Source organism: Pseudoalteromonas galatheae (assembly GCF_005886105.2).
Lineage (GTDB): Bacteria > Pseudomonadota > Gammaproteobacteria > Enterobacterales > Alteromonadaceae > Pseudoalteromonas > Pseudoalteromonas galatheae.
Window position 1 is genome coordinate 2998843 of record NZ_PNCO02000001.1, and the last position, 48658, is coordinate 3047500.

Below are 48658 nucleotides of genomic sequence, written 5' to 3' on the forward strand. Positions count from 1 at the left end.
AGATAGCGGCTTTTAATTAAATATAAAAGTACCCAACTCACCAACACAATTTGTACGGCAATATAAGGAGAAAAACTATAATGGGTTTTCCCAGCTTGCAGGATCAACCACGCTAAATCGAGTACCGCTGTTAATATAAGTGGCAAACGCATATAACGCCAGACGGCAGCGAGCTTTGGAGAGCTTGTTGGCCGCCTAAGAGAAAACACAACGGTTGGTATGAGCGCGATACAAGCGATCCCTGTCGCGACAAAAAAGTGAAACTTAGACTCAAAGAATAGTGACATCAAATCCAAGTCTGGGCGTCTTGCAAGCGCAGAAAACACCCAAATAAGTAGCGGGCGGAGCAACACGACCAGCGCTAAATTAAAAGCGATTGGCGTACGATAAACGCCATATTTATCCCAGTATTCAGGGCCGTATCGTGTTACTGATTTCATTTTACTACTCGTATTTGTTTAACAGTGCGATCAGCGCCTCTTCATCAAACACCTCAACACCTAACTCCTGTGCCTTAGTGAGCTTAGAGCCTGCTTTTTCGCCGGCATAAACCGCATCTGTATTTTTCGACACGCTACCTGCGACCTTAGCGCCAAGTGCTTGCAACCTCGCTTTAGCATCGTTGCGGTTCAGTTGGCTCAAGGTTCCAGTCAACACATAAGTTAGCCCAGCTAAAGGTTGTGCATCCTCTGACGGTGCAGCCACATCTTGCCAAGTTACACCCACTTCAATCAATGCAGTTACCACTTCTTGATTGTGCTGCTCGGCAAAAAAGCTATGAATATGCTGCGCAACAACAACACCAACATCACTTACTTGCTGTAGAGTATCAATGGAGGCGGCCATCACTTTTTCAAGCGTCAGGAAGTGATTTGCCAAGTTTTGTGCTGTCGCTTCCCCAACTTCTCTTATTCCAAGCGAATACAAAAATTTAGCTAACGTTGTTTGCTTTGCTTCTTCAAGCGCCGCAACCAAGTTTTTAGCAGACTTAGGCCCCATACGTTCAAGAGACTCAAAATGACCCTGCTTTAGAATAAACAGATCGGCAGGGGTTTTGATAAGCCCTCGCTCAACTAACTGCTCAACTATTTTGTCGCCAAGACCATCTATGTCGAGGGCCTTTCTCGATGCAAAGTGCTTAATTGCTTCTTTACGTTGTGCACGGCACACTAAACCGCCAGTACAACGCGCAACCGCTTCTCCTTCAACGCGTTCAACATGAGAATCACACACCGGGCAGGTATCTGGAAACTCAATCTCTTTGGCTTCATCTGGGCGCCTATCTAACACGACCTGAGTTACCTGAGGGATCACATCCCCAGCTCGGCGTACAATAACGGTATCACCAATCTTTACACCTAAACGCGCAATTTCATCACCATTATGAAGCGTGGCATTCGATACCGTAACACCACCAACAAAAACAGGCTCTAAACGTGCAACGGGCGTGATAGCCCCAGTACGGCCGACCTGAAACTCAACATCAAGCAGCTGAGTGATCTCTTCTTGTGCAGGGAACTTAAATGCAATCGCCCAGCGCGGCGCGCGAGCAACAAAACCAAGCTGCTCTTGCTGCGCTTTATCATTCACTTTGATCACAACGCCGTCAATTTCATAGGGAAGCTCAGCACGGCGCGTCATGATATCTTGATAATAAGCCAAAGCTTGCTGCGCATTATCGACAAGCTTTGTCTCAGGGCTCATTGGCAAGCCCCAACCTTGTAATTGCTGTAGCTGCGCATAATGTTCGTTGGCCAGCTCACCGCCTTCAACCAAGCCCATAGAATAAGCATAAAACATCAACGGACGCTTAGCGGTAATTTTCGAGTCTAATTGGCGCAGACTTCCCGCTGCCGCATTTCTTGGGTTTGCAAAGGTCTTATCACCTTTCGCTTGTGCCGTTTCATTTAGCTTAATGAAACCCGCAGTATCCATAAAGACTTCACCACGCACTTCTACTTCATGCGGAATATGTTCTCCACGTAGTTTCAGCGGAATATTGCGAATGGTTTTGACATTCTCAGTGATGTTTTCCCCAACTTGACCGTCTCCCCTTGTCGCCGCTTGAACCAGTACACCATCGCGATACAAAATAGATACGGCCAAGCCATCTAACTTTGGTTCACAGCAAAAAGTAACATCTTTACTTGTCAGTAGGCGCTCTTTTAAACGGCGATTAAATGCCGTAAATTCACTCTCGTCGAAGGCATTATCAAGCGACAACATAGGTACTCTGTGTGTTACTTGCTCAAACTTGCTAAGCGCTTCACCACCCACTTTCTGCGATGGGGAATCAGGACTTTGTAACTCAGGATGCTGCTGCTCAAGCGTCATCAACTGGCGCATCACACGATCATATTCCGCATCAGGCACACTTGGGTTATCTAAAACATAATATTGGTAATTGTAATCTTCGAGTTGCTGCCTAAGGGCTGCAACTTGGCTTTCAATGTTGTCTGACATTTAAACCTCTAAACGTAAAAAGCCACCAGCAAATGCCAGTGGCTTAAAAATGACTCTAAGTAGCGATTAAGCGGCGAATTCACGCACTTTTTCAACATAACCACGCACGGCTTCAACCGTTAACGGTTCGCGGTCTTTATCAAGTACAGTTGCGCCAAACTCTTCAGCTAGTTTTTTCGATGCACTGTGAAGCATATTAAATGCAGCCAAGTTATCGCCTTCACAAGGTAAGGTCATAAATAGGCTAATGCCAGCGGTGCTAAATTGCTCCATGTTATCGATATCAAACGTACCTGGGTTGTACATGTTTACCAATCTAAATAACACTGGACCGTTTCCAGACGGCTCTAAATGGCGATTAAAGAAGCCCTCATCAGAATATTTAAATCCAAGGCTTAACACGGCAGGCAATAGCCTTGAACCAGCCATTTTCAGGCCTTCAGGCATGTCAACATGAAGAATAATAAAGTCTTGTGGCTCTATTGCTTTCTTTTCAGGCTCAGCCTCTTCAGATCCACTGCTCTCGGTTTGCACCTCAGTTTCAGGCTCTTCCGTCGCTATAATGCCCTCAGTCGCAGGCTCATCATCCACCGCACTAAAGGTCATCTCTCCAATTTCAGGTTCGTCAGGCTCTTTATCGTGATTCGGCGTTTGCTCTTTGAGTTCATTGGGCTCCTTTTTTGAAGCTTTATCGCTGTTCTTCTTACGAACAGACCAAAGTCCATGTATGAGTAACCCGCCTATGACCAACGCACTGATCACGATTAATGCCCATCTTAACTCTGTGGCCATTGCTCACCTTTTTTGTTGTTATGCCTGTGCCATTTGCACCGCTTGTTCTATATCTACGGCAACCATGCGCGATACCCCGGGTTCTGCCATGGTTACCCCCGTCAGTCTACCCGCCATTTCCATAGCGACCTTATTATGACTGATATAAATAAATTGCACTGTTTGCGACATTTCTTCAACCAAACGACAAAATCGTCCTACGTTTGCGTCATCAAGCGGTGCATCTACTTCATCCAGCATACAGAATGGGGCTGGATTAAGCCTGAATATTGAGAACACCAATGATAATGCGGTCAGCGCTTTTTCTCCACCACTTAACAGATGAATTGTCGAGTTTTTCTTACCAGGCGGCCTTGCCATGATAGAAACACCACTTTCAAGCAGGTCATCGCTAGTCAATTCCAGGTACGCATTTCCCCCGCCAAACACTTTAGGAAATAACTCGGCTAAATCTTCATTCACTTGATTAAAGGTGGCACTGAAGCGGGTTTTGGTCTCTTTATCAATTTTTCTGATCACCGCTTCTAACGTTTCTAACGCATTAGTGAGATCGTCCAGCTGTGTATCTAAATAGGTTTTGCGCGCCTTCGCTTCTTCAAACTCTTCAATTGCGGCTAAGTTCACAGCCCCTAACTTACCAAGATCATTACTCACTCGACTCAAATTAGCTTGATACTGACCCAAGTTTGCATCCTCAGGTAATTGTGCCAGCTCCGCTTTTAGTGTCCGACCAAGCTCCTGTAAGGGTTCAAGTGCCGCTTGTGCTTTAATCATCAAGCTTTGCTCTTCAAGTTTCACTTGTTGCAAAGACTCATTGAGTTTACTCACTTCGCCTTGTGCATCTTTTAATGCCGCTTGTTTTTGGGAGAGGTTTTCCTTAGCTTGGTTGAGCGTATCCAACATCGTTTGCTTTTGCGCTTTGGCTTCTAGATGTTGGACGAGCAATAATTCTATGTCTTTATGCGCCTCCGCGAGCGGCTCTTCACAAAGCAAAATATCTGCTTGCGTTTGCTCGATGCGCTGGTTTATTTCATCGCGACGATGTTGCAAGTGTTCCAACTTAGAATTGCTGAGCTGTAGTTCACTTTCTGCCTGCTGCGATGCAAGTTTTGTAGTATGAACTAATTGCTGCGCGTCTTGTAATGCGGCGCGCCGAGATTGACTATGTTGTTTAAACTCGGCCAACTTAGCCTCGGCCAGTTGTTGTTTTTGTTGTACTTTCGCTAGCAACTCATCACGTTGTAATTGCTGTTCAGTATCAAGTTCAAGTTGTTCAATGACCTCGCTTCGTTCTTGAGCAATGGCATCAAGCTGTTCTTGAATTTTTTGTCCTTGCTCACGCCAAGCGCTCAGATTCTCATCCAGCATTTCAATTTTGGTTTTATGGCTGGCGATTGCTTGTGCTTTTTCGTGAACGCATTGCTGTGTTTCTAATAAGTCAGCTTGTGTGTCTTCAAGGGCAATACGCTTTTGTGCTACAACCTGCTCAGCCTCTTCGGCGAGTTGTTGCAAATGAGGAAGCTGAGTATGGCATGACTGCAATTGGGCATAGCGTTTTAATGCGCCACTCTCTTCATTGCTTTTCGCCTTGGCCTTAAAGTTATCCCCCACAATAATGCCACTGACCGTCACGCCGAGAAGGAATTGTTCACACGATTGAAAGTCTGTAGATTCAGCACATAATTTTATTTTAGTTAAAAAGCTGGGGAACAGTCCTGAGCTTATTTTTGTCGCGACGGAATCAACGGGAACTTCGAGTTCAATGGGCCATAGCGTATTCATTTCGCTTTGCTCAACGACTAAATGCGTCAACCCAAGCAGTGCCGCTTCCACGCATTCTTCATACCCTGACTCAACAACAAGTTGCGATAACATAGTCGCAGCAGAAGCCTCCGACGCTTCATCTGCCCAGCGTGATAACGCTTTTATTTCAGATTGCACTTCTTGTAGCGCCTGAAGCGCTTTTTGAGCATGAGTCTGCGCCTGTAAGATTTCTTCTTTATTGGTTTGCTCTTGGCCTTGCAACTTACCAGCTTGGCTTTGTAATTTGGCCATCGCTTGAACTAGCTGATGATGTGCATCCTGAGCTTCAATCAAGTCACTTTCCAACATAGATGCGTGATGCGTATCAGCCTGTTCCAGCAGCTCAGCCTGACGCTTATCTACGTGCAGTTTAGCTTGCTGTTGTTGCGCTAATTGGCTTGCCCCTTGCTGTACCTGAGCATGTATTTGTTGGTACTGCTTCTGTGCGCCACTATACTGCGCTTCTAACTGAGCCAGCTCTGTGTCACTTTGCTCATTTGTGAGTTGAATTTCTTCCAGTTGCAATAGCGCAATTTCAAGTCGTTCAGAAACTTCAGCGACTTTTTCTGCGCTGCTCGCCACATACTCGGCTTGCTCGTCTTGCGCCTCAATTACTTCTTGCTGTTGTGATTTCAGTATTTGAGACTGCTCAATTAGCAGACGCTTTTTATCTGTTAGATTGACTTTCTGTTGCTCAAGCGTTGCCAACTGGGTTTCAATTCGGTGCACGCTATGTTGTGCTTGCTCATAGCCATCATTGAAATGCTTAATTTCATGTTCTAGCGTTGCCAAAATGCTGTCATGGCCACTGTGAGCTTCATTAAAAAATGCTAATTTCTCATTGAGTTTGGCAATTTCTTTGGCTTTGATTGCCTGCTTTTGCTCAAGGCTTTGCCATTTTAAAATTGCTATCCACGACTTTAGGTCTCGCTCTTGCGACTTTAAAGACTTATATTCGCTCGCCTGTTGTGCTTGAAGTGCCAGTTTATCTAGCTGACTCTGTAGCTCTTGCCTAACATCGAGCAAACGCTCCATGTTTTCGCGGGTACTCTTGATGCGAGTTTGGGTTTCTCGTCGACGCTCTTTATATTTTGAAATTCCGGCGGCTTCTTCTAAAAAAACTCTTAACTCTTGCGGCTTACTTTCAATCAAGCGCGAGATCATTCCTTGCTCAATGATTGCGTAACTGCGAGGACCTAGGCCAGTACCTAAAAAGATATCTGTGATATCGCGCTTACGGCACTTACTACCATTTAAAAAATAAAGAGATTGGCCATCGCGCGTTACTAAGCGCTTAATGGCAATTTGATTACGATCTGCAAACGTGCCGGGCAACCGGCCTTGAGTATTATCAAAAATCAGTTCTACAGAAGCTTGCGAGATAGGTTTACGTTTGGTTGAACCATTAAAAATAACGTCTGTCATGGCATCGCCACGGAGGTTTTTCGCAGAGCTTTCTCCCAGCACCCAGCGAACCGCATCAATAACATTAGACTTACCACAGCCGTTTGGCCCAACCACACATGTCATCTGGTCAGGAAACGGGATCTTGGTTGGCTCTACGAAAGATTTAAAGCCGGCCAGTTTGATGCTACTCAGTCGCATAGCTTATTATTGTTGTTCGCGGTTACTTTTGAGAATAAGACAATTCATTAGTAAGATCTATGCGTTAGCAATGACAGCGTTTAATATTATCCAGAATGATCCCAGTAGCCATCGCCACATTTAATGACTCAGCACCACCAAACGCAGGAATAGTCACCTTTTTATTGATGTGAGCCGCTATGGTATCGCTAATACCATGAGACTCGCTGCCCATTACCAACACGGCATTACGACTAAATTGACACTGATGCACACTTTCACCACCAAGGAATGCACCATAGCACTCGCCTTGATATTGCTTTAAAAAGGCCTCAAGATCGGTTCTCACCACATTAACACGCACAAATGAGCCCATGGTGGCACTGATCACTTTAGGGTTAAATTGATCGGCGCAGTTTTCGCTCACCACAAGCTGCGTCAATCCATACCAATCAGCAAGACGAATAATGGTACCGAGATTACCTGGGTCTGAGACTCCATCTAATGCTAACACTAACCCAGCAGTATTAATTTCTTCTGCCGGCGGCATTGCAACGACCGCTATCGCTGCATTATTTGACACTAAAGTGCTCACCTTACTCAGCACTTCCTCTTCTGCTTCGACACAGGCAATATTAACGAGTTTGGATTTATACTTTGTCATGAACTCATTGGTCGCGAACAGCTGTTCAACGGCCAACCCAGCATCAACTAACTCAATCACATTCTTCTCGCCTTGTACCAAATACAGGCCATGTTGTTTGCGATATTTTTTTTGCCCTAAAGCACGAAGTAGTTTTTGTTGATTCTTGGAGATCATGTGCACCTCAAAAGTTGGATTTATCATTATACCTGTTCAGTATCAGATAAAAAGCGTTTCCACGAGGCATTAAGCTAAGAAATTATGTTATCTTGTGCCGAATGACACACAAGGCATAGAGGTAATCATGTCACCTGAGCTAACGCTTATTTTACTCAATTTTATTCTCCTTTTTGTGGCCTACGTATTCGTTTACCCAAAGTTAAAAGAGAAAAGCCTCGCCAGTATCAGCAAACAAGATTTATTGGTTACTGCGGTTTCTTTAGTCGTGTCTGGAAGTTTGTACTATGGCAAGGGTATCGAATTTTCGTTAGTGTTTTTTGAGAGTAACTGGGTGGTGTTTACGATTGTCGCATTTAGCGTGATTGAAATCCCATTTCTACTGTGGTTTAAGCGTCGCTATAACATGAAGTTTGGAGAGTAATAGAGAGGTAACTACGCCTCTCTATTCGCTTATCACTCAGCTCGCTTTTCGCGACCGAGTAACGCCATTGCGGCTTCTTTCACATCTTTTTGCTCATAAAGCACTTGATAGATCTGCTCAGTGATAGGCATTTCAATACCAGTGCGTTTGGCAAGTAGATAAACTTCTTTGGTATTACGATAGCCTTCAACCACTTGACCAATACTCGACATCGCCTCATCGACCGACTTTCCCGAGCCAAGCGCAAGACCAAAGCGGCGATTACGCGACTGGTTATCCGTACAAGTGAGAATCAGATCACCAAGCCCTGCCATACCCATAAAGGTTTCAGAGCGCGCGCCTAACGCACACCCTAAACGACAAAGTTCAGCGAGTCCTCGGGTGATAAGCGCCGTTCTGGCATTCGCACCAAAACCAAAGCCGTCAGACATGCCCGCGCCAATTGCGATAACGTTTTTAACTGCGCCACCGAGCTGAATACCAATAAAGTCTTCGTTGCTATAGACCCGAAACGAGCGGCCGCAATGTAACAGCTCTGCGAGCTCTTCACGAAATTTTGCACAAACCGAAGACACAGAAATAGCAGTGGGTAATCCCGCGGCCATTTCTTTTGCAAAAGTAGGTCCACTTAGCACCGCCAGCGGCACATCGTCACCTAACACATCCAGTGCAACTTCTTGCAATAGTCGCCCAGTATTTGGTTCAAGCCCCTTGGTTGCCCAAGCTACTTTTGCATTCTCAAGTAGCATAGGTTTAATCTTCTTCAAGGTGTCTGCAAACGCGTGACTTGGCACAACCACCAAAATACGCTCGCTAGACTTAACAGCCGTTTCTAAATCGGCCTCAAGTTCAAGCGTGTTTGGAAACTGGATGTCAGGAAGATAACGTTGGTTTTTGCGCTCAGCTGCTAGCGCCTCAACGTGTTCGCTATTGCGTCCCCACAGTGTCACTTGATGACCATTTCGGGCGAAACAAATAGCAAGGGCGGTGCCATAAGACCCCGCCCCTAATACAGTTACAGCTGATTTTGCTGTACTCATCAATTATGCGTCAGCAGTTTGCTCAGGCTGTGCTTGAGCCGCACGTTGCTGCATATACTGAGCGAATAATGCGTCAAAGTTAACTGGCGCAAGGTTTAACTGCGGGAAAGTACCACGGTTAACTAGACTAGCTACCGCTTCACGCGCATAAGGGAATAGGATGTTAGGGCAGAATGCGCCTAGCATGTGTGCCATTTGCATTTCTTCAAGATCTGCAATGGCAAAGATACCAGCTTGTTGGATTTCACATAGGAATGCAGTTTCTTCACCAATCGTTGCCGTTACTGTTAGTGCTAGAACAACTTCAAATACGTTTTCATCAAGCTTTGCTGAACGCGTGTCCATGTCTAGCTTAACTTCTGGTGTCCACTCTTTCTGGAAGATACCTGGTGAGTTTGGCGTTTCAAACGATACATCTTTAGTGTAGATACGTTGAATGTTGAACTGAGCGCCTTCTTGTTGTTGTTCTGCTGCTTGGTTTTGTTCTGCCATGATAATTTCCTAAATTCTGTTGTGATCCTGCTAAATTCTTAGCAGTCATTATAAAAAGTAAGCTGAGCTAAAGCTCAATCAATCTTATGCTTGTAATAGCTTATCGAGTTCGCCTTGCGCTTCAAGCGCCATCATATCGTCGCAACCACCAATATGGCGCTCAGCGATAAAGATTTGTGGAACGGTATAGCTACCGTTGGCTTTTTCGATCATCTCGTCACGAAGCTCAGGCTGTGCGCCAATATCATACTCTGTGTATGTGACACCTTTTGCATCTAATAATGCTTTTGCGCGATGACAAAATGGACAATAGTCTTTGGTATAAATTACGACTTGGCTCATCATAGACCTCAGTTATTTTCCGTTAGAGATTGGTAAACCCGCACTTTGCCATGCGCCAATACCACCTGATAATACGAACACTTGCCCGAATCCAGCTTTGTGCATGTTATCAGCAACAGCAGATGCCGTCATACCTGTGTTACAGACCAATATAATGGGCTTAGATTTATGTTTTTCAAGACCAGCAAAATCTTTTTGCTTGAGTTTTTCCGCACTCACCTGCTCAGAACCTGCAATGTGACCTTGGTTAAACTCTTTTGCTGCACGCATATCGAGTACCTGACCATCTTGGCGGTTAACTAGCATGGTTAGCTGCTGAGGATTAATTTGTCTAATTTTCGAAAACTTACTCTTAAACCAACTACTCACTAACATCGCGGCTAACACAACCCAAATGATGCTAAGTACCGGATGGTTACCTAAAAACGCAACGTATTGTTCCATTAATTTATCAACCAAAAATTATTAAACGATAAAGTGGCAGCAAGTATACCTGCTTTATTCTCGACAAAACAGACTTGTTCAACATGAGCAAATATCAATCTCAAAGTTGATAATTCATCACTGTGGGGCTGAATATTCATACAAAAAAAGGTATTCTACTTGTCAGCAACCAGAGCAAACTTATAGTGACGCTGCAAAGCTCGGCATTGTAGCGCTTGTTATAAGATTTCAACATCGTGCCTAATTCAGGATTTCAGGAGCGCAAATGACAGCTAAGAAAAAGCCATTGGTATTAATGATTTTAGACGGTTGGGGCTATCGCGAAGAAAGCGAGAGCAATGCTATTTTAGCAGCCAATACCCCAGTATTAGATGAACTATGGCGCTCTGCTCCGCACACCTTGATTTCAGGTTCAGGTCTTGATGTTGGTCTGCCTGATGGGCAAATGGGGAATTCCGAAGTTGGCCACGTTAACCTCGGCGCGGGGCGTGTGGTTTATCAAGACTTCACGCGGATCACTAAAGCGATTGATGATGGTGAGTTTGAGCACAACCCAGCTCTGGTTGAGAACATAGACAAAGCAGTAGCAAAAGGTAAAGCCGTTCACCTGATGGGATTATTGAGCCCAGGTGGCGTTCACAGTCATGAAGACCACATAGTTGCGGCAATTAAATTAGCAGCTGAGCGCGGTGCAACCGTTTATTTGCACGCATTTTTGGATGGCCGCGATACACCACCTCGCAGCGCACAGGCGTCAATTGAAAAAATGGAAGCTTTGATGCAGTCACTCAATTGTGGCCGACTAGCGTCTATTATTGGTCGCTACTATGCTATGGACCGTGACAATCGTTGGGACCGCGTCGAGTCTGCATACAACCTGATGGTAAGTGGCGACGCTGATTTTACTTATAGTAATGGCGTTGAAGCGCTACAAGCAGCTTACGCGCGTGATGAAAACGATGAGTTTGTTAAAGCATCGGTGATCACCGAAGAAGGGCAACCAGCCGCTACTATCAATGATGGCGATACGGTTATCTTTATGAACTTCCGTGCAGACCGAGCGCGCCAAATGACCCGTGCTTTTGTTGATGCTGACTTTAACGGCTTCGAAAAACGTAAAGCACCGGACCTAAGTGCGTTTGTTATGATGACTGAGTACGCTGCCGACATCAAAGCCCCTATCGCTTTTGCGCCTGAAGCATTGGTTAACGTGCTAGGTGAATGGCTAGCTAAGCACAACAAAACTCAGCTGCGTATTTCAGAAACGGAAAAATATGCTCATGTCACTTTCTTCTTTAGCGGCGGTCGCGAAGATCTCTTTGAAGGTGAAAAACGTGAACTCATTCCTTCTCCACAGGTTGCCACTTACGACTTACAGCCAGAGATGAACTCAGAAATGCTAACTGATAAGTTAGTTGAAGCAATTCATAGCGGTGAATTTGACGTGATTATCTGTAACTACCCAAATGGTGACATGGTTGGGCACTCTGGTGTATTCGAAGCTGCTGTAAAAGCATGTGAAGCCGTTGATAAGTGTATCGGTCGTGTTGTTGCTGCGCTAAAAGAAAGCGGTGGCGAAGCTCTTATTACCGCTGATCACGGCAATGCAGAGCAAATGCTTAACCCTAAAACAGGTCAAGCTCATACCGCTCACACCAGCGAGCCTGTACCATTTATTTATGTAGGTCGTGATGCAGAGCCACAAGCAGGAAAAGCACTAAGCGATGTTGCACCAACAATGCTGCATTTACTCGGTATGGAGCAGCCTAGCGAGATGACTGGCACTCCAATTATGCGTTTAAAATAACGGCCTGCCTGTATGCCGTTAAAAACGACATTTCACTATGCTGCACTTTTCGGTGCAGCGTTACTCATGGCAACAGCGCCCGCTGTTGCCAACGAATCTAGAACCAAACAAGACTTAAACGAAGTCCAGCAACAGCTTAAAGCTAGCCAACAAGCATTAGAAAAGCAGCGCGGTGAAATTAATCGTCACGAAGCGAAGCTCAAAGCCTTTGAACTTGATATTGCCAAAAGTGCCAAAGCAATCTCACTCACAGAAGTAGGGATCAAAGAAAACCAAACTGAGCAGGCTGAACTTAAAAAGCAAGAAAGCACGCTGCTAAACGACAAGAAAAAATTTGAAAAGATCCTCGCGGCTCAGCTAAAAAGTGCCTACATGACAGGCTCTCATGATTATTCCAGAATGTTACTTAATCAAGAGCATGCCACAAAGCTAGAGCGCACCATTGCCTATTATGATTACCTAAATAAAGCACGGATTAAACAGCTCGAACAACTGAAATCTATCGGCAAAGAATTGGCACAGACTCAAGCAGAGTTAGCACGAACACAAGCACGCTTAGAAGCGCTACAAAACCATCAGAACGAACGCTTGGAAGCGCTCAAAAAGGCGCAGCAAGAACGTCAAAACCAGCTTGCAAACCTAAATAACAAACTCAGTGAAACACGCTCTGCTATCGCATATTTAAAAGAAAATGAGCAAACCTTAATCCAAACCTTAGAAGAGCTTGCCAAGGCCCAGAGAGAAGCCGAAGTACGCTTAGATGGGTTAGCCAAACTCAAAGGCAAAATGAGTTTACCGACCAGAGGCCGAATTAAGCATAAATTCGGCCAAAGCAAGCATGCTGGAATGAATTGGAAGGGTGTTCTCATTGGTGCAAAAGAAGGTGCTGAAATTGCGAGTGTCGCTCCCGGTCAAGTCGTATATGCAGATTGGTTAAACGGCTTTGGCTGGGTTATTGTGCTCGACCATGGTCATGGTTTTATGAGCCTATATGGCCACGCACAAACGCTGCTTCGCGATGTTGGCGATCAAGTTCGCAGTGGTGAAGTGATCGCTTTGGTAGGACAAAGCGGCGGACAAAGAGATTCTGGTCTATACTTTGAGATACGGCATAAGGGAAGCGCTGTAGATCCGATAAAATGGTGCAGATCCAGTTAACTGAATAACCCGTGCTGCGCCTTGATGAGGAGCAGCACATGAATAGACAAACCCGGTTTTACGCGCTTGCAGCGCGCTATGTTGCATTATTAAGCTTCCTGCTTTTGTTAAGTTTTAGCGCTTTTAGTCACGCGTCGACACAAAAGTTTTCGGCTCAAGAAATCGATGAAATCCTGTATCATATTCACACCTATTACGTTGAAGACTTGCCTCTGAGCCGTTATAACGCAGGCAACCTGTCGAGCCTTTTTGATAATTTAGATCCCTACTCTAAATACCTCAACGAGGAAGACTTGGAATCCATCTTCAGTGCAGCAAATGGACGCTACACGGGGCTTGGTATCGAAGTCGAGGAACAAGATAATTACGTGATTATTTTAGATACTCTGCCCAATTCACCTGCGGATCAAGCCGGAATAGAGAGCGGTGATAAACTCCATGCAATCAATGGGGCTAATGTCGTGGGTAAATCGATAGAAGAAGTGTCTGCCCTACTCAAAGCTGCAAATAAAAATCTCATCAATTTAGTGGTATTAAGACAAGACGAGCTGGTTGCACTTGAGCTTAAACGTCAAGAGATAGTCATCGAAAGTGTCGCTAGTAAACTCTTAAATGACGGTACCGGTTTTTTAAGCGTCAACAGCTTTAATCACCACACCTATCATGATGTAGCAAGACAAATAAACCGACTACAAGTACAGTTAGGCAGTCCATTAAAAAAGCTGGTTATTGATTTACGTGACAATCCGGGTGGCACACTTAATAGTGCAGTGGCAATCTCAGATCTTTTTTTAGATAGTGGCACAATCGTCACAACCAAAGGTCGCTTCTATGACGCCAATCAGGCGTACATTGCAAAGCGAGGAGATATTTTAAATGGTGCGCCTATTTTGGTATTAATCAATAATCGTTCCGCTTCAGCGGCCGAGATCTTAGCCGCCGCACTTAAAGATAATAAACGTGCCTTAGTCGTTGGCTTACGCTCTTATGGTAAAGGCTCGGTTCAATCCTTGATCCCGATTGGCAATGGTACTACTGCATTAAAGTTAACGACAGCGAGATACTACACACCAGCAGGTACATCAATTGAAGGTAAAGGTATAGAGCCCGATGTATATTTTACCAAACAAGCGCTTTCCCTGCTCGATAAAAGCGCTATAATCACTGGTGAAGAATCAATCAAAACAACCGGTATTGAACAGCTAGCATCGCATTGGCCAAAGGCGCTGGCGTTAGTTCAATCACAGTAAATAAAAAGCGGTCCTGTAGGGCTGTAAACTATAATAATAATTTGTGTGCTAAAAAAAATAATCGGGATAATACTGGCGTGCATGACCTTTGCAGTGCCGGCAAAACAGTTTGCCATTGTTATAGACGACATTGGCAATCACCAACGTGACTTGGAGTTACTGTCTTTACCGGGTGGGATCACTTTTTCGATCCTGCCCCACACGCCTTTTTCTCAACAATTTGCCTTTGCAGCCAGCCGCCAACAACGCGAGCTTTTATTACATGTGCCAATGCAGGCACAAGACTCGGAAAAGGCGCTTGGTCCGGGCGCATTAACCACCGATATGGAAAAATGGCAGTTGCAAATGACACTTGGCAACGCGCTGTCGACGCTGCCCCAAGTTAAAGGCGTAAACAATCACATGGGCTCAGCACTAACCGAACAAATAGAGCCAATGAAATGGACTATGGAAATATTAAAAAAGCGCGGATTATACTTTTTAGATAGTCGCACCACTAGCCACAGCCAAGCCCAATATGCAGCCAACCTTTACGGCGTGAAAAACGTCGCTCGACAGGTCTTTCTAGACAATGACATATCCACAGAGGCACTTAACGAGCAGTGGCAGCATATGCTTAAACTACTTGATAATCATGAGCATGTGATTATTATTGCACACCCATATAAGGAAACTGCCGCATTTCTTGCAACCAAGTTAGCAGAACTTGAAAGTACTGATGCCAAACTGGTTCCGGTGTCTCAACTGATTGAACAAAAATACGTACGACTTGCAGAAATTGCAGAGCAACCTGCTATTTCCGGACAATTACGACTCCAAGAATAAAGGCTAACAATGATTATCATCAGACCGTTTCAAAGCGGCGAAGAAGCCGCGCTACACAAGCTTATGTTTGACACAATACGCTCGGTAAATATACAGCATTACTCCGATAAGCAAGTTAATGCATGGGCACATAGCGATATTGCCGAGAAAGGCTGGCAAGACCGATTAAGGAGCAATCAACCCCTTGTCGCCGTGCTAAATGGTAAAATTGTTGGCTTTGCCGATATCCAAGCCGACGGTCTTATTGATCACTTTTTTTGCCATGCCGAACATCAAGGCCAAGGCATAGGTAAAGCACTTATGCTCGCACTTTTAGAACACAGCAAAACAACCAACACAACGCGCTTATTTTCCCATGTTAGCAAAACGGCTAAACCTTTCTTTGAACATTTTGGTTTCCGAGTGATAAAGGAGCAACAAGTGAGCGTTCGTGGCGAAGTGTTAACCAATTACCTAATGGAAAAGGATATGCCCGCCTGCTAGCAAGCATACGGGCTACCTTCCCTAGTCAATGGGCGCAAACTGCGTTGGTAAAGCACTAAATTGCAAAGATGGATTTAGCTTCATCCACTTTTTCTTATTAGGGATTTGGATCTTAAACTCATCATCGGTTACAAACTTGTGGGTTTTACCTGTTGCATCCACAAACTGAATTGATGCAGGTTCGGTAAATGTAAACTCTAGTTCATCAAAGCTTGGAGCAAACCAAGACAAGCTACCAGCCATCAACTCAACAAAAGCGTCCATGTCTTCTAAAAGGATGAATAAATCGCGATACATAACCTGCTGCTTAGTCAACGGCGCTATATCCGTATTGACCATAATCGCAACGGCGTCTTTTTCTTGATTGATTACTAAGTTGACTTTATCTGCGCGTGACTGCGATAAAATAGGTAAATCAATATTGCCGTCTTTATCTATGATACCGTTGGCAATGATCTTGCCATCTTGCTCCAACCAAAGTTTAACATCCTCTAACGCGATATCAGGCTGCTTCACTTCCACTGTAAATTTAGACAAGATATATTGCGACTGCGCTTTGTTGACAATTAAATCTAGAATTTGATTAATTTCTCCATATTCAACACTTCGCTCTGCTGCAAAAACAGAATTACAAAGCAAGCTCACGACAGCACCTAACATCAACAATTTTTTCATTGGGTTATCCTTTTAATTTTTATATTTATAAGAAGCCCACTGCAAAAAATAGTTCAAAACTTGATCTCAATTCCATACATCCCGAACAGATCAGGCTAAACTCAAAATAAGCATATGGATTGAAAAGGAGTAACAGATGACCCAAACCGTAGCTGATTTAATGACCCCAGATCCTTTTGCAGTAATTGCTGAAAATACCTTGCAAGATGCGCATAATTTAATGAAAGAAAAAAACGTTCGTCACATCCCAGTAATTGACGAAGCGGGAGTCTTGGTTGGTATGCTCACGCAAAAAATTATGATCGCCAAGGTAATGGGGATAATGGCAACCTACGGCGCAAATGCGCTTGCAAGAAAAGAAAAGCAAACAAAAGTACGAGATATTATGGCGACCGATTTTGCGAGCGTGCGGCCGGGTCAATCATTACAAGATGTGGTGCGCTTTTTTGTCGATAATCGCCATGGCTGTATGCCTGTGGTGGACGAACAAAACAAATTGGTTGGAATACTGACTTCATCAGACTTTGTGCGGCTCGCAGCGGCACTATTGTCTTAAACGTGGTAATAAACCGAGTGTATTCCACGGAATACACTCAGCTAACCACATGATTACGCTTTTTCTTGAAGCGTTCTCGCTACGGTTCTCATGCCTAAGGTCGTTGCACCTGCAGCCCATTGACCACCTGCGCTATTTTGGAAAGAAGCTGCAAGGTCGATATGTACCCAACCTTGACCTTCGTTTGGTACAAAGCGAGATAGGAAGCCTGCAGCATTCGATGCACCACCAAAGCCGCCACCTTTTTGTGCTCGGCTGTTAGCTGTATCCGCATAAGGCGATGGACAGTTATTTTGGTGCCACTTTTCAAGAGGTAACGGCCACGCGGCTTCAAATTCGTCACTCGCGTACTGCTGTACATCGCCGACAAGTGCTTTATCTAAGCCAAATAGTGCATTGTACTCTTGACCTACCGCAACGAGCGCAGCGCCCGTTAACGTAGCAGCATCAATGATAAGCTCAGCGCCTGTTTCACCGGCAGCCATCAACCCATCAGCCAATACTAAACGTCCTTCAGCATCGGTATTCACGATTTCCACTGTGGTGCCATTTTTGTAGGTAAGAATATCACCTAACTTATAGGCATGGCCTGAGATAAGGTTCTCAGCACAACATAGGAACAACTTAACACGACGGTCAAAACCACGCTGAATAGCCAGCGCTAAACCAGCCGTTACGGTTGCCGCCCCGCCCATATCACACTTCATCGTAAGCATGCCTTCGCTTGGCTTAATCGAGTAACCACCTGAGTCAAACGTGATCCCTTTACCCACAAGTGCAGCGCTAACTGGAGCGTCATCATTACCCGTCGGATTGTAGTCAAGCTCAAGTAGTACTGGTGGACGCTCACTGCCGCGCCCGACTTCATGAATACCGATCCATTGCTGCTCTAACAACGCGTCGCCTTTAATGATTTGATAGCTAACATGCTCTGGTGCCAATGACTGAATAAACTCAGCCGCTTTCCCAGCAAGACTTTCAGGGTAAATGTCTTCGGCCGTACCGTTGATCATCTGACGCATCCATGTCGCCGACGCTTTTAGTGCATCAAGCTCTTTTAGATCTGATTGGTCGTTGTCAACAAACACCACACCATCTAATGCTTTTGGTGACACAAATCCTTGATAAAAAGCCCATTGAGATTCAGTACACCACAAGTCACCCTCTAGATGAACTTGCTTAATCCCTTGTTGTGCGATGCTACGAGCCGCTTTCTGAATATTCTTCAGCGTTTCGTCTTGTTGTAAATGGATAAAAGCACCGTCCTTTTCAAACGACAATGCAGCACCAGCAGATAAATACTCTGGTTTAGCGTCTTCACTCAGTCGTACAATAAATTTCTCTGACATTCTCTTTTCACTCTTGTGCTTGTAAGTGTGGTTAAGTGTACACTAGCCACTAAATACACCCAACCTAAAGCGACCAATGAAGTTTTCTAGGCAATTACAACAAGCAACCTTGCTCAAACGATATAAACGCTTTCTTGTCGACTTACGCGCCCCAAGTGGTGACGAATTCACCGTACACTGCGCCAATACTGGTAGAATGACCAATTGTGCAGACCCGGGATTTACAGCCTATTATTCCACCAGCGATAACCCTAAGCGAAAGTACATTCATTCGTTGGAGCTGACGCAAGATAATGATGGTCATTTTATTTGTGTAAATACAGCGGTGGCCAATAAAGTGTCTGTTGAGGCCATTGAGCAAGGAAGAATAACGCAATTGCAAGGCTACAAAACACTTCAAACTGAGGTGAAATATGGGGCTGAAAATAGCCGAATTGATATTTTGTTGAGCAACCTCGAAAATGGACAATCCTCGCAATTCTGCTACGTTGAAGTAAAGTCGGTGACGTTGCTCGAGCAACAGCAAGGTTTTTTCCCTGATGCTGAAACCTTAAGAGGTCAAAAACATCTTAGAGAATTAATCCACATTAAACAGCAAGGTCACCGTGCGGTATTACTGTTTGCCGCGCTCCATACAGGGATTAATTGCGTCAAACCAGCCAGTCATATAGATCAAAGATATGCAGCGTTAGTGAAAGAAGCAATTTCTCATGGGGTAGAAATCATTGCTTACCGAGCGCATATTGACGACAACCAAGTACAATTAATTGAAGAAATTCCTTTTGATTACGCTTGACTTTTTTCATGTCGCCCACATATAGCCGTGATAGTTTTCTCCCCCAAAATAGTTAAACATTGAAAAAGTGGCTGACATTTGCAGCAAAAAAGTGTTTGCTAAGGGGTAAAGATTTTGCTATTTATACCCGCCGGCGAAAGCTGGGGTTATGTATTAAGGATTTAGGAGAATGGTATGCCAGACCAGAAAAAACTAGGGTTATTGGCTCAAGCCGGTGTAGAACCTTATCAAGAAAAGCCAGGCGAAGAATACATGAATGAAGCACAACGTGCTCATTTCAAAGCGATATTAGAAGCATGGCGTGCCGATCTACGTAATGAAGTAGACCGTACTAAGACACACATGCAAGACGAAGCGGCAAACTTTCCTGATCCTGTGGACCGTGCAGCGCAAGAAGAAGAGTTTTCTCTTGAACTGCGTACTCGCGACCGCGAGCGTAAGCTAATCAAGAAAATTGAGAAAACACTTCAACTTATCGAAGATGATGACTTTGGCTTTTGTGAGTCGTGCGGTATTGAAATCGGCATTCGCCGTTTAGAAGCGCGTCCAACAGCTGATCTTTGCGTTGATTGTAAATCTCTCGCAGAAATCAAAGAAAAACAACAAGGCAGAGGATAATCTCAGCCCTGTGTCCCCAAGCTTAAAGCAAACTGGGAGCTATCGCGGTCGATTTGCTCCCTCGCCTTCCGGTCCACTTCATTTCGGCTCTCTTGTAGCCGCCCTGAGTAGCTATTTAGACGCAAAAGCTAATCAAGGTAAATGGCTCGTTCGCATCGAAGACATAGACACACCGCGTGTAGTTATGGGTGCTGCCGACAATATATTAACCACACTTGAAGCATACGGCCTTTACTGGGATGAAAAGGTTGTCTATCAATCACAGCGCCATGCCCTATACCAAGACTATTTGACGACACTAAAATCAGACTCCCTTGTGTATCCATGTCAATGTACAAGAAAGCAAATTAAAGCAATGGGTGGGTTTTATAACAATCATTGCCGAGCTTTAGCGCTAAGTTGGCAAGATAACGCTTTGCGCCTACAGCAGCGCTGTCCAGTTACTGAATTTAATGATGCAATACAAGGCACGGTTGTCATTCCCCCTGCAATTGCGCATGAAGATTACATCGTTAAACGCCGCGACGGCTTATTTGCTTATCAATTGGTGGTGGTAGTTGATGACATAGAGCAAAAGATTAGTCATATCGTACGTGGTGCTGACCTGCTAGAACCCACAGCAAGACAAATTAGTTTATTTCAACAACTCAACCAGCCACCACCTGAGTACGCTCACGTACCACTGGCTGTCGCAGAGCCCGGATTTAAGTTATCTAAGCAGAATCATGCGCCAGCTATTGATAACCACAATCCGCTACCAACCCTTTATGCCGCGCTGCGTTATTTGCATGTGCCGGTTGATTCTCTCCATAATTATCAAGACGTTGGCGCATTACTGACTCACGCTATTGATATTTTTAGTCTTGATCACGTTCCTAAAGTACAGGAAATTCAACTAGACTCTCTAGAAAATGGCGATTTTGCTTTTCGCCCACTGTTTTCAAGTACTTCAATTTAGTCTCATTTGAGTATATGATAGCGAGCCTTAAATGCGACCTGTTTTAAGACAAAAGCAGTGGTTCACAACGACTAGAATAGAAAACTTGATTGCTCAGGAGACGAGTTATTATTTCCAAGCTTGTAAACTTTTGCCGCCAGTTTGTAACTGGAAAAGGCGATGAGACGGTGAAAATGGCCAGCCCGACACCTGCGATAATTCCTCGCAGCGAGCATGGTATATCTCGTAAACAATTTAGCCCTAACGCTATCAAAGTGCTCTATCGCTTAAAAGACGGTGGCTATGATGCCTACCTAGTTGGTGGTTGTATCCGCGATATCATGCTAGGAATAGAGCCTAAAGACTTTGACGTCGTTACCAATGCAACACCTGAACAAATCAAAAAGCTCTTCCGTAACTGTCGCTTAATAGGTCGTCGTTTCCGCCTTGCGCACATTGTTTTTGGACGGGAAATTATTGAAGTTGCCACCATGCGTGGCCATCACCAAAGTGATGACTCTTGTGCCACGACAAGTCAAGCCAGCGAACACGGGCAGCTATTACGCGACAATGTCTACGGCAGTATTGAAGAAGATGCCGAGCGCCGCGACTTTACTATCAATGCGCTATATTATTCGATCAATGACTTTACTCTACGCGACTTTGCTGGTGGTGTTGCTGACATTAAAGCGCGTAAAATTGAGTTGATTGGCGACCCTGAAACTCGCTATCGCGAAGATCCGGTACGCATGCTCAGAGCCATCCGCTTTGCAACCAAACTAGATATGGAGATTGCTACCCCGACCCGCACTCCGATTAAAGCACTAGCGCCGTTACTTGGACATATTCCAGCTGCACGCTTGTTCGAAGAAACGCTAAAGCTATTTTTAAATGGTAAAGCGGAAGAAAATTTTCTTCAGATGCGTGAATACGGCTTATTTGCGCAGTTATTCCCAGCGCTCGATAAAATACTAGCACAGCCTGACAATGACTTTGAGCGTCGCTTTATTCAGCAAATGTTTGCCAATACGGATAGCCGTATCAATGCGGATAAAAAAGTAACCCCTGCATTTATCTATGCAGCGCTTTTATGGTTCCCTATTTTAGCTAAGAGCGAAGCGCTTGTGGCCGAAGGTATGAATGAATATGATGCCTTTATGCAAGCCATTAATCACGTCCTTGCTGAAAATGCTAAACATGTTGCGGTACCTAAACGCTTTACTTTAGGTGCCCGAGATATCTGGCATATTCAACAACGCCTAGATAAACGTTCAGGCCAGCGTGCATATCGCCTAAGCTTGCAGCCGAGATTCAAAGCCTCATATGATTTCCTATTATTGCGTGTTGAAAGTGGTGAGCAAGAGCAAGAAGAACTTGCAGCTTGGTGGACTGACTACCTCAAGAATGACGTCACCGGCCAAAAAGACATGGTTCGCAACTTAGGTAACCAAAGCAAACCTAAGCGTCGTTATAATAGACGTAAGCCAAAAAGAAAACCGAAAGAAGATTAAATGAATATTGCGTACATTGGATTGGGTGCAAACCTATCCGAGCCGATGGCACAAATACAGCGAGCACTCGATGTGCTCGCCGCCCATCCAGACCTCTCGCTTGTCCAGCACTCTAGCCTGTATGGCTCAAAACCTATGGGCCCTCAAGATCAACCTGATTATGTGAATGCCGTAGCAAAACTAGCAACATCATTAACAGCAGAGTCTTTACTCGATGTATTGCAACAAATAGAGCTTGAACATGGTCGTGTACGCAAAGCCGAGCGCTGGGGACCGCGCACGCTCGATTTAGATATTCTGCTTTTTAATACCGACACCATTCACAGTGATAGGCTTACGGTGCCACACTACGGCTTGAAAGAAAGAGAATTTGTCGTCTATCCACTATTAGAGATAGCGCCAGAACTCAAATTACCTGATGGCACTGAGCTTGGCTCTTTATCACAGCACTTACCACTTAACGGATTAGCAATCCTCTAATAAACCAATTCAAGGGGTTTACCATGGCAAAAATTTCCGTCTCAACACTTGCCAAAATGAAGCGTGAAGGAACAAAAATAACCGCTCTCACCGCTTACGATGCAAGTTTTGCAAAGTTATTTCACGACAATGGCGTAGATGTCATCTTAGTAGGTGATTCTCTGGGTATGGTTTTACAAGGTGGTGAAGACACTTTAGCCGTTACCACGGATGACATTGCCTATCATACCCGTTGTGTACGAGCTGGTAGTAAAGAGCTATTCGTTATCGCCGATATGCCTTTTATGAGCTACTCAGATCCACAGTCAGCCTGTCAGAATGCGGCTACCTTGATGCGCTCTGGTGCAAACATGGTAAAGCTGGAAGGTGGTGAATGGCTCTACGACAGCATTGCACTGCTTACCCAACAAGGGATCCCAGTTTGTGGCCATTTAGGGTTAACACCACAATCAGTGCACGTGTTTGGTGGCTTTAAAATTCAAGGTCGTGAAGAAGCACAGGCACAAAAGATGATAGCCGATGCACAAGCGTTAGAACGTGCTGGTGCACAAATGATCGTGATTGAATGTGTGCCTTCGGCATTGGCTAAACGCATTACCGATGCCGTGACAATTCCGGTTATTGGTATTGGCGCAGGTAAAGAGACCGATGGCCAAATTTTGGTTATGCATGACTTGGTTGGTATTTCCGCAGGCTATATTCCTAAATTTTCTAAGAACTTCCTGCTAGAAACTGGCAACATGCCAGATGCGGTGAAAAAGTTTTGTGCAGACGTGCAATCAGGTGACTTCCCGGGTCCTGATCACGAATTTAATTAAATTTGCGATGAGTGATGCTTATCGCTGAGTCTGATCCAAGCATTTTGTTTGGGTTGGTATTGTTATTATTAGTTAGAGTACAACATGCAATCAGTTACTGAGATTAAATCGTTACGAAGCCAGATTAAAGCTTGGCGCCAACAAGGGTTGAGCATTGCCTTCGTACCAACGATGGGCAACCTTCACCGTGGTCATTTTTCTTTAGTAGAAAAAGCGAAAACCCTAGCGGATAAAGTCGTTGTCAGTATCTTTGTAAATCCAATGCAATTTGGTGCGAACGAAGACCTCGACAGCTACCCACGTACGCTCGATCAAGATAAGCAGGGCCTTGCAGAATTAGAAACCGATATTGTGTTTACGCCTACCGTTGAGACCATATATCCTAACGGCCTAAATGCGCAAAGTTTTGTTGATGTACCAGGAGTATCAGAAGGACATTGTGGTGGCACACGCCCAGGACACTTTCGTGGCGTTGCAACGGTTGTCACTAAACTGTTTAACTTAGTACAACCTGATTTTGCCTGCTTTGGTGAAAAAGACTTTCAACAGCTACAGGTCATCAAAACAATGGTGAAAGACTTGTCTATTCCTGTTGAAGTGATTGGTGTTGCGACTCAAAGAGAAGTTTCTGGACTGGCGATGAGCTCACGTAATGGTTACCTCTCTGAATCTGAAAAAGATACTGCTAAAGTACTTTTTCAAGCGCTAAAAGCAGCAGCTGGCGCTATAGAGAATGGCGAAAAAGATTTTTCGAAGGTAACAAAAAATGCAACAGAAATGCTGCATAATGCCGGATTAAAGTTGGATTATTTTAACATTTGTCAAAAAGATAGCTTGAAACCTGCTACACTCGAAGATAATCAACTCGTCATTCTTGCCGCAGCTTTTCTCGGCAAAGTCAGACTGATTGATAATATTCAAGTCACGGTCTAAGGAATAATAATGAAAATTGCGTTCGCCTTATTAGTATTTTCTACCACCCTATTGGGGTGCAGTAACTCTATCTCACCTGAGTTGAACCAGTGTGCACAGCAGAATTATCAATGCGAACGCAGCTGTGAGATGCAAAACACACCAGAGACAATGTCTTTACAGATATGCACTGATAAATGTATTGAGCAGTATAATGCCTGCAAAGTACAGGCTGAAAAAATTACCGAGAGCAAACGATAGTTTGCTCTTATTTTAGCAACCAGCTCCCTTGCGATCCCTTTAAATACAAATACTTCCCAACTCCCACCATTATTTTTTATTCTCTCATTTGGAATATTTTGCGATATAATAAACTGGTCTGATGAGATAGACCTACAACACCAACTTAAGTTGGCTCACGACTTGATTTCTTAAACAATGCAAGCAGTGAGTACTAACTTTTCTTAATAACTTGTTATTTCTGGTTTTTATTCTAATCTCTAAGACAAAAGTAACACGATTGTTGAGCTCGGTATCAGCACTTTTAATGCGTGTTACAGACACGACTCTTTGCAAAGAAAATGGGAATCAATATGAAAAAGTCAGCAATTGCATTAGCGATAGCGCTTGGGGCAGTGAGTTTTCACAGCGCCGCTGAGATCAGAATTAATGGTTTTGCTTCCATTATTGGTGGCCAAACGCTAGATAGTGACGACACACTATATGGCTATGACAATGATTTTGATATGGAAAACCGTAGTTTATTCGCCCTACAACTTTCCGCCGATCTACAAGAAAGTCTAACTGCCACAGCACAGATCGTGGGCCGTGGTCAGAATGACTTTGATGCCGAGTTTGAATGGGCATACTTAACTTATGCGATTTCAGATGCTTCACAGATAAGCGCAGGTAAAATGCGTATACCATTCTATCGCTACTCTGACTTTTTAGATGTGGGCTATGCATACCGCTGGGTTAAACCACCTCAATCTGTATATAACCTAAGCTTTAGCACCTATAACGGATTGAGTTATATCCATAACTCAACATTAGGGGAGTGGGAAAGCACTGTACAGCTAGCATTAGGCAGCGTAGATGACGACATTGTTGCTATTACCTACTCAGATGAAGCTGAGTTAAACAACACAGTAGGCATAAACTGGACACTAAGCAGAGATTGGTTCAGTATGCGTGCGGCCTACTTTGCTACCGAAGCGAGCATTAGCGCAGCTAATAGCCCTGAACTATCGGGATTATTGGCAGGGTTGACTGGCTATGGGCTAACTGAACAAGCGGATGATATTGCTGTCGATAAAGATGATGCTTACTTTGCCGCGATTGGTATTGCTATCGACTACAACGATGTCTTGTTCGACGCAGAATACACCCAGTTTGAAGTGGATAACAGTATACTTGCTAAACAACAGCAGTATTACGCTTCACTCGGTTACCGTATTGATGCATGGACTGTCCACCTAACCTACGAACACAATGAAGACAAGAATGAGAACGACGAGTTTAACTCTGTCCCACTCACCATCACCGCTCCAAATGGCGTAACCATTCCCGTCACGGCCGATCCAACCAATCCAAATGCACCTTATTTAAGAACTCTTGTTAATGGTGCGCTTGCAGGCGCTCGTGCAGAGTCTGAAACATGGAGTATTGGTGCACGTTATGACTTCCATCCATCAGCAGCATTCAAAATTGAACTAAACCAATTCGATAACACGTTGACAGATCAAAAAGTTGAGCTGTTGAGCTTCGGTATCGATTTAGTATTCTAACGGAGGCTAATATGATTAAAAAAATACTGAGCTTAGGGCTACTGTTAGCCAGCCAGGTAGCTTTAGCAGATATTGCTGTTATCGTGAACTCAGCCAATGCATCTGCTGTTGATGACGGTACTATCAAAAAGTTATTCCTAGGTAAAAGCAAATCATTTGCCGATGGTAATAGTGCGACCCCTGTGAATCAGGATGGTAATGCTGTATTTGACGAGTTTAACGACAAAGTGATTGGTAAATCTAGCTCTCAGCTAAATGCCCATTGGTCTAAATTAGTATTCACTGGTAAGGGAACACCTCCGAAGAAGCTCGATAGCGATCAAGCGGTAATCGATTTTGTTTCGAGCAATGCAGACGCAATTGGTTATATTGACGCAAGCAAAGTAACCGATGCCGTCAAAGTGATAGGTAAATACTAGGGCCTTTGACCTTTGCTGTTTGATTTTTGTTCTTCTGAGTGGGTTTTGGTCGCGACGCTCGACTTGCCGTCTAGTGATCTAGGTAAAAGTTGAGCAACAATGAACAAAGCGTACTCAGGTGAAACCAAAGGGCAGCGCTTGATTGGTATTTTCACTGTGTGCTCGCCTGACTCACATAGAATGACTATGCTACGCAGGCTCTGCCTTGTATAAATACCAATCAAACTGCTGCAAAAGCAAACTTGAAAGATAAACAGACCCTAATATTCCTTATCAAATAAAAACAGCCACTTAATGTGGCTGTTTTTATTTATCGTTTAAAAATTAAAGCATTAGACTCTAAATTTTGAGGTTGCATCTTTCAAGTTATCGGACAATACATGAAGATTCTCAGCAACGTCTTGTACTTCATTCAACGCTTGCATTGTGTCTTGGAAAGACTGGTGCATAGATGTCACATTGTTTACCACCATCGCAGCTACCGAGGTCTGCTCTTCCGTTGCCGCAGCAATTTGACCATTCATGCTATTTATTGACAAGATTTGTGCTGCTATCTGCTCAATCGACTGTCCGGTTTGTGCTGCAGCTTCCGCGTTATTAATTGCCATACTGCTTGCACTTGTCATTGCTTTCACCGCTTGGTTTGCCGCTTCTGTTAACACATTTAAAAGTTCTCTTATCTCATTGGTCGACTTTGCTGTTCTTGAGGCTAATTCGCGGACTTCATCAGCAACCACAGCAAAACCTCGACCTTGCTCACCAGCACGAGCCGCCTCAATCGCAGCATTTAAAGCAAGTAAATTGGTTTGCTCTGCAATTGATGTGATCACATTTAAGATTTGCGTCACGTTCTGTGTATCATCAGCTAGCTTATTGATCGTCTCTGCTGCATGATTAATTTCTTCACTTAACGCTTGTGATTCGTTAACTGACACCTGAATTTGGCGCTTACTCTGCTCAACTTCTTGTTCGGCCAGCTGGGCAGCATCTGATGCCTGTGACGCCGAGTGAGAGATATCACCCACACTTAACCGCATTTCTTCCATAGATTGACGTACCACTTCCGCGTCATGCGTTTGTTGCTTAGTTGCCCCTTCAGCTTTTTCCATGCCCTGAACAAGACGGCTTGAGTCTTTCATCAAAGGCTCGACGACACTCATGACCTCGACAACCGCCCCTTTTAGTAAAGCAACAAACTCATTGAAGTTGATGGATACTTGGCCAATTTCATCGTGAGAGCGCACATTGAGCGTGGTGGACAAAGAACCCTGCCCTTGCGCTAGCAGTTTCAGATTTTGCGCCGCATCCTTAGCGGAGTTGCCAATACCTCTTGCAATCACAACCGCTAAGAAAACCAGAACAAGTAAAGAAATAACAGCCACAATCAGCATTATCGTGAGCGCATTTGCTGAACGTGCTTCAGTGTTTTGTAGCAGTTCGACAAAGCGGTCGTTCGCGTTTGCTTTCGCCTTGGTAAAATCTGCGACTAGGCCTTCGTAGATTTCAGTTTTCTTTTTGGCATCTTCTTGAATACGGGAAAAGTCAGCTGTACCATCAATCATTCCCCCTGCAATTTGTTGCGCAATTTTACCGTACTGCACAAGCTCGTCGCTATTATCTGAAGGCATAAAGCCGCTTTGTACCGACTCAATTTTTTGCAGGTTCGCTTGAATTTGCTGCTGATATTCTTTTGCTTTATCTAGCAACTCTGCATCCCCGAAGGTTACAGCTTGAGTGAATAGCTCATCTAAATTCTGCAGCTTATTTGCATTTTCTGTGGCGAGGTTAAGAATTTTATATGTCTGCTCCTCTAATTCATTTAATGCCCTTTGATTAGAGCTAATAGCGTTGTAATTAACAAACACGATAACCACAAAAGCGACAACCGCAACGAGCGTAATGGCGTGGATCTTTTTGGTAATACTAAGATCAGCAAAAGCAGTACCTAGACTCATATATACACCTTTTGAAGTAAGACGAGTTCATTATCGACTGATTTATTATAAATTTTAACTAAATATAGAATATTTCCAGCTTTTTTGCCGTTTTAGGATGAAGATTTAAACAAATTATTCAATCTGGGAACATGATGATGTAGTAACAAAAAATGCCGCTCAATGAGCGGCATCAATAACAACAAGTAATTAGCGAGTTGAATAATAGATTAGAGTAAACCTAACTTTTTCAATTCGCGTGTCGCCATTTCGCTAGAAAGAGGAACGTAACCATCTTTCTCAACGATCTTTTGACCTTCTTTAGACAATACCATCTTCAAGAATTCAGCTTCGATAGGTGCTAACTCTTTATTAGGGTGCTTGTTTACATATAGGTATAGGAAGCGAGACAGCGGGTATTTACCCTGTGCCACATTTTCTAATGTTGCATCAACGTAGTTCGTGCCTTTTTTCGCTAATGGCACTGTACGTACGCCTGAGGTTTTATAACCGATACCAGAGTAACCAATCGCATTCACTGAAGACGAGATAGACTGTACCACAGACGCAGAACCTGGCTGCTCGTTAACATTATTGCGGAAGTCGCCCTTACACAGTGCTTTTTTCTTGAAGTAACCATAAGTACCAGATACTGAGTTACGACCATAAAGCTGGATATCTTTTGCAGCCCAATCCCCCGTTAGACCAATGTCACTCCAGCGATTTGCTTGTGCTGATGCTCCACACTTGCGCGTTGAAGAGAAGATTGAATCAACCTGTTCAATTGTTAAGCCTTCGATTGGGTTATCTTTGTGTACAAATACTGCTAGGGCATCAATTGCGACACGAACTTCTGTCGGCTTATAACCGTAGCGCTTTTCAAAAGCCTCGATTTCTTTTGACTTCATCTTACGGCTCATTGGACCGAAGTTTGCCGTTGCTTCCGTTAGAGCTGGTGGCGCAGTTGAGGAACCAGCAGCCTGGATCTGGATGTTTACGTTAGGGTATATTCTTTTGTATTCTTCAGCCCAAAACGTCATCATATTGGCAAGCGTATCAGAACCTACAGAAGAGAAGTTTCCTGAGATACCGCTAGTTTTATTGTACTCTGGTAACTTTTCGTCTAAAGCAGATACTTGAGTAGAAACTAATGTAGTAATAGCCACACCCATTGCGGCAACTAAGCTTTTAAATTTCATTGGGGTCACTCCAGTTGTTGGTCCCAGTTATTTTACGCAGCTCATTGTGCAGCGATAAAATGACAATAAAATTACTCTTAAATTACACTTTTATGACTTTCATCATTTGTCATAAAAATTCGCTTTTGTTTTGGGAAAGCAAACCAAAAATGAGAACCTTCACCCACTTTACTTTCAATATGTAAAGCCGAGTCATGGCGAGACAATACGTGTTTAGTAATTGCCAAACCAAGGCCTGACCCGCCCGTTTTCCGACTACGCGCTTTATCCACACGGTAGAAACGTTCCGTTAGACGGTTTATATGTTCAGGCGCAATACCATCACCATTATCGACGACACTAAACGTCGGCAAGTCATTTTCTAAATACCAACGTACATGAATGTGCCCACCAGGCTTGGTATAATGGACAGCATTGAAAATTAAGTTCGAGAATGCGCTACGCAACTCATCCCCAGCTCCCTTGATATCCAAAGTCGCATCAATATCAAAAACGAGCTCATGACCTTTTTCCTGATTAAGTGACTTGGCTTCAGTATGAATAAGCTCAAGCATGGCAGGAATATTCACGGCTTTATCATTGTCTTGTTTTCTCGCCCCTTCAATTCGAGATAAAGAAAGAAGTTGATTTACCAGACTATCCATCCGTTTACACTGATCTATCATAGTGCCATGTGCCTTAGCCCACATCGCGGGAGGTGGCATATTATCGCTATCCATCATCTCTAGATAACCAGCCATAACGGTTAGCGGCGTCCTTAACTCATGAGATACGTTTGCGACAAAGTCTTTGCGCATCTGCTCCAATTGCTTTAGTCGACTAACATCACGCGCCACTAGCATAAGTTGTTCGGCATAAGGCATTACACGTATTTCGAGCACTTGCTCATGACCAAGCCCAGTCTCTAGCTCTAACGCTTCATCAAAACGATGTTCATGCATGTATTTTACAAATTTGGGATCTCGGATAAGGTTATCCAGCCTCTGCCCATGATCTGTAGGCCATTGCAAACCCAGCACTTTCAACGCTAGCTGATTACACCACACGATACTGAGATCTTGTTGCAGTACAACTACCGCATCTGGGATGGCTTCAGCCCCCTCTCGAAAGCGTCGGATCAGCTCAGCGAGTTCATTGCGCTTTTTACGATTACGTTGCTGAAGCTGATAGATCCCTTCAAATACTTGTTCCCAAGCGCCCTTACCTTCAGGTGGGTTAAAACTTCGCTGATTGAGTAACCAATCACTCAAGCGATAGAGTTGTTTGTAATGCCAAACTAATAAGACGAAAGCACCGATGAACATAAACAGAAAAGGTGCACTGACTAAATAGCCAATTAAGGCTAATGGTAAGAAATACAAAAACAGGCGTCTCGTTAACGCCTGTTTATCAATCACTCGATACATAGACTAAATCCACTTGGGAGCCAAATAATTTAGCTCCTCTTGGAATACTAATTACAGTTTACTCGAAAAGCGGTAACCTGCACCACGCACGGTTTGCACTAAGCGATCATGACCGAGCGGTGCGATAGCTTTTCGTAGGCGACGGATATGAACGTCTACTGTGCGGTCTTCAACGTACACGTTAGTACCCCATACGTGATCTAATAACTGTTCACGGCTATAAACTCGTTCAGGGTGTGTCATGAAGAAATGTAATAAACGAAACTCTGTCGGCCCCATATCCAATTCGGTGCCCGCAGATGTAACTCGGTGAGAGATTGGATCCAGACGTAATCCGTGCACCTCTATCGCTTCTTCCAGCGACGTAGGTGAAACTCGACGCATAACCGCTTTGATCCGAGCCATGAGCTCTTTAGGAGAGAAAGGTTTTGTCACATAATCGTCCGCACCAACCTCTAATCCTTTAACTTTGTCTTCCTCTTCACCTCTTGCCGTTAGCATGATGATTGGGATCTGACGGGTGTATTCACTTTGCTTAAACTTTTTAGCAATTTGAATACCACTACCTCCTGGCAGCATCCAATCTAGCAGCACCATATCGGGATAAGGTTCTACCATAGCAGCTACTGCTGAGTCATAGTCTTCAGCTTCAATTGCTTGAAAACCATTTTGCTCTAGTACGAACACCAACATTTCTCTGATAGGTGCTTCATCATCAACTACAAGTACTTTACGTGACATTCCCAATGTTCTCTCGTTACCGACGTTGTTGATGTCATTATTATGACTAACTGTGACATTTTTATGAAAGTGTAACGTGTAAACGCAAAACAAGCCAAAAAAAATCTCTTTTTTGGCTACACAGGGAATACCTTACTTATTTATAATCAACTGATTTTAAATATATTTTATGCTAAAACGTTTATCTTAAAATAGTGTTTTCGAAATATGGACTACGACCTCCGAGTCGCACTACAAAAGCTACGCTGCAATTCACCGCAAAATCAGTATGCTTTTTGTAAATAGGCATACGTCTTTGTAAATTAAAAGTCATATCTCAATGTGACCGCCATCGTGTTATGATCTTCGTTGTTATCCAATGAAAATTTTGAATACCAAAGATACATACGAGCTTGTTTACTCAAACTTTTTTCCACACCTACTGAAGCTGCATTGCCAGAGTCTTTCAGCTTACCGGCAGCCCCATCCGAGTCTTGATACTGGGCAAGTAAGGTATATGACTCAATCTGGTAAGCAGCGCTCACCATGAAACTATCTACTTCCTCATCGCTATCTATCGCTTCATTCTGTTGATACATACCACCGAGCTTAAAGTCCCCCAGCTTTCCTTGTACCGTCACGCGATTAATATCTTGCCCAGCGACTTTATTGTCATGGGCAACAGCAACATATACATTGGTTTTTTTGAGTTTGCTATCACCGTAACTTGCCGACAAAGATAGTCCATCTTCGCCGTTTTGCTTGCTGTTGTCTTCGGCAATGTAACTCACCGTAAATTGTAAATGATTAATAGCCGGAGTCGTATATTGCACAGTGTCACCAAGGCGATTTTCACCAACAAAGAACGAATTAATATCACCAGAAAAGTCATTCATTAAGTCCACTTTACCTTGCGACTTTTTCATCGGTGTATCATCACGGCCGATCAGGAGCTGACCATAACTCCCTTTAACCCCAAGATACTGAGAGCGAGCTGTAAGGTTATCACCTGACTTACCATCTTTGTCTTGATCTGTGATCTCGACTTGGAATTCATATTTATAAAAGACCTCAAGCCCGTCCTGCAGCTTTGTCGACCCCTTTAACCCCATACGAGAGTTATAGCTTTCAATTGAAGTATCGCTGTCACCATCTTTATCAGAATTTTGCACCCCGACATGAGCTCTACCGTATAGAGATACAGCTTCGTTTGCATAACTACAAACACTCACAGAGCAAAGGCTTAGGGCAACAAATGGTAGGTATTTCATTTTCATCTTTGATCACCTTGGATAGTATTTGGGCGCAGTACAACAAGGTTTGAGATGCTGAGGCCAGACAGAGAGGCCGTAGCGAACAGATCTCGTATTTTTAAAGTTAGACACTTTTAGCTGGAGATCAAGGAACGAACTTCGGGATCAGTATTTTATTAACTGATAGGGATCATCTATAATCAGGATCAGATTTTTACTAACAAGATCGACCCAGAGATCATTTTCTTACTAACTAATTGCAGCTCAATGTCGGATCGGGTTGGTATAAGAATGATCTAAGAGAGGCTAACTTATTGATCTGATGTTTTGAAATATGTCTACTTAGTCAAACAATGATCTTTGTTAGTAAAGATCTGATCCCTATTTACCTCGCTAGTAATACCAGTTGTATTAAGTAAATGATCTATCTTGAAGCGGGGAAATAGCTTTAGTAGCAAGGCAAAAATTTTGCTATTTAGTTGTTCTAAATGAGAAGTTTTTAACGAAGCTAATATGCTATTTCACCCTTCAAATTGATTAGAGAATTAATTCAATTGGTATAAAATGGCGATCTAAGTATATTTTCACCCAGTAAGCCCTAGGTTTCTAATCAAGGATCAAATACAAAAAAGCCTCTATTTCAGAGGCTTTTTGAAGTATCAAAGTGCAGTGCACAATTTTACTTAGTCAAATTTTGATCCGGTAAGTTATTTCACTTTAGGATCTAACTCACCTGTTAGATATCTCAAGTGCATATCATCAAGTGAAATTGGTTTGATCTTAGCAGCTTGGCCTGCTGTACCGAACGCTTCATAACGCGCAACACAGATCTCAGTCATTGCTTTCGTTGCTTCCGCTAAGAATTTGCGTGGATCGAAATTGCTTGGGTTTTGCGCAAGGTGGCGACGAATCGCACCTGTTGATGCTAAACGCAGATCGGTATCGATATTGACTTTACGAACACCGAATTTAATACCTTCAACAATTTGCTCAACCGGTACACCGTAAGTCTCAGGGATTTCGCCACCAAATTCATTGATGATTGCTAACCAGTCCTGCGGCACTGAAGACGAACCATGCATTACTAAGTGAGTATCAGGAATACGAGCGTGGATTTCTTTGATGCGGTTAATTGCTAAGATATCGCCCGTTGGTGGACGAGTAAACTTATAAGCACCGTGTGATGTACCACATGCAATAGCAAGCGCATCTACATTGGTTTTCTTGACGAAATCTGCTGCTTCTTCCGGATCTGTCAGTAGCTGATCTTCTGTTAATTTACCTTCAGCGCCAATACCGTCCTCTTCACCAGCTTCACCGGTTTCTAGAGAACCAAGCACACCTAGCTCACCCTCAACAGACACGCCACAGGCGTGCGCCATTTCAACAGTACGACGAGTAACGTCCACATTATACTCGTAGCTTGAAGGCGTTTTACCGTCTTCCATTAGAGAGCCGTCCATCATGACTGATGAGAAACCAAGTTGAATAGAGCGCTGACATACAGCAGGTGAAGTACCATGATCTTGGTGCATTACAACTGGAATATGAGGCCATTCTTCTACAGCCGCTAAAATCATGTGGCGAATAAATGGTGCACCAGCATATTTGCGTGCACCAGCAGAGCCTTGCACGATAACCGGACTATTTGTCTTGTCCGCAGCTTCCATGATCGCACGCATTTGCTCTTGGTTATTCACGTTAAATGCCGGAACGCCATAACCATGCTCAGCTGCATGATCGAGAAGTTGACGCATACTGATTAAAGCCATATTGCTTTTCTCCAATTGTTGATAGCCACCGCTATCGGTTTGAACGGATAATATGTTTACACCAGCCTACACTGATGAGGTTAACCACTTTATTTATTGGCTAACCGGACGCTACGCGTCGTCAAGCAAACATCAAGTATGTGAGAGAGTGATGTTTACCTGATATTAAGAGGCAGCTTAACGCTACCTCAATCAATTTTAGTCTCTAGCTCGCTGCTCAAGCATAGCGACCGCAGGAAGTGTTTTGCCTTCTAAGAATTCAAGGAAAGCACCACCACCTGTAGAAATATAAGAGATATCTTGCTCAACACCATACTTATCGATAGCAGCTAACGTATCGCCACCGCCAGCAATTGAGAATGCTGACGACTTAGCGATGGCATTGGCAATCGCTTCAGTACCATTACCAAATTGGTCAAATTCAAATACGCCCACAGGGCCATTCCAAACCACAGTGCCAGCACTCGCAATGATCTCTGCAAGTTGAGTTGCAGTATCAGGACCGATGTCGAAGATCATGTCTTCGTCTGAAACTTCGCTTACATCTTTAATCGTCGCAACTGCAGATTCTGAAAACTCATTACCTACAACCACATCAGTCGGAACAGGAATATCGCCGTCATTCGCTCTGGCAGCAGCCACTAGCTTGTTCGCTTCAGGGATCAAATCCGCTTCGTACAGCGACTTACCAACAGGGTTACCTGCTGCAGCAATGAAAGTATTAGCAATACCGCCACCAGTCACGAGTTGGTCAACAACCTTAGACAATGAATCAAGCACGGTTAGTTTAGTTGATACTTTAGAGCCGCCAACGATGGCCACCAAAGGACGAGCTGGGTTATCTAGTGCTTTACCAAGCGCGTCGAGTTCAGCTGCAAGCAATGGACCTGCACATGCCACCTCTGCGTACAAGCCAACACCATGTGTTGAAGCCTGTGCGCGGTGCGCAGTACCAAAGGCATCCATCACGTAGACATCACAAAGCGCTGCCAGTTTTTTCGCGAGTACTTCATCGTCTTTCTTCTCGCCAACGTTAAAACGCACGTTTTCGAATACGATAACTTCATTGTCTTGTACATCCACGCCGTCTAGATAGTCAGTCACTAAACGTACATCTTGAGATAACGCATCATTAAGATAATCCACAACCGGCTGCATGGAGTATTGTGCATCATATTCTCCCTCGGTTGGACGACCAAGGTGAGACATCACCATCACTTTAGCACCTTTTTCTAGCGCTAATTTGATACTAGGTAGTGCAGCACGGATCCGCGCGTCCGACGCGACTTTGCCATCTTTAATTGGCACATTTAGGTCTTCGCGGATCAACACACGCTTGCCGTTTAAATCTAAATCCGCCATCTTAATGACTGACATTGGACATCTCCTTAAAGAACGATACATTTTGTTATCTACAAGGCAGCAATCGTTTGCTACCTCGGTTTGAATTATTGTTTTAATTTTGTGCAGACAATTTGATTATAACAGCGTCTGAAACAAATGATTAGCCACGCATCATCACGCAAGCGGTATCAAGCATACGATTAGCAAAACCCCACTCGTTATCACACCAAACTAGCAGCTTAACTAAGCGCTTGTGACTCACTCGAGTTTGCGTACCATCGATAATACAAGAATGTGGATCGTGATTAAAATCAACCGACACTAGCGGCTCTTCAGTGTAGCTCAGTACCCCTTCTAAACGACCACCAGCGGCCTGTTTTAGAACCGAGTTTACCGCATCAATTGTGACATTTTCATTGAGCGTCACACTCAGATCCATCGCCGTAACATTGATTGTTGGCACCCGTACCGCGATCGCCTCAAAACGACCTTGGAACTTAGGTAAAATACGCTCAATACCGCGAGCAAGCTTAGTATCAACAGGGATGATGGATTGGCTTGCCGCGCGCGTGCGCCGTAAATCACTGTGATAAGCATCAATCACTTGTTGATCATGCATAGAAGCGTGAATAGTCGTAATAGCGCCAGACTCAACACCAAACTTATCGTCTAGCACTTTAATTACCGGAACAATACAGTTCGTTGTGCATGAGCCGTTAGACACAATTGTGTGCTCAGGTGACAGTATCTCTTCGTTGATACCAAAGATCACCGTCGCATCAACATCAGCATCCGCGGGATGTGAAAATAATACTTTCTTTGCCCCTGCCTGAATATGCGCAAGTGCGTGCTGACGAGAATGATAGACGCCTGTGCAATCAAGCACCACATCAACATCTAGCGCGCGCCAAGGCAGGTGACTTGGATCCGGCTCTGAAAATAACTGGATCTTATCCTCAGCTACTTCCAAAAAAGATTCTGTTAACGAAACTGGAAAAGCAAAACGCCCATGTGAGGTATCGTATTTTAGAAGATGCGCGATCCCTTTAGGATCCGCCAACTCATTGATGGCTACAATTTGTATTTCGTGGTGACGACCCGACTCATAGAGTGCTCTTACGATATTACGCCCTATTCGACCAAAGCCATTAATTGCAAGCTTGATTGTCATTAAATTGAAAATCCATGAAGTCGCAAGTACGAAAGTTCCCCTTCGTTTTGATGGCGCTATTGTAATCGACCTGAATGAAATGTGTAAGGGGCTAGGGAAATTTTTTAATGCTAATTGCATTTAATTAAATAAGCTAATTTAACGCGGGAAAATTTCTTGATAATCAGACAAAAAACTTCTACTTATTTGTTATAAATGGAAAAATTCTAACACCGCTCGCATGATAGTTAACTCTTCAAATTGATTGAGGAGTTAACTTAATTAGTAATACTCAAGTTAAATCCGCAATTTTACATTTACCGCCAGCACAAATGGCCTGAGATTGCGCCAACAGTAGCTCCGCTGTCGCTAAAGCATCGCTAAGCGCATCATGCAATTGATGAGGAGGTAAACCATAACGCATTCTACAAGCGTTTAGGGTTAATGCATCTTGCGCCAACGGATAGCCTTGCTTTAATACACGACGCTTGTCTATCTGCATAGTATCTAATAGCAAGGCAGGTCTTACATTTAGTTCAAAGCGCTGAAATGCTGCCTTAAGAAACGCCCAATCCATCTGTACATTATGACATACCAACACTTTACCGTGGAGCGCGCGCTGAAGCGCCAGCAACAAAGTTTGTAAGGATTCACCCTCAGCCAATCGACTACTACTAATACCGTGGAAAACTGGACTTTGTGCAAGCGATTGCACCTCACTGTTCAAATGATACTGCGCATCTTTCACTCGGATCCGCATATTTTTAATCGGCAACCAACCAGCCGACACAATTTCATGGCGCTTAGGATCAAGCCCGGTGAGCTCAAGATCTAGCACCACTAACTCGGCTTGCGCAAACGGCAGATGTTTATAGCGCCACTTAGCAATAGAGTGAGAAAACCAATTCATTGCTTATAAACTCCCTCGAGCAAACTTAAACGCACTCGCCTGCTGTGCTTGTTTTACTAAATAAAATGCTTCTTTGAGTTGATGCCGTTCTAGAGAAGAGAGGTTTTCTGGGTTAATACAATTTCCTGGTAATCCTTCACGGTTGATTTGAGTCTTTAGCCGCAATTGTGTTAAGAACCGCCAACAGTCTTTTAAATTGTCGATATCCGACTTAGCAAGTAATGGGCTTTTAGTCAGTGTCTCTAGGCGCTCTAATGTGTTAGCCCTTGCAACCCCAACCTTTAGCGCATACAACCTAACCACATCGTTGATAATAGCAACCCCACGTTTTTTAAGATCTAAATACTTATGTTTGCTCTTGTCTTTTTCCAGTTTAAATTGTTGAAAGATCCCGATCGGTACCGAATTTGCGTTGATGTCTGTCGCCATTGCCGCATAAAACAGCTCGTTTCGACTGATCTGATCCAAAGATTGGCGAAGGGTCGCATAGAGATCGCTGGCGCCATCAATAAAACGCATATCAAAGTAGATCTTGCAATTAAGCATCGCTTTTGGCGTAGGAGACAAGATCCAATTGCTAAATTTGGCGGTCCACTGGGCAACTGTGCCACGGCAATCTATATTACTAGCCATGATATTTCCCGGGCAAGATTGAATACCGCACTCGTTGAGTTGCTCACAGACAAACGCGCCTAAAGCAGCAAAGTAACTGCGATCGTTTTCGCTGATATTGTCTGGTAGCAATAAACCATTGTCCTGATCTGAATGTAAGGTCTGCTCTTCCCGTGCCTGAGAGCCAAAACAGATCCACGCAAAGCGGCAAGGCGCGGCGCCATGTTGCTGTTGATATAAATAGATTAATCTTGATGTTAGTGCATCAGTGAGGCCGCTTAGTAGTTTGCCAATCAATGAAATATCTTCGATATGATAGGAAAATTGGCGTAATAGATCCGGGATCTCCTGAGCACAGCTTTTGATAGCCAAAAGGTTTTGTGCTTTGTAGATCCTGCCGATAAGCTGCACTGGATCACTTTTTTGCTGTCTCAGCAGATCGGTGCTGGTCAGCATGCCCAGTGGTTTATATGCTTCATTTAACACAGGCAAATGATGAATATTGTGCTTAAGCATTAAATGCAGGGCCGAAAACACACGGTTGTTTTCAAAAATATGTTTTGGCTTTTCCGTCATGATCTCAGCAAGTGGAGCACTGGGATCTTTGTCTTGCGCTAGAACTCGATTGCGCAGATCTCTATCCGTCACAACACCAACCAAGCGCGCTTGCTCCGTGACCATAATTGATGAAACACGATGCTGGCTCATCAATTTGGCAGCGTCACGAATACTCGCTGTTGGCGCGATAGTAACCGCATCTTTAGTCATTAGTTCAGATATTTTCCGCTCTGACCAAGTTTCGCTCTGCTGTTTATAACGAGAAGAAAGTAGTCGGTTAGCATGTGCTCTAACAAAGTATTGTTCAAACGATTTGTATTCTCGACGTAAAAAGTCAAAGTTCTGCTCATTGAGAATATAGACCAAACCATCTTTTTGAACTTCGATGCGATTTTGAATGGCATCACCAGTTAATAAAGAAGGATAACCAAAGTAGTCTCCCTCACTCATACGACCAATGACTTCGTCTTTAGCTGAGATCAGATCAACCACACCAGAGCGCAGCAAATATAGATTTGGCTTGCCATCTTGAAGCCAATCTTGTTGATTCGTCTGACTAAGATAAATAATTTCGATGTGTTTAGAAAAGTAGTTGGCAGCCGCTTCGGGCAATTCAGAAAACGGGGCTTGTTTATAAACAAATTGAAAGACATCTTGAATTTCTGGCGTCATACCTAACTGTCCTTTTAATCGTCTACAATTTTGCACTATCAAAAACAAATTTGCCCAGCACGCTGGCTGGGCAAATTCGATTAGCATTGCTTAGTGTGCGTGAGCAGCGCTAGATCCTTTCGGATTACGGATCCCATCAACCATCACTTTGACTTCTTCAGGTGTATCCGCAGTCACCTTCATAACCAGTGCAGCTACAACGAAGTTCACTAGCATACCTACAATACCGATCCCCTCAGGAGAAATCCCAAACAACCAGTTTGCAGGGGCATTTAGCTCAGGGCTGACAAACTTAAAGTAAATAATATAAGCCGCAGTGAAACCTATACCCGTTACCATGCCGGCAATCGCACCTTCTTTATTCATGCGCTTAGAGAATATCCCCATGATAATTGCAGGGAAGAAACTCGCCGCAGCCAATCCGAAGGCAAATGCAACTACCGATGCAACAAACCCTGGCGGGTTTATGCCAAAATATGCTGAGATCCCAATCGCTACCATCGCAGCTAAACGCGCAGCCAGCAATTCTTGTTTATCATTGATATCCGGCTTAATGGTACGCTTCAGCAAGTCATGTGATACCGATGTTGAAATAACCAATAGCAAGCCAGCGGTTGTCGATAGCGCCGCAGCAATACCACCTGCAGCGACCAATGCAATCACCCATGCAGGTAGATTCGCAATTTCTGGATTTGCTAATACCATAATATCGCGGTCGATCTTCACCTCGTTTGCACTTGCTGGATCATCAATCTTGCCCGCAGAGTACTGCATTTTGCCATCACCATTCTTATCGTTGAACACGATTAGGCCTGTTCTTTCCCAGTTTTTCACCCACTGTGGTGCTTTTTCATAAACCGTACCACTACCATCTTTACCGTTAATCGTGTCGATCATATTCACACGAGCGAACGATGCAACAGCCGGTGCTGTTGTATACACGATAGCGATAAATACTAAAGTCCAAGCGGCTGAAATACGTGTGTCTTTTACTCTAGGAACGGTAAAGAAGCGAACGATTACATGTGGTAGGCCAGCAGTACCAACCATAAGTGCAGCGGTAATCGCAAACACATCAACCATACTCTTAGAGCCTTCGGTGTACTGCGCAAAACCGAGCTCGGTACTAAGTCCATCTAGCTTGTCGAGTAGATAAGTGCCCGAACCATCAGCCAACGTTGCGCCAAAACCGGTTTGTGGTAGCAAATGGCCTGTCATCATCAGTGAAATGAAAATAGCAGGAACTAAATAAGCAAAGACAAGTACACAATATTGAGCGACCTGCGTATAAGTGATCCCCTTCATACCGCCAAGTACCGCGTAGAAGAATACAATCACCATTCCGATGTAAACGCCCGTTTCGATATCCACTTCGAGGAAACGAGAAAACACCACACCAACACCACGCATTTGACCAGCAATATAGGTAAAACAGATGAAGATAGCACACAAAATCGCAACCACACGTGCAACCTGAGAATAGTAACGATCACCGATAAAATCAGGTACCGTGAACTTACCAAATTTACGCAAATAAGGTGCTAAACACAGAGCAAGTAATACATAACCGCCAGTCCACCCCATAAGGTAAACACCGCCGTCGTAACCAGCGAAGGAAATAATCCCCGCCATTGAAATAAAGGACGCTGCACTCATCCAATCTGCAGCAGTTGCCATACCGTTTGCAACAGGAGGTACGCCGCCGCCAGCAACATAGAATTCATTCGTGGACCCAGCTCTCGCCCAGATAGCGATACCGATATAGAGCGCAAAACTAAGGCCGACGATAATAAAAGTTAAAATTTGAACATCCATCGATTAGCCCCTCACTCGTCCACGCCGTATTTTTTGTCTAATGCATTCATTTTTGAAACGTAGACAAAAATTAACGCAACAAAAGTATAAATTGCGCCTTGCTGAGAAAACCAAAATCCGAGTTTAAATCCAAAAAAACGAACTTCGTTGAGCACATCAACTAACAGAATGCCAAATCCAAATGAGACGACAAACCAAATAGCGAGTAGCTTAAACATCAAGGCGAGATTTTCTGACCAATATGCTTTCGCTTGTTCTTCACTTTTAAAAGCCATTTTAAATCTCCTATCACCCGCTCCAACATAGAGCAAGTTGTGTTAATAGACCTTAATGAGAGTAGCAACGGCTTGGTAAGTTGAAATTGAGACCTTAGTCGTAACGGCAAGTTAACGTTTACGTAAACTGCAGGTGTATAGTATTCATAAGAATTAAAAAGTCTTTACAAACAAAAGGATAAGTCAAAGCAGGTTGGATGAAGATGTATTTTCAATGAGTAGATACGACAGTAAGACATTAGTCTAACTTGAATGGTGAATGAACGCCCTTACTTACCAAATAAAAACCTAACACTTTGATTGTTAATAAGATTAAAAGCTCAAATAAAATTATACAGTAAACTAGACTATGGGTGCCATTTGTTTGCTAAAGTATGACGGTATAAACAACAAAAACTATAACAAACACTATGACTGCCATTTTACTCCTCGTTGCCGCTGCTTATATTGGTGTACTTTTTTGGCTCGCCAACTGGGGAGATAAAACGACCCCCCGCGCACTCAAAATTAGTCATCATCCGTTTGTTTATGCTTTTTCCTTGGGGATTTATTGTACTTCTTGGACTTACTACGGTTCGGTAGGTACTGCGGCCACCAGTAGCTGGCATTACTTCCCCATTCTTTTAGGCCCCATTTTACTGTTTTTGTTCGGTCAGGGGTTTTTACGTAAACTCATATTGGTCAGTAAAAAGCAGAATATCACCACCATTGCTGACTTCATTTCAGCACGATACGGTAAACGCCAAACTACGGCCGTCATGGTAACGATGATAGCCCTATTGGCTACCATTCCGTATATTGCACTTCAGCTCAAAGCCTTGAGTAGTAGCTTCTTGTTATTACAGCAGGACGAGCAAGTGTCTGGCACTGCGCTCGCATTAGCTGGCACTTTAATCATGGCATTATTTGCGATTTTCTTTGGCACAAGAAAGGTGGATGTGACTGAGTATCGCTCAGGGTTGATGTTGGCTGTTGCTTTTGAGTCTATCGTTAAACTGCTCGCGCTCGGTATTGTAGCCGTGCTTGCATGGCAATCCTTAACTCAGGTTCCCGACTCATTTGAAGCATTGAGCGAACATTGGCAATCCTTTGACTTCTTTAACTTCAATTTTGTTGGACAAACGCTCATGGCAGCGGCTGCCATCGTCTGTTTGCCACGACAATTTCACGTTGTGGTGGTAGATAACCACAACACTTCACACTTAAAAACCGCACGCTGGGCATTTACACTTTACCTGTTATTGATAGCGGCCATGATCATCCCGATCGCTACCGCCGCTATCCATCCCGACATTGGCTATGGTGCCGCACCAGATAGTTTCGTACTCGCTTTACCTATTATGATGGAGCATCCAATCCTCGCTACATTTGTATTTATCGGCGGTTTATCAGCGGCAACGGCCATGATAGTCGTTGCAACACTGACACTCAGTACAATGTTATCAAACGATGTAGTATTGCCTTTGTTGTTCAAGCGTAAATTTAAAAAGAACATTCTAAACAGCAGTTTTAAGAGTCAAATACTCTTAGTTCGGCGCTTTGTTATCGCCGCAATCTTATTACTTTCATATATGTACCAACAATGGTTTGGCCATGGTGAGGCACTCGCGAATATGGGATTAGTCGCCTTCTCATTAGTTACTCAGCTACTGCCTGCGATTGTCGGTGGGCTTTATTGGCGCAAAGGCCATGCGTATGGTGTATATGCCGGACTCATCGCGGGCTTTATCTGTTGGATGCTATTTCTTATGTTTCCAATTTTGGAAGCCGGTGGATTACTTGATTATGAAATGCGTCAGACCCTTATCACCCGAGGAACTTTACTTGCACTGCTCGCTAACATTAGCTGCTATATTAGCTTCTCTATCGGTGCACAGGAGCGCCTAATCGACCGTATTCAGGCTGCAGCATTCGTAAACCCTAAAGATCAGGCTGCACTATCTAAACGCTTGAATAAACAAGTTCGTGCTACCGTGTATGACTTTAAAGTGTTGCTACAAACCTTCTTGGGGGTTCAGCGCAGTCAGCAATTGCTTGGGCACTATGCTCAAAATAATATTTTAGAAGATAATGACGCGTACCCAGCTCCTGAATTTATCTCATTCTGTGAGCGTGCACTCACGGGAGTGCTCGGAGCTTCATCAGCCCAAGCTCTGATCCGTACCGTATCCTCTGGTCGCCAAATGGCATTTGAAGAGGTAGTTAACTTTTTTGATGAAACCACACAAGCACTGCAGTTCAACCAAAACCTACTTTATACCTCATTAGAAAATTTAAGCCATGGAATTTCGGTTGTTGATAAAGATCTAAAACTTGTTGCATGGAACAGGCGTTATCACGAGATGTTCGCCTACCCAGACGGTTTCTTAGAAGTTGGACAACCGATAGAGGAAGTGATCCGCTTTAACGCCGAACGCGGTGAATGCGGGCCTGGTGAAATTGATAAACACGTCGATAAACGAGTTCAACATCTGAAAAATGGTACTCCTCACCACTTTATTCGCCACCGTCGTGATGGCCAAGTATTTGAGATGACGGGAAACCCGCTGCCTGAAGGCGGATTTGTGACGAGTTTTTCAGATATTACCACACATATTGCGACGCAAAACGCACTGGAAGAAATCAATATGGATCTAGAGAACCGTATTGAGGCCAGAACCCAAGAGATCCGCACCATTAACATGGATCTTAAAGCGGAAATAGCCAATCGTCACGAAACAGAGCAGGCACTAATGGCCGCTAAAAAAGAAGCAGAACAAGCAAATGAGAGTAAAACCCGCTTCTTAGCGCTTGCCAGTCATGATATTTTGCAACCACTCAATGCCGCACGTCTGTACCTAGCAGCGATTGATAGCAACAATTTAATAAGTAAAGATCAGGGTAACTTTGAAAAACTCACCGATAGCCTAGACTCTACTGTACACCTGATGAGTGCGCTTTTGGATATTGCAAAACTTGAGCAAGGTGCAATGAAGCCCACTCCTAGGCACTTCAACATTGACGATATCTTACTACCACTGGCAAATGAGTATGCCATCATTTCAAAAGAGAAAGGTCTCGAACTTAAGGTGAGAAGCTCCCACAGCATTGTACACAGCGACACCACTTACCTGCGCCGGATCATTCAAAATCTGGTTTCCAATGCCGTTAAATATACCGACAGTGGCAAAGTGCTTATCGCCTGTCGACGCCGTAAACATAGTTTGAGGCTTGAAGTATGGGATACCGGCCCTGGTATTTCAAACCATGAGCAAAATAAGATCTTTAACGATTTTTATCGTATTCAAGCTGGCGATAATAAAGGTATTGGACTTGGGCTTGGTGTTGTGAAACGCCTATGCGATCTATTATCCATCACGATTTCAGTGAACTCGGTTGTCAATCAAGGCAGCCGCTTTGCCATAGATATACCCTATGGCAATGTGGATTTACTCCAAGTAAAAGAAGATATTAGCCAAAAGCCGCAAAACAAAACTCAACTTAATGTCATCGCGGTTGATGACGACCCGAAAAATTTAGAAGCCATGGCGAGCCTGCTAGATAAATGGCATTGCCACTACCAGCTGTTTTATAAGGTAGAGGACGCACTTGCTTACGCAAAACATAACTCCGCACCAGATGTTATTTTAATGGATTATCAACTTAACGATAACTGTGACGGGATCTCTTTGATCAAATCGCTACGCACCGCGTGGCAAGATACGATTCCAGCTATTTTAATTACCGCTGTGAGGGATGAAGAAGTAAAAGTCGCCGCTAAAAGTGAGCAGATCCATTACCTGTCTAAGCCAGTAAAGCCAGCGAAACTCAAGGCTCTGCTCAACCATGGGCGGTGAGCGCACAGACAGTTGCTGAATACCATAGCAATTGCAAAGTTTTTTGTCAGTAAGCGTTTATCTCACTGCCAATTCGCAGTATTCTGAAAGTTCGTTTAGATGAATTGGAATGAGGAAATGAGTTACGTACTAACGACAGAGTGTAAAGATGATATAGGACTGATCGCGAAGATAACAAGCCTTTGTCATGAGCACGACCTAAACATCACGCGCAATAATGAGTTTGTAGATAAAGAAGGACAGCGTTTCTTTATGCGTACAGAGCTCACAGGCACACCCAGTGATAACTTTCTAGCACAACTTCGTCAGTCATTACCAACTGGTGCCAAGTTAAACCTATACGGGCAAGAGCGAACAAAAGTGGTGCTACTTGCGACGAAGGAAGCACACTGCTTAGGCGGTGTGTTGCTTAAACAATATGAACAAGCATTCAATATTGAAGTGCAAGCAGTTATCGCAAACTATGATACGTTGGAACCCCTTGTTAAAGGTTTTGGTATTCCTTTTCATCTGGTATCACATGAAGGGTTGAGTAGAGCTGAGCATGACAGTGCAATGGCTGATTTAATCGAACAATATGATCCCGATATTGTTGGCTTGGCAAAGTATATGCGGATCTTAACACCGGAATTTGTCTCGCGCTTTGACGGGAAAATTATTAATATCCATCACTCATTCTTGCCCGCCTTTATCGGTGCAAAACCCTACCATCAGGCATTTGAGCGTGGTGTGAAAATTATTGGTGCTACCGCTCACTTTGTTAATGATGAATTAGATGAAGGACCTATTATTGCCCAAAATGTCACACAAGTTAGCCATGCTCAAAATGCTGAAGAAATGGCAAGAATCGGTAGAGACATTGAAAAAACAGTATTTTGTAACGCGTTGCAATTAGCCTGCGAGCATAAGCTTTTCATTAACGGCAATAAAACTGTCGTCTTTTCATAATCAGGATTAGAAACGCTGTTTAGCAGCATGGGAATTAAGCGCATGGATGCGTGAAGAAATTATACCAACTAGCTTAGTTAACTCCAGCTTGGGATAAGAATTTAAAAACAAGTGAACTATAAGCCTGTTCCAAGATCAGATCTTTCGACCAAAAAAGAAAGTGAGCTATTAAGGAACAGGCACGAATAAGTTAGTTGAGTGGTTTAGCGATACCGATGATTTTACGAGGTTTTCTAAATTCCAAACAAAAAAAACCATCGCATTGCTGCAACGGGTTTGACGTACATGGATGTACTAATGTCGATTAGAACCATGGATGAATGCTGTTAATCGACCTTTAATAAGGCCCTGGCTCGCTACGAACTAGGATGTTTAATTCTTTTTGTTTGAGAAGCCCAACAGCTCGGCGGGTAAACCACCTCCGACCACGCTGCTCAGTGCAGGTGCTGTGGTGGGAGCGAGCTTGCCTCGCGATGTGTTGATTGCTTGTGATATGTTTTCAAATCCCACATAGCAAAAAACCCGTCGCATTGCTGCAACGGGTTTCTCTAATAAGGCCCTGACGATGTTCTACTTTCACATGGGAAGCCCACACTATCATCGACGCTGTTTTGTTTCACTTCTGAGTTCGGCATGGGGTCAGGTGGTTCCAAAACGCTATGGTCATCAGGAAATCTGGGTGCAAATGTCTAATGACATCGTGCCTCGCACGAGCATTCCATTTGCGCAAGGTGAACCGATTTCGCGATACCGCTGAGGTTGGTCACCTTGTTTAATTCTTAAATCTGGAAAAAGCTATTAAATTCTTCTGTCTACTTCAGTCTATTAACTTCTGTCGCTTATAAACCACTTTGGCGTTGTATGGTTAAGCCTCTCGGGTAATTAGTACGAGTTAGCTTAATGCCTCACAGCACTTCCACATCTCGCCTATCAACGTTGTAGTCTTCAACGGCCCTTCAGTTGACTCTAAGTCAAAGTGAGAACTCATCTCGAGGCCTGCTTCCCGCTTAGATGCTTTCAGCGGTTATCAGTTCCGAACGTAGCTACCGGGCAATGCAATTGGCATCACAACCCGAACACCAGCGGTTCGTCCACTCCGGTCCTCTCGTACTAGGAGCAGCCCCTCTCAATTCTCAAACGCCCACGGCAGATAGGGACCGAACTGTCTCACGACGTTCTAAACCCAGCTCGCGTACCACTTTAAATGGCGAACAGCCATACCCTTGGGACCGACTTCAGCCCCAGGATGTGATGAGCCGACATCGAGGTGCCAAACACCGCCGTCGATATGAACTCTTGGGCGGTATCAGCCTGTTATCCCCGGAGTACCTTTTATCCGTTGAGCGATGGCCCTTCCATTCAGAACCACCGGATCACTATGACCTACTTTCGTACCTGCTCGACGTGTCTGTCTCGCAGTTAAGCTTGCTTCTACCATTACACTAACCGTACGATGTCCGACCGTACTTAGCAAACCTTCGTGCTCCTCCGTTACTCTTTGGGAGGAGACCGCCCCAGTCAAACTACCCACCAGGCACTGTCCTCAACCCCGGTTCAGGGGCCTAAGTTAGAACATCAACACTACAAGGGTGGTATTTCAAGGTCGGCTCCACAGAAACTAGCGTTCCTGCTTCAAAGCCTCCCACCTATCCTACACATGTAGGGTCAA

The 48658-nt window shown here is 44.0% G+C and carries 42 protein-coding genes and 2 rRNA genes (2 of these 44 running past the window's edge); 19 read left to right on the forward strand and 25 right to left on the reverse strand.

The features are described from left to right. The 5 genes from CWC29_RS13290 to CWC29_RS13310 all read right to left on the reverse strand — a co-directional run. On the reverse strand, positions 1–440 hold the 5' portion of the coding sequence (locus CWC29_RS13290; RefSeq protein ID WP_045990300.1) for a DUF2919 domain-containing protein. The gene continues 73 nt to the left of window position 1, outside the view; the window shows 440 of its 513 coding nt (coding positions 1–440); it begins with the start codon at positions 438–440; its stop codon lies beyond the left edge, outside the window. A 4-nt stretch (positions 441–444) separates the two neighbouring features. Further along, entirely contained in the window at positions 445–2463 is a 2019-nt protein-coding gene (ligA, locus tag CWC29_RS13295; protein WP_128725311.1) for an NAD-dependent DNA ligase LigA, read from the reverse strand. Between the two features lie 66 nt (positions 2464–2529). Then, positions 2530–3255, reverse strand: coding sequence for a cell division protein ZipA (gene zipA, locus CWC29_RS13300; RefSeq protein ID WP_128725312.1), 726 nt, complete (start codon positions 3253–3255; stop codon positions 2530–2532). An 18-nt stretch (positions 3256–3273) separates the two neighbouring features. Further along, entirely contained in the window at positions 3274–6663 is a 3390-nt protein-coding gene (locus CWC29_RS13305; protein ID WP_128725313.1) for an AAA family ATPase, read from the reverse strand. Between the two features lie 64 nt (positions 6664–6727). Next, complete coding sequence (locus CWC29_RS13310; RefSeq protein WP_193554549.1) at positions 6728–7462, reverse strand: TrmH family RNA methyltransferase; 735 nt, start codon at positions 7460–7462, stop codon at positions 6728–6730. 127 nt (positions 7463–7589) lie between these two features. Here CWC29_RS13310 and CWC29_RS13315 point away from each other — a divergent pair, with 127 nt between their 5' ends. After that, on the forward strand, positions 7590–7886 hold the full coding sequence (locus CWC29_RS13315; RefSeq protein WP_128725315.1) for a hypothetical protein: 297 nt from the start codon (positions 7590–7592) through the stop codon (positions 7884–7886). Between the two features lie 32 nt (positions 7887–7918). Here CWC29_RS13315 and gpsA read toward each other — a convergent pair whose 3' ends face one another. From gpsA to CWC29_RS13335, 4 genes are all read right to left on the reverse strand, one after another. Continuing rightward, positions 7919–8926: an NAD(P)H-dependent glycerol-3-phosphate dehydrogenase gene (gpsA, locus tag CWC29_RS13320; RefSeq protein ID WP_138522683.1), complete on the reverse strand. Its 1008-nt coding sequence runs from the start codon at positions 8924–8926 to the stop codon at positions 7919–7921. Positions 8927–8929: 3 nt separating this feature from the next. After that, positions 8930–9418 carry a protein-export chaperone SecB gene (secB, locus tag CWC29_RS13325; protein ID WP_128725317.1) on the reverse strand — a complete coding sequence of 163 codons (489 nt, stop codon included), beginning with the start codon at positions 9416–9418 and terminating at the stop codon, positions 8930–8932. 84 nt (positions 9419–9502) lie between these two features. Then, on the reverse strand, positions 9503–9760 hold the full coding sequence (grxC, locus tag CWC29_RS13330) for a glutaredoxin 3 (protein ID WP_128725343.1): 258 nt from the start codon (positions 9758–9760) through the stop codon (positions 9503–9505). Positions 9761–9772: 12 nt separating this feature from the next. Continuing rightward, complete coding sequence (locus tag CWC29_RS13335) at positions 9773–10204, reverse strand: rhodanese-like domain-containing protein (RefSeq protein ID WP_128725318.1); 432 nt, start codon at positions 10202–10204, stop codon at positions 9773–9775. 265 nt (positions 10205–10469) lie between these two features. Between CWC29_RS13335 and gpmM the strand changes: the two genes are divergently transcribed. The 5 genes from gpmM to CWC29_RS13360 all read left to right on the forward strand — a co-directional run bounded on the left by gpmM (position 10470) and on the right by CWC29_RS13360 (position 15727). Further along, on the forward strand, positions 10470–12011 hold the full coding sequence (gpmM, locus tag CWC29_RS13340) for a 2,3-bisphosphoglycerate-independent phosphoglycerate mutase (RefSeq protein WP_128725319.1): 1542 nt from the start codon (positions 10470–10472) through the stop codon (positions 12009–12011). 12 nt (positions 12012–12023) lie between these two features. Continuing rightward, positions 12024–13169 carry a murein hydrolase activator EnvC family protein gene (locus tag CWC29_RS13345; RefSeq protein WP_138522685.1) on the forward strand — a complete coding sequence of 382 codons (1146 nt, stop codon included), beginning with the start codon at positions 12024–12026 and terminating at the stop codon, positions 13167–13169. A 38-nt stretch (positions 13170–13207) separates the two neighbouring features. After that, positions 13208–14419 carry a S41 family peptidase gene (locus CWC29_RS13350; RefSeq protein ID WP_128725321.1) on the forward strand — a complete coding sequence of 404 codons (1212 nt, stop codon included), beginning with the start codon at positions 13208–13210 and terminating at the stop codon, positions 14417–14419. A gap of 81 nt (positions 14420–14500) precedes the next feature. Next, positions 14501–15244, forward strand: coding sequence for a divergent polysaccharide deacetylase family protein (locus tag CWC29_RS13355; RefSeq protein ID WP_128725322.1), 744 nt, complete (start codon positions 14501–14503; stop codon positions 15242–15244). A gap of 9 nt (positions 15245–15253) precedes the next feature. Then, positions 15254–15727 (forward strand): GNAT family N-acetyltransferase, encoded by a 474-nt coding sequence (locus CWC29_RS13360; protein ID WP_138522686.1) that lies wholly within the window; start codon positions 15254–15256, stop codon positions 15725–15727. 21 nt (positions 15728–15748) lie between these two features. Here the strand turns inward: CWC29_RS13360 and CWC29_RS13365 are convergent, their stop codons facing one another. Beyond that, positions 15749–16402, reverse strand: a complete 654-nt coding sequence (locus CWC29_RS13365) for a DUF2987 domain-containing protein (protein WP_138522688.1) — start codon at positions 16400–16402, stop codon at positions 15749–15751. A 136-nt stretch (positions 16403–16538) separates the two neighbouring features. Here CWC29_RS13365 and CWC29_RS13370 point away from each other — a divergent pair, with 136 nt between their 5' ends. After that, on the forward strand, positions 16539–16958 hold the full coding sequence (locus CWC29_RS13370; RefSeq protein ID WP_128725325.1) for a CBS domain-containing protein: 420 nt from the start codon (positions 16539–16541) through the stop codon (positions 16956–16958). Between the two features lie 53 nt (positions 16959–17011). On the opposite strand, the gene pepB is transcribed toward CWC29_RS13370, so the two are convergent. Then, positions 17012–18307: an aminopeptidase PepB gene (gene pepB, locus CWC29_RS13375; protein WP_128725326.1), complete on the reverse strand. Its 1296-nt coding sequence runs from the start codon at positions 18305–18307 to the stop codon at positions 17012–17014. Between the two features lie 76 nt (positions 18308–18383). On the opposite strand from pepB, the gene sfsA reads away from it, so the two are divergent. The 10 genes from sfsA to CWC29_RS13425 all read left to right on the forward strand — a co-directional run bounded on the left by sfsA (position 18384) and on the right by CWC29_RS13425 (position 26585). Further along, positions 18384–19103, forward strand: a complete 720-nt coding sequence (gene sfsA, locus CWC29_RS13380) for a DNA/RNA nuclease SfsA (RefSeq protein ID WP_128725327.1) — start codon at positions 18384–18386, stop codon at positions 19101–19103. 174 nt (positions 19104–19277) lie between these two features. Further along, positions 19278–19721 carry an RNA polymerase-binding protein DksA gene (gene dksA, locus CWC29_RS13385; RefSeq protein ID WP_017216564.1) on the forward strand — a complete coding sequence of 148 codons (444 nt, stop codon included), beginning with the start codon at positions 19278–19280 and terminating at the stop codon, positions 19719–19721. Between the two features lie 10 nt (positions 19722–19731). Continuing rightward, entirely contained in the window at positions 19732–20679 is a 948-nt protein-coding gene (gene gluQRS / locus CWC29_RS13390; protein WP_138522690.1) for a tRNA glutamyl-Q(34) synthetase GluQRS, read from the forward strand. Positions 20680–20852: 173 nt separating this feature from the next. Next, the gene (pcnB, locus tag CWC29_RS13395) at positions 20853–22169 is read left to right on the forward strand and encodes a polynucleotide adenylyltransferase PcnB (protein ID WP_138522696.1); all 1317 of its coding nucleotides are present in this window, start codon (positions 20853–20855) and stop codon (positions 22167–22169) included. Further along, positions 22170–22649: a 2-amino-4-hydroxy-6-hydroxymethyldihydropteridine diphosphokinase gene (gene folK / locus CWC29_RS13400; protein WP_128725329.1), complete on the forward strand. Its 480-nt coding sequence runs from the start codon at positions 22170–22172 to the stop codon at positions 22647–22649. It begins immediately after the preceding gene. 23 nt (positions 22650–22672) lie between these two features. Next, complete coding sequence (gene panB, locus CWC29_RS13405; protein WP_128725330.1) at positions 22673–23467, forward strand: 3-methyl-2-oxobutanoate hydroxymethyltransferase; 795 nt, start codon at positions 22673–22675, stop codon at positions 23465–23467. A gap of 84 nt (positions 23468–23551) precedes the next feature. After that, entirely contained in the window at positions 23552–24400 is an 849-nt protein-coding gene (gene panC, locus CWC29_RS13410; protein ID WP_128725331.1) for a pantoate--beta-alanine ligase, read from the forward strand. Positions 24401–24409: 9 nt separating this feature from the next. Next, positions 24410–24640 carry a hypothetical protein gene (locus CWC29_RS13415; protein WP_039491465.1) on the forward strand — a complete coding sequence of 77 codons (231 nt, stop codon included), beginning with the start codon at positions 24410–24412 and terminating at the stop codon, positions 24638–24640. 332 nt (positions 24641–24972) lie between these two features. Further along, positions 24973–26166: a porin gene (locus tag CWC29_RS13420; protein WP_138522692.1), complete on the forward strand. Its 1194-nt coding sequence runs from the start codon at positions 24973–24975 to the stop codon at positions 26164–26166. Between the two features lie 11 nt (positions 26167–26177). Then, entirely contained in the window at positions 26178–26585 is a 408-nt protein-coding gene (locus CWC29_RS13425; protein WP_128725333.1) for a type 2 periplasmic-binding domain-containing protein, read from the forward strand. A 332-nt stretch (positions 26586–26917) separates the two neighbouring features. On the opposite strand, the gene CWC29_RS13430 is transcribed toward CWC29_RS13425, so the two are convergent. The 12 genes from CWC29_RS13430 to CWC29_RS13485 all read right to left on the reverse strand — a co-directional run bounded on the left by CWC29_RS13430 (position 26918) and on the right by CWC29_RS13485 (position 42205). Continuing rightward, a complete protein-coding gene (locus CWC29_RS13430; protein WP_138522694.1) occupies positions 26918–28540 on the reverse strand; it encodes a methyl-accepting chemotaxis protein in 1623 nt (540 codons plus the stop codon). Between the two features lie 209 nt (positions 28541–28749). After that, complete coding sequence (locus CWC29_RS13435; RefSeq protein WP_128725335.1) at positions 28750–29718, reverse strand: PstS family phosphate ABC transporter substrate-binding protein; 969 nt, start codon at positions 29716–29718, stop codon at positions 28750–28752. 77 nt (positions 29719–29795) lie between these two features. Continuing rightward, positions 29796–31124 carry a phosphate regulon sensor histidine kinase PhoR gene (gene phoR, locus CWC29_RS13440; RefSeq protein ID WP_128725336.1) on the reverse strand — a complete coding sequence of 443 codons (1329 nt, stop codon included), beginning with the start codon at positions 31122–31124 and terminating at the stop codon, positions 29796–29798. A gap of 51 nt (positions 31125–31175) precedes the next feature. After that, the gene (phoB, locus tag CWC29_RS13445) at positions 31176–31865 is read right to left on the reverse strand and encodes a phosphate regulon transcriptional regulator PhoB (RefSeq protein WP_010378755.1); all 690 of its coding nucleotides are present in this window, start codon (positions 31863–31865) and stop codon (positions 31176–31178) included. A 302-nt stretch (positions 31866–32167) separates the two neighbouring features. After that, positions 32168–33121 (reverse strand): porin, encoded by a 954-nt coding sequence (locus tag CWC29_RS13450; RefSeq protein WP_128725337.1) that lies wholly within the window; start codon positions 33119–33121, stop codon positions 32168–32170. 683 nt (positions 33122–33804) lie between these two features. Continuing rightward, positions 33805–34869: a class II fructose-bisphosphate aldolase gene (gene fba, locus CWC29_RS13455; protein ID WP_010607559.1), complete on the reverse strand. Its 1065-nt coding sequence runs from the start codon at positions 34867–34869 to the stop codon at positions 33805–33807. A 198-nt stretch (positions 34870–35067) separates the two neighbouring features. Next, entirely contained in the window at positions 35068–36246 is a 1179-nt protein-coding gene (locus tag CWC29_RS13460) for a phosphoglycerate kinase (RefSeq protein ID WP_010378747.1), read from the reverse strand. A 127-nt stretch (positions 36247–36373) separates the two neighbouring features. Continuing rightward, on the reverse strand, positions 36374–37384 hold the full coding sequence (gene epd, locus CWC29_RS13465; RefSeq protein WP_017216577.1) for an erythrose-4-phosphate dehydrogenase: 1011 nt from the start codon (positions 37382–37384) through the stop codon (positions 36374–36376). A gap of 271 nt (positions 37385–37655) precedes the next feature. Then, on the reverse strand, positions 37656–38273 hold the full coding sequence (locus CWC29_RS13470) for a 3'-5' exonuclease (protein ID WP_138524236.1): 618 nt from the start codon (positions 38271–38273) through the stop codon (positions 37656–37658). A 3-nt stretch (positions 38274–38276) separates the two neighbouring features. After that, entirely contained in the window at positions 38277–40115 is a 1839-nt protein-coding gene (locus CWC29_RS13475; RefSeq protein WP_128725340.1) for a DUF294 nucleotidyltransferase-like domain-containing protein, read from the reverse strand. A 90-nt stretch (positions 40116–40205) separates the two neighbouring features. Then, positions 40206–41930, reverse strand: a complete 1725-nt coding sequence (locus CWC29_RS13480; protein ID WP_138524234.1) for a sodium:solute symporter family protein — start codon at positions 41928–41930, stop codon at positions 40206–40208. An 11-nt stretch (positions 41931–41941) separates the two neighbouring features. Further along, complete coding sequence (locus tag CWC29_RS13485; RefSeq protein WP_010607553.1) at positions 41942–42205, reverse strand: DUF4212 domain-containing protein; 264 nt, start codon at positions 42203–42205, stop codon at positions 41942–41944. Between the two features lie 410 nt (positions 42206–42615). Here CWC29_RS13485 and CWC29_RS13490 point away from each other — a divergent pair, with 410 nt between their 5' ends. Further along, a complete protein-coding gene (locus CWC29_RS13490) occupies positions 42616–46041 on the forward strand; it encodes a PAS domain-containing hybrid sensor histidine kinase/response regulator (protein ID WP_128725341.1) in 3426 nt (1141 codons plus the stop codon). Between the two features lie 117 nt (positions 46042–46158). Then, the gene (purU, locus tag CWC29_RS13495) at positions 46159–46989 is read left to right on the forward strand and encodes a formyltetrahydrofolate deformylase (RefSeq protein WP_128725342.1); all 831 of its coding nucleotides are present in this window, start codon (positions 46159–46161) and stop codon (positions 46987–46989) included. Positions 46990–47546: 557 nt separating this feature from the next. Here the strand turns inward: purU and rrf are convergent. Further along, positions 47547–47660, reverse strand: a 5S ribosomal RNA gene (rrf, locus tag CWC29_RS13500). 190 nt (positions 47661–47850) lie between these two features. Continuing rightward, positions 47851–48658, reverse strand: a 23S ribosomal RNA gene (locus CWC29_RS13505); it runs 2077 nt beyond the window's last position.

What these genes read in the sequence shown, in the direction of transcription:
- CWC29_RS13345 (WP_138522685.1), top strand. Translation starts at nt 12,024, where the DNA reads ATGCCGTTAAAAACGACATTTCACTATGCTGCACTTTTCGGTGCAGCG.
- CWC29_RS13365 (WP_138522688.1), bottom strand. Translation starts at nt 16,402, where the DNA reads ATGAAAAAATTGTTGATGTTAGGTGCTGTCGTGAGCTTGCTTTGTAAT.
- CWC29_RS13420 (WP_138522692.1), top strand. Translation starts at nt 24,973, where the DNA reads ATGAAAAAGTCAGCAATTGCATTAGCGATAGCGCTTGGGGCAGTGAGT.
- CWC29_RS13310 (WP_193554549.1), bottom strand. Translation starts at nt 7,462, where the DNA reads ATGATCTCCAAGAATCAACAAAAACTACTTCGTGCTTTAGGGCAAAAA.
- dksA (WP_017216564.1), top strand. Translation starts at nt 19,278, where the DNA reads ATGCCAGACCAGAAAAAACTAGGGTTATTGGCTCAAGCCGGTGTAGAA.
- sfsA (WP_128725327.1), top strand. Translation starts at nt 18,384, where the DNA reads ATGAAGTTTTCTAGGCAATTACAACAAGCAACCTTGCTCAAACGATAT.
- CWC29_RS13470 (WP_138524236.1), bottom strand. Translation starts at nt 38,273, where the DNA reads ATGAATTGGTTTTCTCACTCTATTGCTAAGTGGCGCTATAAACATCTG.
- CWC29_RS13305 (WP_128725313.1), bottom strand. Translation starts at nt 6,663, where the DNA reads ATGCGACTGAGTAGCATCAAACTGGCCGGCTTTAAATCTTTCGTAGAG.
- CWC29_RS13430 (WP_138522694.1), bottom strand. Translation starts at nt 28,540, where the DNA reads ATGAGTCTAGGTACTGCTTTTGCTGATCTTAGTATTACCAAAAAGATC.
- CWC29_RS13450 (WP_128725337.1), bottom strand. Translation starts at nt 33,121, where the DNA reads ATGAAAATGAAATACCTACCATTTGTTGCCCTAAGCCTTTGCTCTGTG.
- panC (WP_128725331.1), top strand. Translation starts at nt 23,552, where the DNA reads ATGCAATCAGTTACTGAGATTAAATCGTTACGAAGCCAGATTAAAGCT.
- CWC29_RS13475 (WP_128725340.1), bottom strand. Translation starts at nt 40,115, where the DNA reads ATGACGCCAGAAATTCAAGATGTCTTTCAATTTGTTTATAAACAAGCC.
- phoR (WP_128725336.1), bottom strand. Translation starts at nt 31,124, where the DNA reads ATGTATCGAGTGATTGATAAACAGGCGTTAACGAGACGCCTGTTTTTG.
- grxC (WP_128725343.1), bottom strand. Translation starts at nt 9,760, where the DNA reads ATGAGCCAAGTCGTAATTTATACCAAAGACTATTGTCCATTTTGTCAT.
- CWC29_RS13480 (WP_138524234.1), bottom strand. Translation starts at nt 41,930, where the DNA reads ATGGATGTTCAAATTTTAACTTTTATTATCGTCGGCCTTAGTTTTGCG.
- pepB (WP_128725326.1), bottom strand. Translation starts at nt 18,307, where the DNA reads ATGTCAGAGAAATTTATTGTACGACTGAGTGAAGACGCTAAACCAGAG.
- purU (WP_128725342.1), top strand. Translation starts at nt 46,159, where the DNA reads ATGAGTTACGTACTAACGACAGAGTGTAAAGATGATATAGGACTGATC.
- CWC29_RS13435 (WP_128725335.1), bottom strand. Translation starts at nt 29,718, where the DNA reads ATGAAATTTAAAAGCTTAGTTGCCGCAATGGGTGTGGCTATTACTACA.
- folK (WP_128725329.1), top strand. Translation starts at nt 22,170, where the DNA reads ATGAATATTGCGTACATTGGATTGGGTGCAAACCTATCCGAGCCGATG.
- epd (WP_017216577.1), bottom strand. Translation starts at nt 37,384, where the DNA reads ATGACAATCAAGCTTGCAATTAATGGCTTTGGTCGAATAGGGCGTAAT.
- CWC29_RS13490 (WP_128725341.1), top strand. Translation starts at nt 42,616, where the DNA reads ATGACTGCCATTTTACTCCTCGTTGCCGCTGCTTATATTGGTGTACTT.
- fba (WP_010607559.1), bottom strand. Translation starts at nt 34,869, where the DNA reads ATGGCTTTAATCAGTATGCGTCAACTTCTCGATCATGCAGCTGAGCAT.
- CWC29_RS13460 (WP_010378747.1), bottom strand. Translation starts at nt 36,246, where the DNA reads ATGTCAGTCATTAAGATGGCGGATTTAGATTTAAACGGCAAGCGTGTG.
- CWC29_RS13425 (WP_128725333.1), top strand. Translation starts at nt 26,178, where the DNA reads ATGATTAAAAAAATACTGAGCTTAGGGCTACTGTTAGCCAGCCAGGTA.
- pcnB (WP_138522696.1), top strand. Translation starts at nt 20,853, where the DNA reads ATGGCCAGCCCGACACCTGCGATAATTCCTCGCAGCGAGCATGGTATA.
- CWC29_RS13335 (WP_128725318.1), bottom strand. Translation starts at nt 10,204, where the DNA reads ATGGAACAATACGTTGCGTTTTTAGGTAACCATCCGGTACTTAGCATC.
- secB (WP_128725317.1), bottom strand. Translation starts at nt 9,418, where the DNA reads ATGGCAGAACAAAACCAAGCAGCAGAACAACAACAAGAAGGCGCTCAG.
- CWC29_RS13415 (WP_039491465.1), top strand. Translation starts at nt 24,410, where the DNA reads ATGAAAATTGCGTTCGCCTTATTAGTATTTTCTACCACCCTATTGGGG.
- phoB (WP_010378755.1), bottom strand. Translation starts at nt 31,865, where the DNA reads ATGTCACGTAAAGTACTTGTAGTTGATGATGAAGCACCTATCAGAGAA.
- CWC29_RS13360 (WP_138522686.1), top strand. Translation starts at nt 15,254, where the DNA reads ATGATTATCATCAGACCGTTTCAAAGCGGCGAAGAAGCCGCGCTACAC.
- gpmM (WP_128725319.1), top strand. Translation starts at nt 10,470, where the DNA reads ATGACAGCTAAGAAAAAGCCATTGGTATTAATGATTTTAGACGGTTGG.
- zipA (WP_128725312.1), bottom strand. Translation starts at nt 3,255, where the DNA reads ATGGCCACAGAGTTAAGATGGGCATTAATCGTGATCAGTGCGTTGGTC.
- CWC29_RS13350 (WP_128725321.1), top strand. Translation starts at nt 13,208, where the DNA reads ATGAATAGACAAACCCGGTTTTACGCGCTTGCAGCGCGCTATGTTGCA.
- ligA (WP_128725311.1), bottom strand. Translation starts at nt 2,463, where the DNA reads ATGTCAGACAACATTGAAAGCCAAGTTGCAGCCCTTAGGCAGCAACTC.
- CWC29_RS13370 (WP_128725325.1), top strand. Translation starts at nt 16,539, where the DNA reads ATGACCCAAACCGTAGCTGATTTAATGACCCCAGATCCTTTTGCAGTA.
- gpsA (WP_138522683.1), bottom strand. Translation starts at nt 8,926, where the DNA reads ATGAGTACAGCAAAATCAGCTGTAACTGTATTAGGGGCGGGGTCTTAT.
- panB (WP_128725330.1), top strand. Translation starts at nt 22,673, where the DNA reads ATGGCAAAAATTTCCGTCTCAACACTTGCCAAAATGAAGCGTGAAGGA.
- CWC29_RS13355 (WP_128725322.1), top strand. Translation starts at nt 14,501, where the DNA reads ATGACCTTTGCAGTGCCGGCAAAACAGTTTGCCATTGTTATAGACGAC.
- CWC29_RS13315 (WP_128725315.1), top strand. Translation starts at nt 7,590, where the DNA reads ATGTCACCTGAGCTAACGCTTATTTTACTCAATTTTATTCTCCTTTTT.
- CWC29_RS13485 (WP_010607553.1), bottom strand. Translation starts at nt 42,205, where the DNA reads ATGGCTTTTAAAAGTGAAGAACAAGCGAAAGCATATTGGTCAGAAAAT.